Below are 50,519 nucleotides of genomic sequence, written 5' to 3'. Positions count from 1 at the left end.
AAATGCCTGCGTAACCGTTCATTGAGTATTGGCTCAAGGATTTTAAATCGTTTTGATATTCTATCTTTTTCCATGAGCTAATCATGGAGCAAATTTGAAAATTATGCAACATAAATGTTATAGTTATTTTATGACAATCTCTAAGTACGGTTTTGTAAATGTTATTCATTGTGTGTAGGTTTAAAAAAGGGGAATTCCCGGATCGGATACGGAAAACCAGTCCCGCTGTCTTTCAACACTCATGAAAAACCGCTTCATGTTCGCCTGCTGCCGGATTCTGAAGGTTTCACCTTCGGGCTATTTGAGGATAACGGATTCCCCGAGGGAGCGCAAAAGCGGGCAAGCGGATAGGACGCTGTCCGCAGCGGAACCTCAAGGCCTATTACAGGGATATGTACCGGACGGAAGCCGCTTTACGTGCCAGCATGGAGGCACAGTGTCACACTTCAGGCCATCGGCGATGCGGTTGATCGGGTATGCTCAGGTCGGCCAATATGATTCATTGTTCCGGGGCTGCTCAGCGTGAGTATAATCGGTGCTCTTATAGCGGCTTTTGTCATTGGCCTTATTGATGCGGTTGTGCCGACTTTTTTACGGTAGAAAAGGTATTTTGCCACCATGTAGTTCTTTACATATTTTAAGCCCCCGCCTGTTACGGTGGGGGCTTAAATGCGAAGTGGAGGTTTGCTTTGACTTACGTATTTTTTAAATATACCATACTATAAGAAATATTAATCCCGAGGTGCATAATGCTGAGTAATCTTCCAATAAAAAGAATACCTCTTCCCACTCCTTTTCCGGTCGGTGATGTCAATGCCTACCTGATTATTTCAGACCCCCTTACCATAATAGATCCGGGCCTTTACTACCAGCCTGCGGAGGATTTCCTGAACAGGTCGCTAAAAGAATCAGGGCTTGAATTAAAAGATATTAAAAGGATAGTTATTACCCACGGGCACCCTGACCACTACGGCATAGCCGGTAAAATACAGAGGGAAGCCGGGTCCGAGGTGCTGGTCAGGGACAGCGAGGTGGAAAAGCTGGAGCTTACTCCCGGGTATATAGAAAATATGCTGAAGACCATGCTAACCACCGGCATTACCAGGGAGGCCCTGAAGATGGACGGGCTGTACCGGGGCGAGGTGCCCTTCACCCATCCTATTGACAGCATCAAAACATATTCAGGAGACTGCCTGCTGGGCTTTGATGGCTTTGAGCTTCGCCTGCTGCACACACCGGGGCACAGCGGAGGCCATACCAGCCTTTTTTGGGAAGATAAGGGGGTGCTCTTTTCCGGGGACATGCTTCTTCCCAAAATAACTGCCATTACACTGATAGATTATGATCCCCGTAAAAAGAACCTGCGGGGCAGGAGCCTTGCGCACATGCTGAAAAGCATGGAGCTGGTGGGAAATATAAATCCTTCACTGTGCCTGCCCGGACACGGGGACCCGGTGTCCGAACCGTCAGCCCTGGCCAGATCCAGGATAGAATTTCATAAAGGCAGGCTGGAGGAAATATATAATATTGTCCCGGCAGGCAGGGAGAGTGCGGCTGCGCCTTACAGTCTGTCCAGGGTCTATTACCCGCACGTAAAGGGCTTTGACATCTTCCTTGCGGTGGTGGAGGTGGTGTCTCACCTGGATTACCTGGCCGATGAGGGAAGGATAGAAGAATATATTGATGAGAAGGGGGTATCCCGCTTTTACCGCCGACAGCATTAAAAAACTGGCAGGAAGCAATCGGCAATCAGGGGCCGGAAGCCAGAGTATTATAAGCTTCCGGCCCGGGCCGGGTTAATTCCCAGATCATTGCAGGGGACAAACCTTTCTATATTCGGTAGCTGGACTGAAAGGGACCCGGCTGGGCTTATCAGATCTGCTGCGCCGGTTATGGCCTGGGGAGGTGACAATGAGGACTATCCCGAGGAGATTACTCCAACATCGCTGGTTACGGCAATGCTGGCTCCTTTCCGGGTCAATTTCAGAAACCCTGCCGATTTGATTGATAAAGGGGTGCCAGCACTGGCGGAATACAGGAAGGTCGCACACAGCCGGCAGCCGCCACAGCTGTGGAACAGGCCCAGACCGGCCAGGAAACCCCTGTAGAGATAACAACTTGCTTTTTATAAAGAAAAATTTTGGCAATTGCAATAGTAAATCGGGCTGAAGCCCGCCTAAACATGTTGGGGTGGGCTTCAGCCCGATAAAAACCGATAAAAAAGAGCGGATAAATTGAAGCGGAATTAGGGTGCTGTTGATTGGATATTGCAGGAATTGGTTATGGCAGGGCTATTTTTGGGCGTAGCCACCCCTTAATCCGCCTAAACTATTTTGAAAAATGCTTAGTTCCAATAGTCATAAGCAGGAATTTGGGAGTCCGAATCGTCGTATGTTAATTCGGGGATATATGGTGGGCTTTCAGGCAGAGGATCGTGATTTCGTGTGTCCCATAGATTTAGATGCCGTAAAATTTTTTGTATGATTTCAGCCTGATCGATTATGGATATGATTTTCATGGGACCTTGACACTTGGGGCACAGCAAGGGATCGACCTCGTAGATTTTTTGAATCAACCGTGCCCTACCGGCAACAGAACATCCAGTCTGACGCCGCCATATTCCTTTAGACCTTTTTCCTCGAATCTTTGATCCATCAGCGCAGCATACTTGTTAAAGAGTCTGGGAAGATCTTCTTTGGGAATATGCGTCTCAAGAAATACCCACATACCTACCGAGGCAAGCTTGCCCATTTCACGATACATTTCTCCGGTACCGGCGGCGCTGGCCTGATGATGAATCTCTTCCGAACCTATTTCACCCCCTGCCGCCTTGCAAACCTCATCTAATACCTTAATCTTGGTTGTTACCTCATCTTCCTCATATCCTCTGGTATAGCATAATAAAACCCAACATGGCTCTTTCATAAATAGCGCCGTAGAATTGGGTGCAAGACCGACAAGATTCGTATAAGGAAATGGCTCTATTGCCATCAATTTGGATATGGCGCTCCAGATGTCATCAAAATTTTTGAAGAGGAAACCTCTTGGTTTGGCAACCGTTTCGAGGGGATAAAGCGCCAGCGTTACTTCGGTCTTAACACCGAATATTCCTCCATCACCGATGAACAAACCGGTCGTATCAGGTGAACCCCCATCGCGCATGAAGGTGGTTTTTCGATGTATGTTAGTTCCAGGCCCTCCTCCGGTTTGAATCACGCCTCCGGTGGGAGTGACCACCTTCATACCCAGTATATGATTCGCATTGGGTCCCTACTACTTGCGTCCGCGTCGACCAGCCTCCACCCATAACTCCGCCTATCAAACCACCGAGTGTATCCGCATAATAGGGCGCCCATACAAGATTTGCATAAAGGCCCCTCTCGGTCAACTTGGTTCCCAGCTCGCATACGCCGATGCCGGCTTCAGCGGTTACCGTCATATTTTCTTCATTGATCTCAATTATTTTGTCCAGCCGTGTGGTGTCCATTACTATACTTCTTCCGGGAATACCTGCCGGAAAACCAAAAATAGAGGCGCCTCCGGGGTATGAGTTATATTTGCCAGTTTGATGATCTCCGATACTTCCTCGGTGCTGCCGGGCCTTACGATTATTCCCGGAATTTTGCCGGGAACCGGACTTGAATCGCGGGAATATGCCCACACAGCAAAGTCGCTATCTGTTGTATATTTCGAACCAACAATCACCGACAATTCACCATACAACGGATGATGTTCTTTGACTCGCATGACATTCATGTTTCACTCCTTTTTATAATTGTAACCTCTCATTACCAGTTCGAACAAATATTATATCCTGATGTTGTATTTTGCCTTATTTTCCTTCATCACTTTGGCTTAAAAGATGTTAATGCTTCTATTAAAGCATAAAGCATGCCATAATATTTATAATTATAAATACAGGTAGTTATATAAATGAGGGAACTATAAATATCAAATATGGCACTTTTATATGTTATATTTGACACTTATTATAATAAAGTGTTAAATAAAATATATCATATTATATTCTATAGGAGATATTCATGTCGATAGATGAAAATTATTTTTTCCGGGAGGCTACGCTGAGAATCTGCGGAAGTCTGGAGATAGAAAAAGCGCTATGGGATTGCTTTATGTACATCCGCAACTATATCCCGGCAGATATCATGCACATTGATCTTTATGATCCGGTAACCGGGCTTGGGGAAGTCATTGCAAAAGCGGATTTAAGCGGAGGAGAACTTACATCCATCAAAAACGTAGCTCCGGAAGGTGTCAGAAAACTTATCGAGGAAATGAGAATAAATCCTCAGATGAGACAGAAGGTTTTTGTGGCAGACCGAATCAGCGATCATCCTATTATGGGGTATATGTCAGAAATTATAGGGCATCCTGATGCAGCATTTATGGCGATCGGGCCAAAACCGGAATGGGATTTTCTTAGCGGTATTCTTGTCGGTAAAAACGGAGGAGAAAAGTACTCCGAAGAACATGTGCGGCTGTTTTCGCTTCTGCACGAACCCTTTGCCATTGCTCTTTCCGATTATCTGCGTTATCGCGAGCTTCTGCGACTCAAGGAGATCCTGGCGGATGACAACCGGTATTTGCAGGAGGAATTACGGCAGCAAACAGGGGAAGAGATCGTAGGCGCACATTTCGGCTTAAAGCAGGTCATGGAAATGGTTAATCAGGTAGCGCCCATGTCCAGTCCCGTTTTATTGTCAGGGGAAACCGGAACCGGCAAGGAGGTCATTGCCACTGCCATTCATAATCTGTCTCCGCTCAAAAACGGTCCCTTTATTAAGGTGAATTGCGGCGCTATCCCGGAATCCCTTATGGACAGTGAGCTTTTCGGCCATGAGAAAGGTGCATTTACAGGAGCATTTTTTCAAAAAAGGGGCCGTTTTGAGCGCGCTCTTATTCTAAACAGAAAAAGACCGCTTGCCTTTGATAATATAGGCTACACCATACCGCGCGCAAACACAATTATACCCGCAACTGAGGCTGCAAGCACTCTCAGTTTTGATCAGGCAAACTCACAAACGATTATAAAAGCTCTCAAAATGGCCGGTGGCCGTGTAGGCGGGGAAAAGGGTGCTGCCAAACTTCTGAAATTAAACCCTTCAACGCTCCGGGGAAAAATGCGAAAGCTTGGCATTCCCTTTGGACGAAAAAGGCATATATGAAAAAACCCTGGTAACCTTGCCGTCTGTGCCGCCATAACAGATTGGAAAAGTGTGCACTAAGAAAAAGCTGCATCTCAGAAGAATCACTTTACGAAGATAAAATCTTATACGCAATATACCGTTTCGTTTAATAGGTAATATCCGGTAAAATATTCTGCTTCTCAACAAATCTCCTTATGCCCCTTTTATCTTCCAAAGCCCTTAACTCCTATAGCATTAAGGGCTTTTTTTACTTTTTCCAACTTGTATGGTTTAATCTGAGCTTCTATTTTTTGATGCCGGAGCCAATTATTTTATCATCTATGAGTTTGCTGTATAGTAAAATCAGGATATGCCGTAACTGCAACCTCAGACTGGTCAAGTCCTGATAATTCCATTTCTGCTGAAGGCCTTAATGGGATAATCTTGTCAAGAATCTTAAAGAAAACATACATAACAACAAAAACAAAAATTATGTTGGTTGCCGTACCAATAACCTGGGCAATAAACTGGGATGCATCGCCGTAAAATAGCCCCCTGACAGTACCGGCCACACCGTTGAAATTATCGCCATAAGTTCCATCGGCAAACAGTCCCAATGCCAAAACACCCCAGGCGCCATTGACGCCGTGCACTGATATTGCCCCAACCGGGTCATCAACTTTCATTACCCGCTCAACAAAAAACACGCTGATGCACAATATAATACCTGCGATAATGCCTATTATTACTGCTGAAACCGAATTCACAAACGCACAGGGTGCTGTGATGGCAACAAGTCCGGCCAAAAAGCCGTTTGCTATCATGGATATATCCGGTTTGCCGTAACGTATCCACATATATGCCATGGAGGAAAAAGAGGCTGCTGCCGATGCAAGCATAGTATTTACCGCTACAACTCCGATTCTTAAGTCGCCGCCTGCAAGAGTGGAACCGGCATTAAATCCGAACCAGCCAAAAGCCAGAATGAAACATCCGGTCAATGCCATAGGAATGTGATGTCCCGGCATAGCGTTTGGCGTGCCGTCGGCTTTGAACTTACCTAATCTGGGACCGAGAACTATTGCTCCGGCAAGCGCGGCAACGCCGCCTGTCATATGAACTACCGAAGAACCTGCAAAATCCACATGGCCATGACCGAGGGCAAAATTTTTACCAAGCTGAGAAAGCCAGCCGCCGCCCCACACCCAGTTTGCATATAAAGGGTAAACAATTCCGGCTATGAAAAATCCATATACAACAAAAGATTTGAATGTCCAGCGCTCAGCCATTGAGCCGGTCGGGATGGTTGCCGTGGTGTCCATAAATACCATCTGAAAAAGAAAGATAGAAAAAACGACAGCATCATAAGTAACGCCGGAAAGAAAAAAGCCCTTTGTGCCGAACAATCCGAAATCTTTTCCAAAAAGATTGATAATAAATTCTCCGTTAAGAACCGTGCCTCCACCAAGAGAGGCAACTCCTCCTACGCCTCCCATCTGTATTGCAAAACCACACATCCAGTATCCGAGCATGCCAATGCCGTAAACCATAAAATTCATTGCCATGGTATGTCCTGCATTTTTAGCTCTTGTAAACCCTGTTTCTGCAAGGGCAAAACCGGCTTGCATGAACATAACGAGAAAACCGCAGAAAAGCATCCATACCATATTGATCGCTATCCGGTTATGGCCGATCACATCAGCTAATTTTACGGCAAGAGGTTCGCTAGAACCCAAATTTTTCATGTCATCTGCTGTCGGTGCGCCTGATGTTGCACCGATCACATCAGCAGCGCCGCCCGTGCCCGCTCCGGTTGGATCCGGCTTTGGCCCGGTTGCCGGGGCAGTGGTTTCCGCCGCAGGTGCAGGTTGGGATATAACTGCCTTGTCTTCAGCCTCATCCCCGGCAAAGAGCATGCCCGAAAATGAGACACACAGCATACATACTAATATGAATAGCGTCATTAATTTTTTCATATATAACCTCTTCATAAATTTTCTTAAAATGTTAATGTGGCGTTTAACCCGCAAACAAAAGTGTCATCAAGTTTTCCGTTAAAGTTGTAGGAATTGCCGTCAATAGTCCTTTTAGCTTTGCCTGAAAGAGGAAACCAATACTGTACCAAGGGCTGTATCACAGCATTTTTTGCAACAGGAATAGTAAACCCGGCCTTGACCATTCCATCATGGAATGCATTGTATTTGTCTCCGGTATATGCGCCGGTTGATCTTTCATAGGTTTTCCAGTAATCGGAACTGCCAACAAAATATCCTGCTGAGGCTCCCATATCCAGGGTGATCTCCTTATAGACAGGAACGGACTGTGATACTGATAAATTTATATAAGTTCCGGTATATTCATTTATATCCTGGTATATAGCCAGCGTCGGGCTTAAAAGAGTATTATAAGTAGTCGAAATAAAAAATTCCTCGGTTTCATTCGCATATTTCGTATTATAATAAATATACCCGCCTGTAAGTGAAAGTTTATCAATATCATATTTATAACATAATGTGAGATCTGTCTCGTTGAAGCTTTTCTCGCCTGGTCTGTCAGGGACAAAAGACTGAGTCGGATGTTCATCAGTATCGATATTTCCCCACATTGAAGCATTAAACCCATTGTAGGAAGCCGTCAAGGTAGGCTGAATAACAGCGCTACGTGCGCTTAACTCATAGCCTCTGAAAATATACCTGTTAAAAACTCCAACCGAAGCGCTTCCTGTTACCTTGTGCTCCTCAGCGGGTTTTTCCGCACCAGCCAGTGATACATATGCCGTCATCATTAAAATAATAATACTTGCCAATAAAAAATACTTTTTCATTTTACCTTTCTCCAACTTAAGTTAGTTTATATAATTATTTTTGTTAACCCGTAAAAAGAACCATGCCTTATTACACACAGTTATGCATGTAAATAACTTGCCCGATAAAATCTCTCTTAATCATCCTCTCCTTTCCCCCCTTTTTTAAATATTACATAAATTTGCTAATGCCCGTGTTTGTCATTCATAAAGCTATAATCGTGCCAATTTCTAACTATTTGATATTGAAGATAAAGTACAAACATATAAATTACATAATTGTTATTATATGATGTATTATTTACATTTATGTATGGAAAGAAGAAAACGACCGGGGTAAAATCTAAAATCGTTTTTCAAATTACATCTCATAAGTATAGTAAGTGTTTATTATTAGCGTTGACCGGAAACCGGATAAATGCTATAAGCTATCCATTCCATTTAAAAAGCATTCTTCACCTTTCCGGTAATTATTGCCAAAATAAAAATAAGCACGCTTTCAGAAAATGAAGAATTAAGGATATAAATGCTCATGCAACACCTGGATATAATAATGAATTTTCCAGACACCTGAACTGTTGTTTAAACAATTCCATATCAGGAGAATAGCTTGTGACATTTTGGAGCGTAAGAGAATCGCTAAGTATGGCAAATAGATTGAGACGTTCATATTATGAGCTTTTAAGAGATGATCTGGATCAGTTTTTGCTTAAATATGCTCTTATTGATTCCTATAATAATTTTCTAAACAAAAACGCCGCCTATCCTTTTGTTGAAAAAAGAGAACTAAAGCCTCGTACCCGAATAAACGACATAGAGTATGAATCTCAGAATACATTTCTAATAATATTTATTGAAGACTCAATTCCTGCGAACCATAAAAAATATATCAGATTCTATGACATAAATAAAACAACTAAGGATAATATAATAAAGTCAAAGACTTTACCTCTTGATTGTGCGTTCGACAGAAGTCAGAAATTTTTTGATTCGGCGCGTTTCTTTGATTTTATGCAGATACTTCTTCCTGTTGATTATGCACTTCTTATTCAAAGAGATCCCGCAAGCAAAACAAACGACAGATATGTTCTGTCACATTTTCACGTCCGGATAGACTGGCCTGTGGTGGAAGCAGCAGAAAATCTCGCGGTTAACCTACGTTATATTTCAAAGGATATTTACGAAAAAGGAGATAAGTACGCTGAAGATATTCAGAAGAAATTCTTTGAATATTATGGTCTTCCCGTGATGGCAGGAGGCAGAAGAACAGCTGCGATAGTGGCTGCACAGTATTTTAAAAGAAATCCCTGTATTACTACTATTTATGTTGGAAGCAGCGGATCAAGATCTCTGACACGTATCTCGGAACGCGGTGTTTCAAAAGCTATATTGATGAAGTTTACTGAAGACGAAATTAATCAGATTGCTGCATCAAACTACATTTCTTATAATTCTTTCAAAAAACATTATGTTGTGGCAAAAGACAAAAAGGATAATATTTGTATATTCCAGGCAATTTATACTTTTACTGACCATGCAAGACCGCCGGATGATGGGAAACTTAGAGAATTAAGACCGGATCTATACTGGCAGGCGGTTGAAGGCCAGTTTATTCTACCAAAACCAAGAGTATGGAAATATCCTCCTCTTCCTTACAATACAATTTATTCTTGATATCCTCTTTAAATGGTTAAAACGGATATCTGTCATATGCATCAAAACAATGATAGTCATACACCGGTTATGGTTAAAAAGCACAAGCATATGCTTACTATTGTTCTCAACCGGCCGGAAGCTCTGAACAGCCTTAACCATAAAATGATCAGCCTGATAAGGATGGCCATAGATGAAGCAAAAGAGGATAATTCTGTCCGGACACTTCTGATCGATAAGGACGATAAGCCAAGGTGTCAACCTGAAAATATCGAACAAGTTGTAAATATAGATTTTCTGAACCTATATTGAATGCCCATCAAAATACATAAGGATCGTATTTCCACTTTTTTCAAAAGTATCCCGTCTATCAACCGGCAAGCCATATACAAAAGCCTAAAATTAAAGCAGCAATCTTTGAGCTATATTTAACCAAATTTTAATTGTTTAATAATAAAATTTAAATAATTGCCCATTATAGTAATTGTCATAAATCAGTTTCGATTGGGTATGGGTACGTATGCTATCCGCAGGAATAAAATCTGCCTTTTATCAACGCTGTCAAATTCACTTACACGAAATCCATACAGCCCCAAAAGAATTTACTCTCACGAAGCAGTTTATCGTATCCGCCTGTAAAAACTATATTAAAAATAGAGTGATGGGTCTGCATGAAAACAAAAAAATATGATAACTAAACTTCATCAAATACTTGCCTGTTTAATTCTGTTTGTTTTATTTCCGGTTTCAGCCCAACCGATTGAAACGGAAACACATCATTATCTGGAAAGGACCGGTTCCAAAACAAGTCCTGTAGAATGGAAATTCGAAAAGGGAGTTGTTCCGAAAATAACCTGGGTTGGATCGGATGAAACCATAACAACCTGGAGCAATCCATCATTGGAAACAGTTAAATGGGTAGTAGATAAACCGGGTCAGAATACGCTTATTACCGTTCAAAGAACAAATAATGATCTGATAATAAACGGCGTTTTAAAGGGCAGTCCTTTAGAAAAGAAGGTAAAAATTGACAATTTGCCCTGGTTTCAGGCAATTTCTATCTCTTTAAGACCATTCATAATTTCAAAAGATTCCGCTCTTGAGTTCTGGACATTTCAACCGGACACGCTTAAGATTTATAAGCTAAGGGCATTAAAAGTATCTGCGGATGTCCTGAAAATAAACAGTAATACCATCAAAGCTCAAAAGGTTAAGATCAGTCTGACAGGGATTTTATCGGTTTTTGGTGAATGCTTTTATTGGTTCACAAAAGATGATGGCGTGTTTATCAGATACGAAGGGCCTGGTACTTCTCCGGAAAAGAAAGTCACTGTTGAAATGAGATAGCAGTTTTATTGCTTAAATATAGCCTTTTGTTTTCTTTTTATCTTGAATTTTGAACCTTTATCCCCTCCTTTTTGCTTACAAACTTATCAACTATGAACTCATGAACTTATAAGCTGTATTCTCCTTTCTATAGAACCTGTTTGATTTAAAATAATTATTGGTGTAAAGAATAGGCCATTCAAAAAAGGTAAACCCGGATATCAAAGACTATGTATATTAAACATTGAGTCACTGAAACAAACAGCAGTAATTTCTGCCAAATATGCTTTACAGCAAAATATTATATGATAACAAAATCCTTGCATACACTTGACCATGTTCGTAAATCATTTAACGGTGTAACCAGCAGAACATCCCGTTCCAAGATTGGTCAGTTTTTGACACCAGCAGCTATAGCTCAGTTTATGTCTTCCATGTTTGAAAGAGGGCCTCAGCAGGTGAGAATTATGGACCCTGGTGCAGGGACGGGTGTGCTTTTTGCTGTGTGCGTTGAAACATTGGTTCTCCAAAAAATTCGCCCTCTTTCCATAAATGGGAAGTATTTGGGACGGGTATTGATATATTGATAAACATGTTATTATTCCGCGGTCTTAGGGTAGCAAGGATAACCGCATTTGGATTTAATATATTCTTTGATGGTTATATAAAAATCCACAAACCGTCATGCCGGACTTGATCCGGTATCCGGAACCCAATGAATTTACTGGTTAGCGCTAAAGCTTCACTGCGTGCCCGGCCTTCGCCGGAATGACGAAAAGGGGTAATTCCCGGTTTTAAACGAATACAAAAAATAATAATTTAATCGAAGTAAATTTTAGATAAAATCCAAATGCGCTTACCCTGCCATCGTTTCCCCAAATTTTTTACATCCCCGCGCCAATTTCCATATAAACCGATTTCCGATGCCTGATACCAAGAATCCATACCTCGGACTCTACTATTTTGAATACTACCCGGTAATCACCAACACGCAGCTTCCAATATCCTTTTAGTGACTTTCGCAAAGGTACTCCATAGTCTTGAGGCGCTGTCTGCAAACGTTCTTCTATAGCCTTACGGATCCTGTCTTTTATTTTTCGATCAATAAGCGGCAAATCCTCAACGCGAACTGCAGGATGATAGTGCAATGTAAAAGGCATGGTTCATTCCCACACATCTTCATGCGAAAGTGCTTTTTTTCTGTCGAATGTCTTTATTCGTGAATCTGCAAAAGCTGCAAGTGCTGCATCTTCCCGTAATTCAATTGCTTCCCGGATAAGATCACGAGCGATGGTGGACATGGAAACACCTTCACTGGCTGCAAGATCATGCATTATGTTGTAAAGCGGTGTCTCTACAACAATATTTACTCTTGGATTTTTAGTGGGCATTGTTTTTCTCCTTTTGGAATAAGTGTAACGCTTATGATGCACCTTGTCAAGACGAAGAATTGTTTTCCTAAAATAAATTAAACTCTTTGACAAACAAACCCCTTTTTTTGATGTTTATGGCAATGTAAAACTATGAGTTCCGGCAATGTAAAATTATGAATCCATTTTGAGTTGTTTAACGGTCTTTCGTTCTAATATTGGTAATAGTTTATAAGCCAAGCAAATTAGGATGGAGGATAGAAAGGTGGTCAGAATGGATGAGACAAATAAAATCAGGAAATTATATTTTTCAGATGGGATAACCCGGAAATTTATGTTATGGAAACGCTTTTATTCCATAATATAAATTTCCAGGAAAAGAGATGATAATTGAACTTATCTTTAACTTAACTCAACTGTGGAAACTCATAATTATAAATTTCCGAATGTCATAAAAATAGATTGCCGAAAACTATTCACCTATCTGAAACCAAAATAAGTGGTTTTCCCCTAATCAAGGCTTTGCGCTTGCCTGATACCGGCATTATACTGAAATGCTTTAAGAGTCCGGCAAAATATATTCTTTTAAGAAATGATCCAGCAGGATTATTTGGGTGGAAGTCATTTTACCTATTTGTATTTTTAGTTGCCTTATTGGCTGCGAACTGAGTGAAACCTTGCTGTCGGTTTTCAAATAACCGCTTGATTGAACCGACACATTGCTTAAATAGAAATCATAGGCCGACGAAAAGATATCTATTTTAACCGGGCGTTTCAGCGGTTTGTCATTATCAGCACACCGGAAAACTAATCCACCTTCATTTATTTCTTTGATTTGTCCGATCTTATTGCCAGGTGTAAGAGCTGCACGTACTCCTTTCTTTAATCTGAATCGTTTGTGTTTTCTTCCTTCAAGAAAAATATGTTCGTTGCTCATAAAAATACCTCCCGATTGTATAAAGTATTATTATTGAAAACATTAACTTGTCGATTGGAAAACCTCAGAGCTGTTAACCACTTTAACCACTGAATCATTTCATTTATATAAAAATACGGTTAGAAATTTGTTAATAAAACAGATGTAAACACCGGAATGTTAAATATGGGGGGATCAGAAAATCTTAATCAAAAGCTAACAAAATTTTAGTATTTTTCAAATATAATTTTGAAATAAAGACGTGCGGATTAAAAATCGATCCCAATGGGGACTGATGTAGTGTAATCCCTGAAAGGAAATAATTTGCCTCATCATTTTAGAGGACTATATACGGTTTCTTCTTTATTAATCAATGCGTTGGTATCTGCCCTGTGTTTCGTTCTTTGGCTTCCCGATACTTTACATAGTTACTTATCCTTTCCGAATCCAAATACTATATTACCACACTATCAACCGAACAAAAAAGTAAATGTCTGTTGATCTGTGGCCTTGCTCAAAGGACAAAAGTTTCTATTTTTTACTGAAATTAAAAAGGTATAGGTATGTATAAAATTATCATTACAATTATTATTTTTGGAATATCGCTTTTTCAAAATACGGCGCTTGGAGCAAATATTATTATAAAAGGGGCAGGAGCTACTTTTCCATATCCGCTTTATAAAACCTGGGTTGAAACCTACTATAATAAAACCGGCATTCGAATCGATTATCAGGCAGTAGGTTCGGGGTCTGGCATTAAACAACTTTTTAATGGAAAAGTTGATTTCGGAGCCACGGATGCCTATCTCTCAGATGCTGAATTGAAAAAGGCTCCCGGTCAGATCCTCCACATACCAACTTGTGTGGGAGCTGTGGCTATTTGTTACAACCTGCCTTTGGGAGGTCATTTTAAGAGTATTCTCAAAATGACCCCTGAGCTTCTGTCCAAAATATTTATGGGTAAAGTTACTAATTGGTCGAATAACGAAATAAGCCGTATAAACCCGGGAATTGATTTTCCGGATACTAAAATTACTATTGTACATCGGTCGGAAGAAAGCGGCACAAATTTCGTATTTACAAATTATCTATCCAAGGCGAGTCGTGAATGGAAAGATAATATCGGTTGTGGGAAAACTGTCAGATGGCCGGTTGGCATTGGCGTTGAAGGTAATCCCGGTGTGGTTAATTATCTTAAGAAGATACCCGGTAGCATCGGCTATGTTGAATTAACATGGGCTAAAAAAAATCAAATGCCGGCGGCTATGATCCAAAACCGTAAAGGCAATTATATTGAACCGACTCTTAAATCTCTTTCAGAGGCCGCGAAAATAGATCTTCCATCGGATACAAGGGTTCTGATTACCGATACTGATGCACCTGAAGGCTACCCTATCAGCTCATTTACCTGGCTTATTTTTTATAAGGAACAGGCAAATAATCAGAGAAACAGAGAGGAAGCGGCAGCCCTCTTAAAGTTCCTTTTATGGGCCATCAAAGATGGTCAGCATTTTAATAAAACGCTTCATTATGCAAAACTTCCTGAAGAAGCTGTCTCTTATGCAGAAAAAATCATTAAAAGTATTACTTATGGTGAAATACCGATTGTGGATTGATGGAGAATATTTTGATAAAAGTAATAAATAAACAAATAAATTTTGTTAAATCAGGATGTATTTTAATTTTGCTTTGTTTGTTTCCCTTGTTTAACGCACAAGCATTGGATAGGCAGGAAAAGATCGTGAGAGTCGGGATTATAGACTTTGATCCCCTCTGCTCAATTGAAAAGCCAGGCCGCAGCGAAGGACTTTTTGTTTCAATATTGAAAAATATTGCTGCTAAGGAACATTGGAATCTGCGTTTTATCCCATGTGAGTTACATAATCAATTTGATTACTTAGATTCAAACAGGGCTGATTTGGTTTTGGCCGCCACCTACTCAAAAGAAAATGCCATTAAGTACGAATTCACCCGTGAAACGATCATCTCCACATGGGGGCAGATATATACGGGAACCGGAAAAAATATTAAATCCATATTAGAGCTTGAAGGCTATTCAGTTGGTATGTTAGCCAATGATCCATATGGCCGGGAACTCAGGAAAATGATTAAGGGATTAAACATCAACTGTGAATTTATTGAATTTAAGCACTATGATGAAATCTTTCAGGCTCTTGAAAATGGTTGGATTGATACAGGTATGGTTGACCGTATTTATGCTTTTCTGCATCAGGGTGAATATAAAGTGAAAAGCACTACAATTATATTATCCCCGGTAGAATTGAGGTTTGCAGCGCCCCAACAAGGCGGCCGCAATATCATAACTGCTATAGATTATAACTTAAATCTAATGAAAAAAAATCCCGGTTCTATCTATTATAAACTTCTTGACCAGATTTTAGCAAGCTCGAAAGATTACGCTATTCCGTCCTGGTTACTATCTTTACTGGGCATGGGATCAATACTTCTGGTGATCTCTGCGATACTGACTTTTTTGTTAAGAAAGCAGGTTCTGAAAAAAACAAAGCTGCTTTATGAGAAAAATGATGAACTAAGCAGAGAAATAGAAGAAAGAATGGCGGCTCAAAAAAAACTTCAGGAATCTGAGCAGCGATATAGAAGCGTTTTTGAAAACACCGGAACGGCGATAATTATTATAGAAGAAGACACAACCATATCTATCGTTAATTCTGAGTTCGAAAAGCTCAGCGGATATAAAAAAGGAGATATCGAAAGGAAAATGAGCTGGATGCAGTTTGCAGCTGCTGATGATCTTGACAGAGCAAAACGGCACCGCCAAATGAGAATAGAGGGTTCGGCGGATGTTCCGTCCGAAGATGAATTCAGATTGACCGGAGCTGCCGGGACCGAGAAAGTCGTTTTGATCAAAGTGGGGACGATTCCCGGAACAGGCCTGACTATCGCATCTTTATTGGACATCAGTTCCCGGAAAATGGCTGAAGAGGCCCTGCGTGAAAGCGAAAAAAGATTAAAAATGATTCTTGATTCTGTTTATGCCGGTATCATGATCGTCAATGCCGGCAATTTCAGAATCATTGAGGCTAATTCAACGGCTGCTGATATGATCGGAATTCAAAAGCATCAGTTAGTCGGAAAAATTTGCAGCGACTATTTAAGCAGCGGCAATGATGATAATTGTCCAATAATAAATCAAAATATAAAAACCTATCATATGGAAGGCTTGCTGAAAACCGCAAATGGTCAAACCATTCCGATTCTTAAAACAGTCACACCTGTCTATTTAGGTGGTGTCAAATGTTTTCTTGAAACTTTTATAAATATCAGAGAATTAAAAACAGCGCAGGAAGAAAAAATCATTTTGGAATCAAGACTCTCCCAGGCGCAAAAGCTTGAAGCTATAGGAACCCTTGCAGGTGGTATAGCCCATGATTTTAACAATACATTGTGTATGATAATGGGGTATGCCGATTTGGCTATTTTAGATGCTCCTAAATGTAACTCATCGATGAAAGACTATCTTGAAGGTATTCTTGTAGGATGCAACCGTTCAAAAGAAGTGGTAAAACAAATCCTTACTTTCAGCCGGAAAGGAAATCAGGAATTAAAAAATGTACTGATTTACCCTGTAATCAAAGAAGCTCTGAAATTTCTGAGATCAACACTGCCCAGCACTATTGAAATAAAGCAATCCGTTTCAACGGAAAACAATATGGTTCTGGCTGATGCAACACAGATTCACCAGGTCCTTATGAACTTATGCACCAACGCACTGCATGCCATGGATCCCGGCGGTGGAACGCTTGAGGTTAAATTGAATACTGTGGTGATTTCAGAAGAAAACCATTCCTCTTATCAAGATGTAGCAACAGGCCGCTATCTCATGCTCTCCGTAAGTGATACAGGATGCGGGATGAGCCGGGAAGTCATGAATAGAATTTTTGACCCGTATTTCACAACCAAGGATAAAACAAAGGGTTCCGGCCTGGGATTGTCAGTTGCTCATGGCATTATCAACAGCCATGGCGGCAAAATCCTTGTAAGGAGCCGGCAAGGCCATGGAAGTACTTTTCATGTATTGCTTCCGCTGGTTGAGACCGGGGAGAGATTAGAGGATGATAACCCGGTGGATATACCCGGAGGTAGTGAGAATATACTTCTGGTGGATGATGAAAAAGAGCTTGCATCAGTAGAAAAAAAGATGTTGGAAGTATTGGGCTATCATGTAACGAAAACCACAAATGCGATGGATGCCCTGGAAATTTTTAAGGAAAATGCAGACATCTTTGATCTGGTTATAACGGATATGACCATGCCTTTTATGACAGGGATTCAATTATCAAAAGAGATCTTTCGAATACGTCCTGAAATTCCGGTTGTATTATGTACCGGATTTAACGAACACATAAGCAGTGAAAAATCTTTTGAAATAGGTATCAGCGATTTTATTATGAAACCGTATGATATGCGCAAACTTGGCAGTTCAATTCGAAGAGTTTTAGATGAACAAAGCGGTGTTGTTGACAAAATAAAAAAAGTTCCAATTTATAAGTCCTGCCCGGAAAACACTATGGGACATGATTATAAATCACTTCAGAATGCCATGTTTGGCACATAATAGAAGCGTCTTATAAATCCAAAATTCAAAAATAATCCTTCCGGGTTCGTTTCGCCTTTTGCTAAGGCCCAATTTTTTCTTATTCTCAAGGTCAACATGAAAAATTAACACAAATTTTATAAATCGCTCATAGATTTCTAATAAAAATATTCCAAAGTTGATTAGGTTTAATTCGCAGATGATCAAAAAAAAGGGGGTGGTGGCACGTTAAAAATACAGATAGTGCTTTAGAATTTATGAGGAAAAAATAGAAAAACCTATCATTAAAATCTTAAGAGGAGGATCATAAGATGAAAAAAATGTTTTGCAAGATATCGGTTATCCTGATGCTCGCAGTCTTGATAGCGGTTGGATCAGTCTCTGCAGAACCATGGAAATTCGGAGTCATCTCCGACACTCAATGGACCAAAGCGGATGACGGGAAAAATCCTAATACCTGCGCTGCAGACATCATCAAACAGGTTGACCAACAGTTTATCGCCAGTGGTGTGAAACTTGTCGTTCACGTCGGTGACATGGTGGATTCCGGCAGTCAGATCAATGACTACACCCGGGCGCTTTATGCCCAGGATTTATATAACGCGGGCATCGGTTTTTATCCCTTACGCGGCAACCACGAAGCGGCCCATGGATCATATCTGGACTCCGGCGCGGATTACAGGTATGCTTACCCGCAGATCGTGCCAGGGCCTGACGCAGGCGTGAACAATGACACTCCTGGCGACATCACATCAGCTATTATTCCGGCTGCCGACTTAAATCCCATCACAGGCAATCCACCGGCAGACAAGACCAACCCGAATACCTTTACCGCAGGTGCAGACTTTTCAGCCCCTGATGCCGTCAATGCATATACCGGCGGCGTTTCTTACTCATTTCGATATAATAACGCAACATTTGTACTTCTTGACCAGTTCAAATCTCCGGACTATTACACAAGCTACGTTCCCGATCAGCAACCCTGGATAGACGAAACCCTTTTAAACCGTCCGGCTCATACCCATGCTTTTGCCTTTACCCACAAGAATATCCTGGGAGGCAATCACAAAGACAATATGTTTGGCGGACAGGTCACACCAAACGATCCGGGTGACGGTTACGGTTTAGATATTGCTTTACTCTCCCCTGCTGAAAAAGCCGCACTGGAAGCCAAGCAGGATGCCGAGAACGCCTTTTTTGCATCTATGCAGGATAACTTAGTAAAGTATGTTATATCCGGCCACGATCACCACCACTATAATTCAGTTGTTACAAGTCCTGATGGCTTGAGCAAGGTACACCAACTCATTACCCAGTCCGACAGTTCCAAGTTCTATACTCCCGGCCTCCCTGTATCGGCAAACGACGTTCCGGTTGAACAGGATCTTAGCAAAATCGGGTATTACATTTTCACAGTGGACGGACCACGTGTGACCATCGACTATTATGCCGACGATCACGATGACTGGACAGGTTCCAGTCCGGTAACTACTCCCACCCTCAACTTTTCAAAACGCTCCTCAACAGGTTACAGCTTAAACGGAAAAGAAAATATCGTCGCTCAGGGCGCATCTTACGTAATGACAGATAACACAAGCATCGCCCGTTCCATGGAACACGGTTTCGCAGGCACTTCGATGGCTATCCTCGACGGCATCAACGGCAGCACTGCTACGACCAACTATGGCAAAGCCACCGAAAAAGCCGTCAACACAGGCTGGGCTCCTCAAAACATGAGAACCGGAAAACATTGTGACGATCCTGCGAGCGACATCCTTATTCTTTGGGGTATGGCTGATCTCGGGACTGAGCAAACAGATGTATATACTCTTTCGATGAGCTATGACCATCATAAATTGCTCCCCATCCAACTCGGAAAAGGCATGTTAGGCCTCGCAACAAAAAATGAGAACGGTGAATGGGTAAATGCAGTTGATATGAACTCAGGCGGCGCCAAGAAATTCATTCTTGGTCCATGGAAACCCGGCTACAAACTTGGCACATATGGTATTAACCTGAAAACACATACCGCTTGGGCAGTTATTGACCGCGCCGGTGATTTCGCCGTTGCAGGGTTCAGGCACTTTCGGTAGGATTGTTTGCAGCAGGAATCGGAAAGCCAACATATTCGTCAGAAGCGATTTATAGAAAAAAAAGAAGCCCGTGAGTTTTCACGGGCTTGCTTTTTATGAATCAGATAACAGATTTAAATACGAATTCTTAATTTTAGGAGTTTTGATATATTAATGCGCTTTACTTTCATATTTTATATAACAGTCCATCATTTAGTAGTATTACACCAGATAACCGGATGAACACCTCTATATAATCAACTGAACCTCTATTCTGATATTTTATCTTTTTGAGAAATCGTCTGTTTAATGAATATTCTTCAATAATGTTTTTTATTTACCTGCTAACAATAATCTAACAATTGTGTGAAAATATATCAGAAAAAGAAATTGTTTTGCCTTTAATTTATTTTAATATAGAATAGTTATTGATAAGCAATTGAATATTAACTTATTTATAGATCATTACTTTTACAGAAGGCTGTTATGAGCAATATCAGAATACTGGTGGTTGATGATGAGGAAGATATTACCGAGCTGATAAGATATAATCTGGCATCAGACGGCTATACGGTAAAATGTGCCTATTCGGGAGAAGAAGCCGTAAAACTTGCAATGTCAGAGCCGTTTGATCTGATAGTTCTGGATCTGATGCTTCCCGGAATCGGCGGCATAGATGTAGCAAAAAGGCTTAGATCCGTACACAATACTATAAATATTCCCATAATTATGCTGACGGCTAAAAGCGAAGAGACTGATATTATTTCAGGCCTCACGCTTGCTGATGATTATGTTACCAAACCTTTCAGCCCCAAAATTCTCAGTGCTAGAATAAGCGCGATTCTTCGCAGAATAAATGACAGTTCTGATGATGCTTCCGATGATAAAATCATCAAGCGGGGCGATATAGTGATTCATACGGGAAGGCGCAGAGTAGAAGTATGCGGTGAACCGGTGGAGCTTTCCTTTTCAGAGTTCCAGATTCTTATAATGCTGAGCAAACGCCCGGGATGGGTGTTTAGCCGTTCCCAAATAGTTGATACGGTTCATGGCGAAGATTATCCGGTAACGGATCGCAGCGTGGATGTTCAGATTGTCGGGCTTCGAAAAAAGCTTGGCTCTTGCGGTCGTTATATAGAAACAGTTCGTAGCGTTGGCTATCGGTTCAAGGAGAAGCTATGAAAAAGCGTTATCCTCTTTTTATAAAATTATATCTGCCTTTTCTGTTGATAGTGCTTGTACCTCTTTTTATTGAAAGCAAATATACGGACTTTTCGATGCGCCGTTTTTTTTTAGAGCAGGTTGCCGACAGCCTTGAATCCACAGCCAATCTTTTGAAAGAAAACACTGCGAGCCTTATTCCGGATGAAGATCAAAGCACAGAAGTAAATAAAAACATTGATATGCTGTGTAAACAGGCTGGGAAATCTTCAGAAAAACGTATTACAGTCATATCGGCTTCCGGGAAGGTTTTGGGTGATTCTGAAAAATATCCGGACAAGATGGAAAACCACTCTGACAGACCTGAATTTGTTAAGGCAATGACAGGAGAAACAGGTGTTTTCACACGGTATAGTGATACCCTCCGGCAGACAATGATGTATCTGGCCATACCGATAACTGAAAAAGGGAAATTCGCGGGAGTAATACGGGCTTCTGTAAGCATAAGTGAGATTGACCGGCAACTGGATACAATCAAGAAGCGTTTGTTTTTTGGCATGATACTGGTTTCCTTATTTGCCGCTTTTGCCGCTTTTTTGTTTTCACGGCGTATCAGCCAGCCGCTGGAAAGGATTCACGAAGGGGCTGAACATTTTGCAGAAGGTGATTTAAATTACCGTTTGTCCGTATTTGACTCATCTGAAACCGAATTACTGGCAAGAACCATGAACGATATGGCTTCAAACCTAAACGATAGAATGCAGACTATAATCAGTCAGCAAAAAGAAATTGAGGCAATCCTTTCAAGCATGACCGAAGGTCTTGTTGCAGTTAATATGGAAGAAAAAATTATCAACGTAAATTCATCCGTTGCCCGGATGTTTCACCGGCCGGCATCTGAATTGATAAACAGAAGCGTTCAGGAAGTTGTCAGAAATCCGGAGCTTCATCAATTTGTCAGAAAGGCTTTTCTGGATGAAAGCCCTCACGAAACAGATCTGTCTTTTCATTTCGACGGTGAAACTTTGTTAAACATCCGAAGTACTCCGCTTAAAAATGCAGGTGGGGACCGCATAGGGTTTCTTTTTATTTTAAATGACGTTACCCGTTTGAGACACCTTGAAAATATGCGCCGCGATTTTGCAGCAAATGTTTCGCATGAAATCAAGACACCCCTTACAGCCATTAAGGGCTTTACGGAAACGCTTAAAGCAGGGGCATTGAACAAACCGGAAGAAGCGTTCCGGTTTGTGGGGATCATTGAAAATCACACCAACAGGCTTATTTCAATTATTGATGACCTGATGAAACTATCTTTCATAGAACAAAACTCAGCGGGTCAGGAAATTGCTTTAATGGATTGTATGATACGCCCGATACTGCTTTCCGCCATTCAGATATGCCGTTTAAAAGCTGATGAGAAAAAGATAAAAATTGTCTGTATTTGCGACGAGGGGCTTTCGGCAAAAATAAATGCGGCGCTGATTGAGCAGGCATTTGTAAATCTTATTGATAATGCAATCAAATACAGCGAGCCGGAAACAAGTGTTGAAATAGAGGCGTTAAAAAGTGAAACCGGGATTACCATCGTTTTCCGTGATCATGGCATAGGGATCAGTTCCGAACATATTCCACGGTTGTTTGAGCGATTTTACCGTGTTGATGCATCAAGAAGCCGGAAGCTTGGTGGAACCGGACTTGGACTTGCAATAGTAAAGCATATTGTAAATGCCAATGGTGGGGATATCAGTGTTGAAAGCAAGCCGGGAAAAGGCAGCAGTTTTTGCATACAAATCCCAAACAAAGCACAATAAATATTAAATGAAATATTCATAATACCCTAACAATTTTCTAACAAATGCGATTTATAGTTTCAGAATAACAGAAAAACAAATGAGGCAATTGCAAAACGCCCCATTTTGGCCGATCTCTGCGTTGGGCTTGACCAAACTGAAACGTTTTGGAACTATCTCAAATTATCTGTTTATAATTAAGAATATGAATAATAATTTAAAAAAATGGAGGGTAAAATGAAAAGAAGTAAATTGGTTATGGGAGCTGTTTTGCTTGCAGCTATTTTTACATCAGGCATCGCTTTTGCGGGAAATATTTCCATAAACGGATCAACTACGGTACTTCCTATTGCACAAAAAGTTGCCGAAGCTTTTATGAAAGAACATCCGGATGTTAAAATATCCGTATCCGGCGGTGGATCGGGAAACGGCATTAAAGCACTGATTGACGGATCTACCGATATCGCTGATGCTTCACGCGCTATGAAAGACAAAGAAGTTGAAATGGCAAAGGGAAAAGGCGCAAATCCCGTTGAATTTATAGTTGCTTATGACTGTATTGTGCCGGTTGTACATCCTGATAATCCCATTAAAAATATCACTGTGGATCAATTAAAGGCCATTTATAAGGGAGAGGTTAAAAACTGGAAAGAATTTGGCGGTTTAGATAAACCTATAGTGGTTATTTCCAGGGACACTTCTTCCGGTACTTATGAAGTCTGGGAAGAAAAAGTTATGAAAAAAGAAAGAGTTTATCCGGGAGCGCTGCTCACAGCTTCCAACGGAGCCATTGTGCAGACAGTTTCAAAAAACATCAATGCAATCGGCTATATCGGCGTCGGGTATGCTGACAGCAGCGTGAAAGCGCTTACGGTAAACAGTATCAAAGGTTCAAAAGAAACCACTTTAAATAAAACATTTCCGATAAGCAGGCCGCTTTATATGTACACACGTATTCAGCCTGCAGGTGATATCAAAGCTTTTATGGATTATGTGCTTAATAAAAAGAAGGGGCAGAATCTTGTTGAGGAAAGCGGTTTTATACCTTTAACTTAGAATTAAGTTATTTTGGATAAAGATGTTTGTTGGCAGTTTAGGAATTCAAACATAATTTTTTTGTAAATAGCGAATATCGGACAGAAAACAACACTCACCGAAATTCGCTATTTACTATTGCATTTTAGCTTTTAAAGGTTTTTTTAATGACAACTACCCGTCAGCAAACGGATAATTCGGTACGCTTTATTTTTTTTGTTATTGCGCTTGCTTCAATTTCCATCCTTTTTATGATCATGTTTTTTTTGTTTATGGAAGGTATGCCGATTTTTAAGAAAGTGAGCGTATATCAATTTATCTTCGGAACGTACTGGTATCCCACTTCAAGTCCCCCGGATTTTGGTATTTTCCCACTGATTGTGGCATCTATTTCAGTTACTCTTGTTTCAGCAGTGCTTGCAATTCCGATGGGAGTAATGACAGCGGTATATCTTGCAGAGCTTGCTCACAAAAGGGTTGCCGAAATCTTAAAACCCATAGTTGAGCTTCTGGCTGCCCTTCCATCTGTTGTGATCGGCTTTTTCGGAATGGTTGTGGTTGCCCCGTTTCTTCAGGACACCTTTGGTATTCCGACAGGATTAAATCTGTTTAATGCGGCGCTTATGCTTTCCTTTATGTCCGTACCCACAATATGCAGTCTTTCCGAGGATGCCATCTATAGCGTACCTGTTGCATTGAAGGAAGGCTCGCTGGCTTTGGGTGCAACACATCTGGAAACTCTGATACGTGTTATTTTACCGGCTTCCATTTCCGGTATAAGCACAGCGGTTATACTCGGCATGTCCAGGGCAATTGGTGAAACTATGGTGGTTTTAATGGTAGCAGGCGGTGCGGCTATGGTTCCGTCATCCCTGTTTGATCCGGTTCGGCCCATGACTGCCAGCATAGCGGCAGAAATGGCGGAAGCGCCGTTTCGAGGGGATCATTATTATGCACTTTTTGCTACCGGTATAGTTCTGTTTTTATTTACGTTGCTTTTTAACATTATAGCAGACCGTATTTCTAACAAATATCGTCAAATAGGAGAAGCATCGCTTTGACGGATGAAAAAAAAATAATTGAGCGTTCTTTTGATCGGGTCTACGGAAGACGCAGACTTATCCAAAAGTGTTTATTTATGCTTTTCAGATTAGCGGCATTGATTAACTGTGCAGGGCTGTTTCTGGTTGTTTCTTTCATAGCCTTAAAAGGCTATAAGGCAATCAGCTGGGAATTTTTAACACAGCCTCCGATAGATTCTATGACAAAAGGCGGAATACTGCCCTGTATTATCGGAACACTTTGTCTTGGTATCGGCTCCATTATTGTTGCCTTGCCTATTGGCGTTGCTTCCGCTATCTATCTTAATGAATATGCCAGCCCGGGTCGCATTCTGAGGCTGATACGTCTTAGTATCAGCAATCTTGCCGGAGTTCCGTCGGTTGTTTTTGGTTTGTTTGGTTTTGCTTTTTTTGTAATATATCTGAAAATGGGTGTAAGTATTCTTGCGGGGGTATTGACTCTTGCATCGCTTACGCTTCCTGTTATTATAGGATCTACTGAGGAAGCACTGAAGTCGGTGCCCGATACATACCGGGAAGCTTCTCTTGCATTGGGAGCAACACGATGGCAGACTATTTACCGCGTGGTGCTTCCAGCTGCCTTGCCGGGAACTCTTACCGGAGCAATTCTCGGATTGAGCAGAGCTGCCGGAGAAACAGCACCGGTCATGTTTACGGCAGCAGTTTTTTTTACGCCCGGTCTGCCGGTCTCAGTGTTTGATAAAATAATGGCAATGCCTTATCATATCTATGTTCTGGCAACAGCCGGCACGAATATTGAAGCAACCCGGCCGCTTCAATATGGTACTTCGCTTTTGTTGATAGCAATGGTGCTGGGAATGAATCTTGTAGCAATAGTCTGGAGATCCGTGCTTCGAAAAAGGATGAAATAAAGTGATAGATAATGACCGAAGATTATAAGATACGGGCAAGTCATCTTAATTTTTATTATGGCAATGCTCAGGCTCTTTATGATATTTCAATAAATATTAAACCTTCCAGGGTTACAGCGCTTATCGGGCCTTCAGGCTGTGGTAAAAGTACTTTTTTGCGCTGCGTGAACCGCATGAATGACCTTATTCCGATAAGCAGGGTGGAAGGCGAAATTATGCTTGATAATATTAATATCAATGATCCATCGTTGGATGTGGTTATGTTGCGGCGCAGGGTAGGTATGGTTTTTCAAAAACCAAATCCCTTCCCTAAAAGCATATTCGAAAATGTTGCTTACGGGCTAAAAGTCAATGGAGTAAAAGATAAAGCATTTATTGAACGCCGTGTTGAAGAAAGCCTGAAAAAAGCCGCTTTATGGGATGAAGTCAAGGAGCGGATACATCAGTCAGCGCTTATGCTTTCAGGCGGTCAGCAGCAGCGGCTTTGCATAGCAAGAGCTATGGCTGTTGAACCTGAAGTTTTATTGATGGATGAACCTGCATCAGCTTTAGATCCGATAGCAACTCAGAAAATTGAAGATTTGATCGGTGAGCTTAAGCAATACTATACAATTATAATAGTGACACACAATATGCAGCAGGCGGCAAGAGTATCTGACATGACCGCTTTTTTCTACATGGGGAAGCTTATCGAAATAGGTGAAACTGATACATTGTTTACCCGTCCGGGTTTGAAACAAACAGAAGATTATATAACCGGCCGCTTCGGCTGATCAGAGGTGAGTATGCCAAAACATCTGCAACGGGAACTGGAAAAAATAAAAAAAAGTATTCTTACTCTTGGTGCTATGGTTGAAGACCGGGTCCGCCTTGCCATCAAAAGTATTGACGGCAGGGACGCTGATATTGCCGAGCATATCGTAAAAATGGACTATGAAATAGATGAGATGGAAGTGGATATCGAAGAAGAATGCCTCAAAGTATTGGCTCTGTATCAGCCTGTGGCCGTGGATCTTCGCTTTCTTGCCTGTGTAATAAAGATCAACAATGATTTGGAAAGAATTGCAGATGAAGCGGTAAATATAGCTTACAGGGTAAAAACAATTTCTAAAGATAAATTTTCCGAGTTTATTTTCGATTATGCCAATATGGCCGAAAAAGCTGAAACCATGTTAAGATTAAGTCTGGACGCTCTGATTCAAATGGATACGGATCTGGCGTTTAAAGTTTGCCTTGGAGATGATGAAGTTGATGAATTTGTAAAGCAGGCATATGAACAGCTTAAAATATCGATCAGTAAAATGCCTGATAAAACCGGGGCTTTTATTAATATGTTTCTTATCTCACGTCACATTGAGCGTATCGCCGATCATGCTACCAATATTGCCGAAGAAGTTATATATCTTACTGAAGGCGAGATTGTCCGGCATGGAAAAGGCCTGCTTGAGCCGACGTAAAGCTATGAACAGGCTCTTTCCCCAGGATTGGTCTCCGTGCTCATCGTAGTTTTTTTATGGTATAATTTATTATTCCAGGTTTATTGCAATGTACACGGTATAAATCTGTTTTTCAAAGCGGCATTATTTTGTGAAAAGACTACTTACTTCAGAACCCGGCAAAACAATTTTTGAAGCTTCCTGACGCCGCATTTCATTTGATCTTTCTATTAGCTTTTCAACTGCTTCATTCACAGCAGCAGGAAATTTTTCCAAAGCCTGTTTAAAATTATCCGCTTCTATAGGACCCTGAATCGGCAAAGGCCCTCCCTGAGTCATAACCTGAGTTTGTGCGATAAAAATTGCTTTTCTAGAATTATCCGGCAAACCATCAGGCGTTACCGGCGTAAGTTTTCTGATATAACCGGCTGTTAAATCAGTAAAAGATTCTTCTATATAAAGATTATCCCGATCTATTTTTATATCAATATTAACACCCTGCTCATTTGTAATCATTATTGATCCCCTTTATTTTTAAATTATCGGACTTTCATATCCGCATTAGAAAATTATTACAAACCGTTTTTTTAAATTGGATAAAAAATTGTTACCTGCAACGGTCCAATTCAATATCATGTCCTGAAACCGGATCTTCCAATGGTTCAAGGTGTGTAAACACAGTAACATACATAACCTCACTACGGATGTCCGCTTCCAGTTCTTCAAGCAGTTCATGGCCATGCTGAACCGTCCATGTTCCCGGAACAAGAATATGCACCGAGACAAAGCAGCGTGATCCGGCCTGTCTTGTGCGAAGGGCATGATAATCTATTCCCCGGCTCTTATATTTTTCCAGAACCGTTATTACGCCATTGCACTTATCATGCGGCAACGCCGAATCCATAAGGCCTAATACCGAACGCATGATAAGCTTGGAACCTATCCAGGCAATATAGCAGGCTATGCAAAAAGCTACTATCTGGTCCAGAGGCTGCCAACCTGTCAAAGCCACTGCACTTATACCGCAAAATACGCCTATGGAAGTCCAGACATCGGTCATAAGATGATGTGCATCAGCTTCTAAGGTAACGGAATAGTTTTTCTTTCCTGCGCGAAGAAGAATGCGTGAAGCAACAAAATTTATCAGTGAAGCGGCAGCAGATATAATCAACCCGATTCCTAATTCCTGAATAGGAACAGGATTGAAAAAGCGTTTAATCGCCATTATTACTATGCTGACTGATGCAAGCACAATTAATGCGCCTTCTGCACCGCAGGCAAAATATTCAGCCTTGTCATGACCGAAAAGATGCTCCTCATCAGGCGGGCGTGCTGTAATAGTGAGCATGGCAAGCGCTATGCCAGCGCCAAGCAGGTTAACCAGTGATTCTGCCGCATCAGAAAGCAAACCTACCGATCCGGTAATAAAGTATGCACTGCTTTTTAATGCGATAGTGGAAATTGCTGCTAAAATTGACAGCCAGGCATATTTGGTGATTGATGAGCGGGCCATAGATTAATTGACCTTATTGGGGTTCTATTTTTTATTTTTAAGTAGCGCCCCAAGGCTGGCAAAAGGATTGTGAGTTAAAGACGGGCCCTGGTCTGCGCCGGGTCCTTCCGGGCCATACCATTGCGCATCCAGATTTCGCGAATGTTCATTGTCATGGCAGTAGATACATAGAAGTTCCCAGTTGCTCCCGTCGGGCGGATTATTGTCGTGGTCATGATCCCTGTGATGCACGGTGAGTTCGCGAAGTTTTTTGCCCGTAAATTCCCGGCTGCACTTGGCACAAACATGCGGAAACAGTTTCAGCGCACGTTCTCTGTAGGTCTTTTCACGAAGTTCCCTTTGGCGTTTTACTTCGGAAAGTATCTTTTCGGTACCGTCGGTTTTTGTTTGGTTGTTATCTGTTGTCATATGAAATATTCAGTTTTTGCAGTTACAGTAGTCTTTATTTCATTAAGTGTATCCTGAAGCGTCGTAATAACATTTTCACGTATATCTCCGGCAACAGCAAGATACATCACATCATCCCCGATTCCAAGATCTTTATCTTCAAATATTTTTACAAGAACCTCCACAATTCCGGGTTTATTTTTGCTTTCATCTATTATTTTTTTTAATTTTGCATGATCTACCGCAACTCTGATTCCGGATACCTTGCGGCCATCCCGGGAAGTTCCTCTTACCACGCCATTATGGCATAGTATCATGCCAACTTTATCATAATCGGGATGTTTTTTTATTGTATCAACAAGAGAATCCAGGCTCATTCACTTCCTCCAATTCTTTTTACTATTTTTTAAATAGATCCATGGTATATATTTAAAAAAGATACCGACTCCGGATTGATTGCACTTATATCCTTTTCGGGAATCTTTTTTGCAAAGGCAGTATATAAAATCTCTCAAATATTGTATTCATGAAAAAATATTTTGCTATGAATAACAATATTACATTCTTATTTTCATTGCAAAAAGAAATTAATGTATATGAAGACTATATTGAGGAAGAATTGAGATTGAATTTTGAAATATGATTTACTATAGATTGATGAGCGTCCCCGATGCTATAAAACAAGACTTTTAAGAATATAAAATAAGATACGATAATGGATATATATGCAATAATTCTTCTAAAGAAAATCAGGACAACGGTATTAATATTTTTTCTTTCAGTAAGCTTATCTTATGCAACAGACTTTTTCCATAAGAGTCTTGATGAGCAAGTCACAGAGGCTTTGCGTGAAAGACTTGCATTTTCAAAAGAGCAGCGCCCGGTAGTTTGCATGGGTGATCAGCTCTGCGGATCTATGGTTTTACCCCGTTTTTATGGGCTCAGAGACTTTACGCCTGCCTGGATAAACGACAAAGGCGTAAGCTCGCAAGCCTATGAACTTGTCAGAGCCATTCGGGAAGCAGCAGATGAAGGTATTAATCCCCAAGACTATCACATTGGCGGGATTGAAATGCTTCTCAAGGATATTAATGCCCCCTATCTCAGAAAAGATAATGCCCCAATCGAAAAGATGGTGGAACTTGAATTGCTTCTCTCAGACGCCTTTTTCCTTTACGCTTCCCATTTAACGGCCGGTCGGGTGAATCCTGAAAATATCCGGACAGACTGGACAATTAAAACAAAACATCTGGATTTGGTTCCTATTCTTCTGGATGCTCTCGCTAAAGGAAATATTTCCTATGCTTTAGAGAAGGTGAATCAGCAGAGTCCTGATTATCAGCGCCTTAAAATCGCTTCGCAAAGTTACAAAAAATTTTCAGAAAATGGCGGATGGCCCCAAATACCTGCGGGGCCAAAAATGAAAAAGGGAGACAGGGGCGCCCGTATCGCCATTTTACATTCACGTCTTCAGATCTCAGGAGACCTGAGTAAAACCGATAAGAAAGATCCAGGAGTTTTTGGGGATATTTTGGAAAAAGCGGTTTTAAGATTTCAAAGCAGGCACGGTTTGACCGAGGATGGAATTGTTGGACACGCAACTCTATATGAATTGAATGTTTCAGCTTTAGCCCGTTTTAAACAGATTATGGTAAATATGGAACGCCTGCGATGGCTTCAAAGAGATTTTGGGCCTCGTTATCTTTTTGTAAATATAGCCGATTTTAAGCTAAGTGTAGTCGATGAAAATGCAAGCATCCTTAAAATGCGGGTTGTTGTAGGAAAAGATTATCGTCAGACACCCGTATTTGAAGGTAAAATGACATACCTTGTGATAAATCCTTTCTGGACTATTCCCCCTAAACTTGCAGAAGAGGATTTGTTGCCTCTTATCAAGGAAGACATAGAGGTTATAAAGAGAAAAAAAATCAGGATTTATGAAAGCTGGAAGGAAAATGCACGGGAAATTGATCCTGGATCAGTAAACTGGAAGATGGTGAATGCAGATAACTTTTCCTATAAACTTGTTCAGGAGCCTGGGCCTTTAAATGCACTTGGTCGTATCAAATTTATATTTCCTAACAAATTCGATATATATCTTCATGATACGCCAGCCAGGAATTTATTCAGCAGAGAAAAACGAAATTTTAGTTCAGGGTGCATTCGAATCGAAAAACCTCTTGAATTGGCAACCTATCTCCTGCATGGTAACCCCAACTGGACAAAGCAAAAGCTTCTGGATGTCATAGATAGCCACGAAACACAAATAGTTGGGATTTCCAATCCAATCGCGGTCAAAATACTTTATTTCACAGCCTGGGTTGATGAGCAAGGCATCGTACAGTTTCGTAATGATATCTATCAGCGGGATAAGAAGCTGGCAAAAGCACTGGAAGAAAAGCCTCCTCAGGATATTTATAAGCGATAAAGGAAGGGCTGACCTGGAACACTTCGTTAATATGGTTTACCAGTGACGGACCGGACCTGTATCAACGTGAATGAATTCACTGCGTGGATAATATCCCACCCCGCCCATTTCAAGCTTTCTGGCCGCATCACGCAGTTCGGGGAGGCAACAGCCAGGAAGACGGATGTCAATTGCTTTACCCAAAATATGGTAGCTGTGTCTGGCAACTCCCCGGCCTTGTTTGCGAAGCAGGGCATTTGTTTCCTGGGAGCGATAGCCGGATATAATATGGAAAGGCTGGTTTTCCGTTATTTGTGTGCGAAGCACATGCAATATGTCCAATAACTGGGGGTCTATCGGCTGTATCTTATCTGTGCGGTGGTCTCTTAAGATATAATTGATCCTGGACAACGCATCAGGCATATATTCCCCATTAACCCAATAGTCTGCGGAAAGGGTCTCCTGAGTATGGATATTGTAGAATGAAAGGGTCTTTTTTTCAGATACTTCGTCAGGAATATTACCAAAAGCCATGTGTGGGAAAAAACATGAAAATGCCGCAATGGGTATAAGCTTCAACAATCCACGGCGGGTAAGCTTTATGCCGTTATATTGTTTATTTTTGTTTGACGGCGGTTGCGGGGTGCATTTTTTCTCATGGATCTGAGATTCCACCGCAAGTGTTTTTTTAATGTATTTCATATCCACCAGTTGATGATCGAGCTTAAAATTACAGGTTTTTCCCGGCATACTTTTTAAAGCAAATTATGTGCCGAAAGTTGTCATCCGATATAAGCCTATACTGTATTGTCTCAGATATCGGGAGTTGTATGCCCTTGCGAAAACCCTGGAAATGGTCGATATAATTAGTAAGAAATTTATTATTGATTAGGCAGCATAAACAAACAGGGGCAGTTTGTCAATTTAAATCATTATACAGCTGGCTGTCACAGACAAGGGGTACGTCATATTCTTGTGCATAAACGTCATTTATATGACACAATGATCTGGCAATATTTTGGCCGGAGTTTATAACAGGATATAAACAAGTATTTCAGATATCTCATTTCCGGAATATTTTTGCTTTAATAATGTTTTATTGCTATATCACAATATATAATCCTTATTAATAGAGCCAGTTTCAAAACGTCCCATTTAGGCCGATCTCTGCGTTGGACTCAAATTTTAATCCTCGAAATACTAAATGTATTCCTGTGGTTAAAATTTTCGCCCGCCTTGACCTTGACCAAACTGAAACGTTTTGAAAGTGGCTCAATAGTTATCATAATTCCATTTAATATCTAAATTAATAACATTCAGGCTAAAAAACATGACCAAATTAAATCTAAAAACATCCGGAATATCCAAACTGCTCCCAAAAACAAGCAAACCGGCTTCAGCTCCGGGAACTGTAACATATATCGGGAAAAAGCAGGAACAGCCGGTTAAACTGCATATGATTGATTATAACGAAACCGATTTTACGGAAAAAGATCTGGTGAGCCTTACCGAATGTTTGCCGTTTAAAGAAAGTCCTACCGTAACATGGTTAAATTATACCGGAGTCCATGATATCCAAAACATAAATGAGGTCGGAGAAATATTTCAGATACATCCCCTTGTTCTTTCGGATATAGCAAACACTACTCAACGCCCCAAGGTGGAAGAATATGATAACCACATCTTTATTGTTATAAAAATGAGTTATTTTAAAGAAAATACCGGAGAAGTGTTTTTGGAACAGGTAAGCTTGTTGCTTGGAAAAGATTATGTGATTTCATTTCAGGAAAATGATACTGATGTTCTGGACGGATTGCGTGAAAGAATTCGAAACGGCAAAGGCAAGGTGCGCAGACTTGGAAGCGATTATCTCCTGTATTGTATTATTGATTCCGTTGTTGATCATTATTTCTCAGTTCTTGAAAATATAGGCGGACAAATTGAGCTTCTGGAAGAAGAACTCATGCTGAATGCAAGCCAGGAACTTTTATCAAAGATATACCGCTTGAAACAGGAACTCATTTATTTAAGAAAATCTATCTGGCCTATGAGAGAGGTTGTTAATACGATTCAACGTTGCGAACATGATCTGATTAATGAAGGAATATATGTTTATATGCGTGATGTCTATGATCATACGATTCAGGTAGTAGAAACAGTAGAAACATTTCGGGATATGACATCGGGTATGCTCGATCTGTATCTTTCAACTATGAGCAATAAAATGAACGAAATAATGAAGGTTCTGACTATATTTGCTGCCATATTTATTCCTCTTACTTTCATTGCAGGTATTTACGGGATGAATTTTGAATTTATGCCTGAATTAAAATGGCGATTTTCTTATCCGGCTTGGTGGGTATTTACTATAGCGTTGGCACTTATTATGCTGGTTTATTTTAAAAAGAAAAAATGGATTTGAAAGTGGTATACTCCCTGGTTTATCAAACCCGTCATGACGATTCGAGTACTTATATATTCATCAATTATATTCATCAATACTTGAGGTAAATTAAAATATGACTACTGATAAATCACATTATTATGATGGAAAGATATATGAAATAATCTTTGACCGGGCGCTTAAAGAAATACGCAATACTATTGTCAGCCAGATAGATGCCGGCAGTAACGTAATGGATATAGGTTGCGGAACAGGATCTTTGGTATTTGATCTTGCTAAAAAATGCAGCTTAGTTACCGGGGTTGAGCTTTCTTCTAAAATGTTCGGACATGCCAAACGGCGGCAGCTGGCAAACAAAATACAAAATGTCCGGTTTGTGCATGGTGATGCGTCAAATTTATCCGATTTTAAGGACAAGCAGTTTGACTATGCAACATTTTCAATGGCTATTCATGAAATGCCGCCTGATTTACGCGTAAAAGTTCTGCTGGAAGCAAAGCGTATAGCTGGAAAAATTATTATCGCAGATTTTGCAGCGCCACTACCTGTCAATTTAATGGGCTTTATGACTCGTATAATAGAGTTTTCTGCAGGTATTGACCATTTCAGATGCTTTTTGGATTATCAGAAAAATAATGGCGCAGATCAATTACTTTCAATCTGCCGGCTATCAGTTTATAAAGAAATTACTATAAAATTCGATGCAATGAAAATTATTGCAGCTCGTTCAGTCGAAATATCTCAATAGAGTTCCTTAAAATATATTACTTTTAAAATCAGCTCATTAAATTGGTATTTTAATTTTACCGTAATTTTTTATCTGAAATTGTATCTCCGCTGACAATTTTTGTTTTACTTTTGACAAAAATTGTCAGGAATTCTAATCATTCAATAGTAAATATATCCCATCTTCTTACGTTATAATATTTGCTTAATAAATTTAATATATTATAATTTAATTATCAAATATCTATTATGGCATATCCCTTGCTTTAAGTATTTCCAAAACATATTTCTTAAGAAAAACTTATCCTGGTCGATAATTTAATAGACATAATTAAAGGAGGTATGCATATTAAACAATTTTTAGAGGATTATACGCTTTGAAATTTTAACGTCGGCAGTTTGATTAAAAAAAAATAATAACAAGGAGGAAACAAAATGATTCAAAAATTAAGAGGGGAAAAAGGTTTTACACTTATTGAACTTATGATTGTTATCGCAATTATCGGTATTCTGGCAGCAATTGCCATACCGAACTTTATTTCATACAGGGATAAAGCTTACTGCAGTTACGCCGAAGGCGACGCCCAGAACATTCTGGCGGCAATTTCATGTTATTTTGCGGAACCCAACAACACTACCCTTACAGATATTGGCAGTCTGCAAAATGATGCTACATGCAAGGTAACATTAAATGGAGCTGGGGCTGCTGTAAATGTAGGTACTGTTACTCCTAACGATGATAATGCTGATGGTATTACTGGTGATTCTTATACTGTAACCGTCACCGATGGAAGTGGAAGGTGCCCGCGTGCCGTAAATCCAGCTGGCGGCACATTTGTTTATACAACTTTCATGGGTACAACCACCGCTCCGGGCTGGCTATAATGCAATTATAGACTAAAAAACAAAAAAAAAGGGGGATTATTCCCCCTTTTTTTTGTTTTATCAATATATTAAGTGGTGAGAACAAAATGCCAAAGGCACATAGGCATAAAATAAAATATTTTCAATTTATGTCGCAAATAAAAATAACATTAAATAATTCAAAATACTATATTACGTTTCTATTTCTTTTCCTGCTCATTATCCTTTCATACAGCAATGCCTTTGATTCTTCCTGGCATCTTGATGACTATAATAATATCGTTAAAAACCGTTTAATCAGAATAAATAACTTAAGCATGGATTCTGTTGCCGGTGTTTTAACCGCCAAAGCAGATGGGTTAAGATTCCGGCCCATTTCCATGCTAAGTTTCGCAATAAACTGGTATTTTGGGAAAGATAATGTTTTTGGATATCATGTTGTAAATATAGGCATCCATATTCTTACAGCCTTTTTCCTGTTTCTTACGATATTTTTCCTTTTTAAAACTCCAAACCTTAAAAATAAATTCACTGAAGAAAATAAATATATTATTTCATTGCTTTCCACTTCCCTCTGGGCAATAAATCCAATCCAGATTCAGGCTGTTACTTATATAGTACAACGAATGGCTTCAATGGCGGCATTATTTTATATAATCGGACTTTTCCTTTATATAAAAGCAAGGTTGTCCGACTCGTTATTGAAAAAGGTTATTCCCTGTTTTTGTATTTTACCTGTCTTTATTTTTGCAATTTATACCAAGGAAAATACTATAACCTTACCGCTTGCTCTTATCATTATTGAAATACTTTTTTTCAGAGACTTCACTAAGCCTGAGATAAGAAAAAAACTATTTGCTGCTGCGGGAATTGTAACAATTATAATCTTTCTTCTCGGAGTTTTTCTTTTTCTTGGAAAAGATCCTTTAAGCATTATTCGCAGTTGTGAAAACCGTTATTTTACACCGTATGAACGTCTGCTCACAGAAGCAAGGATTCTTGTTTATTATATTTCCCTGATATTTTACCCGGCTACTACCCGGCTTTCAATTGAGCATGATATAGATATTTCCGTTTCTTTATTTCACCCGTGGACAACCATGCCGTCTGTCATAATTATTTTTTTTCTGATCGGCATCGGGATATGGCAGTCAAGAAAAAGGCCCTTTTTAAGCTTTGCAATACTCTTTTTTTTTCTGAATCATATAATCGAGTCAACAATATTAGGTCTTGAACTTATATTTGAACACAGAAATTATCTTCCTTCATTTTTTATCTTCGTTCCTGTCTCTTTGGGTCTGAAAAGCCTAATAGACCATTATCAAGCAAAAAGTTTCATGCGTATTACTATATCTGCGTTTGTTGCCTGTCTGATTGCAGGATATGCAATCAGTACTTATGTCGGCAATATCAAATGGTCTTCGGAAGTTGCGCTATTATCGGATGCTATAAAGAAAGCCCCTCAATCTGCTCGTGCTGCAACAAATTTTGCCAGGGCATATTATGAAAATACAGGCCAATATGCCGAAGCAATTGAACTTTATCGTAAAGCTCTTTACTTAAAGGCACATAGCCGATATTATAAGGGCTTAATATTAAATAATATCGCAGGCATTTATTATTATCTTGGTGATTTTAAAAGGGCGGAAAAATTCTGGGAGAAAGCTTATGAAGTTAACCCTGTATATAAATTCCCTTTATACGGACTTGCGCTGATATCAGTTAAAAAAAATGACTGGAACAAAGGATTTTACTATCTTGATAAAACAGGACCTGAGAATAAGAACAATAAAGATGTTCTTAATCTTAAAGGTATTATTTTATTTAACCGGAAAAACAATGCCGAAGCTTTAAAATATTTCAGAAAATCACTTATCTTTAATAAAAATGACAATAATGCGCTTATAAATATCGGTGCGGTTTATTGCATGATGGGAAAATACAGAAAAGCGGGATTGTTTTTAAAAGAAGCTTTAAAACGCAACCCTTCGGATGAGCTTTCTCATACATGGCTGATTGAAACCGCTTTAAGAGACAGAAATTATGCAGAGGCAAACCGGTATATCGACAGATTGCTTTTTTCAGTCAAGACTGATGAATTAGCGTTTCTTATAAACAAGCTTACTAAAAAATCTTTAACTGAAGATGCTGTAATGATACCATATTATCAGGAAGTTATTGCAAAGAAAATCTATGAAAGAATAAAAATTAAAAACAGGTAATTATTAAAAAAAGTGTTAAAACAATGAATACAAACAATAATCATATAAAACATCTTTCCTTTCCTGTTTATTTCTGGTCTTTTGTTGTTTTACTTCTTGCCGGTATTTCCGATTCCGCTTATCTGTCTGTTCACCATTATCTTATATATTCAGGTAATAACAGAGGGGTTAAGCCTGAACATGCAAGCAGACTTGTTTTTTTATTTTGTAATTATGCTGTCAGTGTGGTATCTGTATTTCACTTATGGGCCGTTACGAAAGAACCTGTACTTTTTTTGATCCTTTCGTTACGGCTCCTTATGCCGGTTACGGCATCCGAATGTTCCAGTTATTTTTGAACGACGGTTTACGGCCCCTTATGCCGGTCACGGCATTTCAATGTTACGGTTATTGTCGAATGACGGCTTAGACATAAGCAATGAAGAATATCGAATGGAGAAATCTATGAAAATAAAAATTGTCTATAAAGAGGAAAAAGGATGGTTTGTTGGGCATATACAAGAATACCCCGATTATGAAAGCCAAGGAAAGACTTTGGAGGAATTGAGAGAGAACTTAATAGAAATCTATGATGATATCAGCAAAGGTTTGGCGACCGATGCAGAACCTTTCCAGGTATTGGAAGTAGCGATTTGAAAAGAAAAGAACTACTTAAAATCATTGTATCAACTGGTTGTGTTTTTATGCGTCATGGCGCCAATCATGATTGGTATAAAAATCCTCAAACGGGTACGAGTCAGCCTATTCCAAGGCACACAGAAATTGAAGAAGGCCTCGCTAAGAGAATCATTAAAAGATTATCGTAGAGATGCGTCTAACATCAAACGGGTCAACCAGACGCCCAACATCAAATCTCTTGAGTGGACAGCAAGGGATGTGCGACCGCGAAATTGATAAACTCAATAATTTCAAAAAGATGTGATATAAAACCTTTTCCGTTTCCCATTTACTTTGGGACTATAGCTTTTTTATTGTTTGCCGGTCTTGCCGATTCCATTTATCTTTCGGTGCATCATTACCTTGTTTACACTGATATAGGGTATGAAAGCTTCTGTGCAATATCAAAGGCAATTAACTGCGATACGGTTTCTCAGAGTCCATATTCCATTTTCCTCGGTGTTCCGGTGGCGATTTGGGGTGTGGCAGGCTATTTTTTTGCCTGTTGCTTTTGCCCTTTGCATTGAACGCTGATGCCGGTAAAAAGCGGACAATTTATTTGCTACAAAACAGGACAAATCTATTTGTTGACAACATTTTCCTCTTTTTTATTTTGTGATCATGCTGTTAGTGTGGTATCTATATTCCAGTTGGGCGGTTGTACGCTTGACCGTCCCTCGTTTCTATGGGCAAAACAAGATAATAAGGAGATGATATGATTGCACATGAAACAATAGGACAACTTCAAAGTATCTCTGTTGGAGAGCGTCTTCATCTTATGGAAATTTTACTGAACTCACTCAAACAAGATATGAAAAACATGGAAAGAAAAGCACAACCTAAATTGAAACGATTTAAAGTACGAACCTTCAATTTAGGACAGGAGATTCATGCGGACAGAGATATTATTTATGCTGAACGGGGATTCTGATCATGTTCGCAATTGATACAAATCTTATTGTATATGCACACAATATCGCCTCTCCGTTTCATAAAAGAGCGAAACAATTTGTAGAACGGGTAATGAATGAACGAAATGCCGAAGGACAACTCGCTGTTTGTTTACCGGCTCAGGTATTAATGGAGTTTGTTCATGTTATCACATGGCAACATTTAGAAGCCCCTCTTTCCCTTCAGGAAGCTATTCAGATTGTTCAGGATTATCTTGATTCAGGCGTAAAGATTATTTTCCAGCAGGATAGCCGGATTCAGACGTTTATCAGTTTGTCAGGCAGTGTTACAACACGGAAAAAAGTCTTTGACTTAGCGCTTGCATCAACTTTAAAAGATAATCATACAATTGGGTTATATACAAACAATGTTGACGATTTTAAAGGTTTTGATTTTTTGAAGGTGATAAATCCGTTGTCAGATGAGGAAAAATAAAAAGCCTGACCCCTAACTGCTAAATTGATAAACAAAATAATTTCAAAAAGATATGATATAAAGTCTTTTCCCTTTCCTGTTTATTCAGGGACTATAGCTTTTTTATTGCTTGCCGGCCTTGCAGATTCCATTTATCTTTCGCTGCACCATTATCTTATATATACGGATATCGGATATGAAAGCTTCTGTGCAATATCTAAAGCAATTAATTGCGATACGGTTTCCCAAAGCCCTTATTCCGTATTGCTCGGCATGCCAGTTGCCTTATGGGGACTTTTTGCATATTGCTTTTGCATATTTCTTTTGCCTTTTGCATATCATTCCGATGCAGGGCGAAAGCGTATCTGGCGGTTATTTTTTGCGGTATCATTGATATTCAGTTTTGTAAGTATAATATTTGCCATAATTTCAACAATATATATCCACAGTTACTGCATAATGTGTATAGCAAGCTATGGAATAAATTTTTTACTTGTTTTCTATTCCTGGCTGATAATCAGAAGATTCGGAGAAAAAGAAGGAATTATTACCGGGCTTAAGCGGGATGCTAAGTTTATAGTAAGTAAAAAAAGGCTGTTTTTATCCTTAGCAACTAGTTATATAATCCTTTTTGTTTCGGTTTATACTTTTTACCCGGTTTACTGGAATCTTACACCTCCTCCTCTTTCTGCTAATGTTCCAAACGGAATAACTGAAGATGGCCACCCATGGATCGGAGGATCACAAAATCCTGAGCTTGTCATAACGGAATATACCGACTATCTGTGTTTCCAGTGTAAAAAAATGCATTTTTTCCTGCGTCAAATTGTAGAAAAAAACCCGGAGAAAATAAGACTCATTCATAGGCATTATCCGATGGATAACAAATACAACCCATTGGTAAAAGAGCCCTTTCATATAGGATCAGGCAACATGGCTATTCTTTCAATCTATGCAGAATCAAAAGGAAAATTCTGGGAAATGAATGATGCTTTGTTTGATATCGATAAAAAAGATAAGAGTATCAATATTAAAAAACTTGCCGAAAAGACTGGCCTGGATTCAAAAGAGCTTGCCACAGCAAGATATGACAACAAAATAAGGCACGCACTCTGGCTTGATATTAAAGACGGTTTGAAACTTGGGATTACAGGAACTCCGGCATATGTAATAAATGGCAAATTATATCTTGGTGAGATTCCGGCGGATATTTTAAAGAAAATCATTGAATAAATATCACATAAAGGCACAAAGCGGCAAAGATACAAACAGGAAAAGCATGGAGGATATCATAAAATTACCAAAAACAACAGGCGACTCTTCTTATTCTTCACCTGTTAATATCATATTATTAGCAACAACTGCTATTCTTATTATTGCTGTAATAATACTGTCTTCAGTTCCGCCTGTAAGCAGAGATGCTCTTACACATCATCTTGCAGTTCCAAAGCTTTATTTAACTCATGGCGGTATATATGAAATCCCATCATTGATATTTTCATATTACCCAATGAATCTTGAGCTGTTGTATCTTATCCCTCTTTATTTAGGAAATGATATCGTTCCAAAATATATACATTTTTTTTTCGGACTGCTTACTGCGCTTCTTATTTTTAAATATTTAAAAAACCGTATTAATAAAGTTTATGCTGTTTTTGGGGCTCTTTTTTTCTTATCTATCCCCGTGATTATAAAGCTTTCTACAACTGTCTATGTTGATTTAGGGCTGATTTTTTTTTCAACAGCATCTATAATATTCCTGTTTAAGTGGATTGAATCTGACTACAGCCTTAAGCATCTTGCCACTTCCGGTGTTTTTTGCGGCCTTTGTCTCGGCACAAAATATAATGCCATAGTTGTTTTTTTCCTCTTAACCATGATCGTGATTTTTGCATATATAAGAACTCCCCGCAAAATTGAAACCAGGAATGAATCGGCTAAGTCTGCTAAAGCGCTTTCTTCAGGTCTTGTGTTTATTATTATTTCTCTTCTGCTCTTTTCTCCATGGATGATAAGAAATTATATCTGGACAAAAAATCCGGTGTATCCGCTTTATCAAAATTTTTTTAACAATATAAATACTAAACCTGAACCAATTTCATTCGGAGCAGATAATAATAACAATTTACTTGGCAAAGAGAAAAACAATAACGGAAATAAGGAATGGGGGCATTTTGCAATAAGGAGAATAATATATCATGAGTCATTGCTTAAAATCATTCTTATTCCCGTGAGAATATTTTTTGAAGGAGAAGACGGCGATCCGATACATTTCGACGGAAAATTATCACCATTTTTGTTTATACTGCCTTTTTTCGCATTCATCCACTTTAAAAAAGATGACAGATTGTTAAAAACGGAGAAAATAATACTTCTTTGTTTTTCACTTTTGTATATTCTTTTTGCTTTTGTTAAAATTGACATGAGAATACGATATATCGCTCCGGTGATTCCGCCTCTTGTCGTTCTATCAGTAATGGGACTTCATAATATATTTTTATTATTAAACACACGATTTTCTCAGTTTTCAGGAAGAATACACCAGTATTGTCTGCTTGCCTTTTTTGCTGTAGTAATTTCCAATAATTTCATCTATCTTATCAAACAGTTTGATTATGTAAAACCATTTGAGTATTTAAGCGGAAATGTCGGACGTGATGAATATATTGAAAAGTACCGTCCGGAATATGCCGTATTTAAATATGCAAATAAAAATCTTGCGCCCGATGCAAAAATCCTGTGTCTTTTTCTCGGCAATCGCCTCTATTACAGCGACAGGGATGTAATCTTTGGTGAAACAGTTTTTATAAATTCCGTCAAAGGTAAGGATTCTATAATATCTGATTTGAATAATAAGGGAATAACTCACCTTATTATATGGTATAATTATTTTGACAAATGGGCGAACAATAATTTTAATGACAAAGAAGGTGTTTTGCTGAAAATTTTTTTAAGGGAAAACACCACCCTTATTTTTTCCAAGGGTGAATATGGCTTGTTTGAGTTAAAGCCTTGATAGCACAGGTCAATGTTTAACACTGATCAAACCAGGTCGAATATCTGTATGTGCATAAGCAAAGCGCAAAATAAATTGCTCATGCAACTTTGTTGAAAATTTATCAACAAAGTTGCATGCAAATAAACTTTTACATGCTTTCAAGGTCAAAGCCGATAGACAGCCTGATCTGCTGCCACTGTGAGTCCATCAGCAGAAAGTAGCCGAACAGTCCGTAACGGTAGACTTGAGGATCTTTGGCCGGATCGTATGGCTCAATTATGTTTGTGGCATACATCAGACGGCCTAAAAAAAGTCCATCGGCGATCTGCACAAGTTCATCTATGCAGTAACAATCCGGAACTATTGTCTTTAGCTTTGGCCAGCGATAATTTAACTGAAATATTTCTTTTTCTTTGCTTTGAGAATTGATTGAAAGAGTTTTTTTTGCAATGAAAAAGAAATTCTTCACATCATAGCCAAACTCCTGGGCTTCTTGTGTTGTAGCTTTTTCCGTCCATATATCAGACAAGTTCATCATGTTTCCCACAAACCGCTCTTTAAAAGTACGCAGTGCCTGAGTATTGGAACCCCAAAAAGTTTGTACTTTTCCGGTTTCATGCCCATCTGTGAATTCAAGCAGTTTTTCTTTGGAGATGGGGTCGAATCGTTTGCCTGTCCAGGTGGAAAACGGAGCGGCCATGCGTGTGTATAACAGATTTATTGTATTGGTTTTGAAAAGATCGAAAATACCTGCCGAATGCCAGCTAATAAGCGCGCCGTTGTAAAAGCCGTCCATGGTATCAGGGGCAATGCCGCGGTTAAACAGTTCCCCGAGCTGGTCAAAATAAGGCGATTCATTGGAAAGATTATCCGAAAGTGTTTGTGAACATACCTTAAGATAATGAAGTAAAGTAGGATACTGTCCTGCTTGAGTCAGTATATTTTCTTTTATTTTATCATTGCATATGGCAAGAGCCGGTTCCTGAAAAGTAAAAGCAGTAAATTTGTTCTGCTTAAAATTAAGTTCTATTTCAGGTGTTTGCATGCCTGGAGCATTTGGAGGAATTTCCAGGTAAGGAAAAAGACGCCGCGCCTCGGCATGCCAATTGCCATTCAGAAGCAGAAAATAACCGAAATTCTGATAATCGTACTCTGCGGGCGGTCGTTTGGGATCATAATCGCGTATAAGTTTGCGTGTAGCGTAGCAAAGTTGTCCCAGAAAAAGGCCGGGAGAAATCTCGACAAGTTCATCGATAAGCCAGCAGTTAGGAATCGGGTTGTTTAAAGCTTTGTAGCGATAGTTTAGCTGAAATACAGGCCGGGGGGATTTTGAGCTTACGGAATAAGCCGGATTTGGAATCCGTGCCGGAACCTTTGGCTATAGACGCTTTATCCTGTAAAACCATATCGGCTTTTGCCAGAGCTGGACCTGATATCGGCACATCAATTACAATATCTTTTATAACATCATAGATTATGTGGTTGCGGGTGCTTTGCAGAAGTTCGCCTTTGATATTTTTAATTTTCAGGTAGATATCAGGCTTGTCGCCAAGTTCATTTTTGCCCTGATACTTTATCGCAAATGCGCCATGATCATCAGTTTGGGTTGTGCCCAGCAGATCGTCAGCAAACAGATCTGCGTCAAATGCTTCAACCGAAAGACCGGCGATACCTTGTCCGTTATCTTCTCTTTTAATGGTTCCGCTGATTGTAAATCCCATTATCCGCCTCCTTGTTATAGAATATCGAATTACAGACACCGATGTGAATTGTTCGGTATTAGTTTATTTATTATGGGTTGTCATTAAAGTCTTTCTACAATCTCCTGACACCTGACCCCCGATACCTTATTTCTGTTCGTTGTTCGCTGTTTTTTAACTATGTCATCAAACGCTTCTGCGATCTCCCGGTATTTGTCAGCAGCCATGGAATGGCTGATAAGACCGGATGCAATTTTTTTTCCAAGAGCGGATGCTTTTATAATAGCTCCCGGGTGGTAGGCAAGCAGCCGGTAAGACAAATTGTCTTTTGCTCCGATATATTCAGCTATAGATTCAAGATTTTTCCGGTCTGCTGTAAATCCGATTATAACAGGAATCGAACAGACAAGTTTTTTGCGTGCCACATCAACAAGCTTTGAAAAATTATCCAGGATATTTTTGTTGGATTGTCCGGTAAACTTGAAATGCAGATCAGGATCAAGGTGTTTGATATCAAAATAGATCAGATCAATCATATCGAGCAGCCCGGTTTTAAATAAATCCCACTGGAAAAAACCGCAAGTTTGCAGAGCTGTATGAATGCCTCTGTCTTTTAGCTTTCTCAGCACCCGGCCAAGATAAAGGCAATGCTGTGTTGGCTCACCTCCGGAAAAGGTGACCCCGCCCTTTGAGTGATCAAAAAAGCGCACATCCTGTAATAATATTTCCACCAGCTCTTCCGGCTCATAATAACGCCCCTTAATAGTCATGGCTTTTGCCGGACATTGACCGGCGCACAGGCCGCAGCCATCGCAAAGATCACGGTTAATCCTGACACAATCATTTATAGTAATGGCGCCTTGCTGGCATACAGATAAGCAGTCCGCGCATAGGATGCAGTTTTGGGGCTGATGGTAGAGTTCCGGCTCAAAACTGATACCTTCCGGATTGTGGCACCAGATGCAATTTAAGGGGCAGCCTTTGAAAAAGACTGTGGTTCTGATTCCCGGTCCGTCATCCAAAGCATAGCGGTGAATATCGAAAATCAGCGGACGGCGCTTTTCGGGATTCATGGCATTTATAGCTTTCCGGCGTACTTTAGCTGTAAGTGTTTGGACATATATGCGAATTTGTAAATGTAATTTAGATTGCCGTCTATACTGATATCCTGGCTAAGTATTGAACCAAGTATGTCCGGTTTCGGGCTCAGCAGAAAACCCATAAGCGCCTTGCCATCACGAAAGATTACGGTAATATTGGTGTTATCGATCTTTTTTTTGCTGACCTTCATATGGTTATCGTCAAAGATTGCAGCAACAGTTATCTTCTTGTCCTTGCTGCAAAACAGATAACGTGCATTAAAATTTTTGATATTTTTCTTAAAATCCTTATCCAGAAAGAGCGCAAGGCTCATAAGATTCAGCAGCGCTTCTAAAAATCCTTCGGCCGCTTCTGACTTTACGGTCTGGGTAAAGTTTTCAATTGCGATTTTAGCTTGCGGCATCTTAAGAATATTTAATAACTCGTTTGACATGACAGCCTCCTTGCCGTTGTACGGCTATTTTGTTCCCAGCATGTCGCTGTGGGCATCCGGAAAAGGTACTGACTTACCTTTTTTAAGATCATATGCCGTCCGGGTAATTATCTCATCTTTCATGGCATCGTTTAAGTCTTTAAAATAGGCTGAATAGCCCGAAACCCTGACAAGCAGTTCCGGATATTGGTCCGGGTGTTCCTTGGCGTCAAGCAGCATTTCATAGTCCATGATATTGCACTGGATATGCAGCCCCCCGCTTTCAAAATATGTTTCCAAGCCTGCGCCGAATTTTTCAATATCTTCAGCTCCGCATATGGCAGGATATTTCAGGTTGAAAGCTTCACCTCCTGGGATACAAAGTGGGTCCAATCCTCCAACAGATTGCAGGCAGGAAGCCAGATTTGTGGCAGCCTGGGAAACGGGAGTAATCCCGCTTGCAAAAACCTTGTTTGCTTTACGGCCATTCGGCAAAGCCCCGGAAAGCTTGCCCTGGCCTGCATGGTTTGTCATAGTCCAGAAAGCCGGTTTGTAGGTGCCTCCACGATAATTGGTATGGCTTTGGTAAAAATCATATAAAAGTTTTACTACCCGCTGGGCATTTGCCTGAGCCGCAGGTTCCATACTGCCGTATTTGGGCGTATAGTTAACAAGATAGGCATGCAGCTTATCGTAGCCTTTAAAATCAGCCTTCAGGGCGGCCAGAAGCTCTGCAAAAGTGCATTTATGATCTTTAAAAACGGCTTTTTCAATTGCACTGATTGAATCCACAGTATCAGCAAACCCGATATGGGTTGCGCCGGAAGAATTATATATTGCGCCACCGAAAATCAGATCCTGGCCTTTGTCCATTGGGCCTTCGAAAAAAGCCGAAAGCAGAGGCGATGGCAGTATATCCTGATAAACCCGGCCAAACATTTCATTAAGTTCAATAGCCTTTCCGGCAACCCATTTAAACTGAGCAGAAAAAGCATTCCGGAAATCTTCAAACTCAGCAAAAGCCACGGGTTCGCCGGTAGCCGGGCCGATTTGCTCATCGCCGGTAACCGGTCTTTTGCCGTTATAAAGCGCAAGTTCCAAAACGGAAGCAAGGTTTAACATAATTGAACTGGAGGCATCATAGCTGCGGCCTGCGGAAGCCAGTTCCACACAGCCTATTACTGCATAATCTCTTGCATGCTCGGTTGTTACACCCTGATTTTCAAGAGTACGAATATCAACAATGTCATTGTGTATGGCCGGTACTGAGCGTGTACTTGCTATTACCTCGGTCACCCGGTTGCGGTAGTCTTTGCTGTTTTCGCTCTGGTGATATCTGGCATTGAGGCTGGGGTCGCGGGTCTTAAGCAATTCGGTTACCCTCAGCATAATATAAGTCAAATCATTTACCGCATCTTTACCGTCTGTACCCACACCCCCAACAGTTACTGCAGGAACCGTTCCGGCTCCGCCAAACAGCTCCTCGGCAGTTTCAGGCACAAGGTTTGTGTTGTCATTCAGCTTGAGCCACAGACAGCCGGTTAATTCCAGTGCCTCTTTAACGCTTAGTTTGCCCGCCTGCATATCATGCTTAAAATAGGGATAGAGCAATTGATCCAGCCGTCCCGGGCTCATGGCCATGTTTATATTTTCAGCATGGATTGCAATCTGGATTATCCACAGTGAGTTGATTGCTTCACGAAAAGTCCGGGCAGGCTTTGACGGCACCTGAGCGCAGACTTTCGCCATCTGCAAAAAATTCTCTTTTCGTTCAGCATTATTTTCTTTTCGAGCCAGCCTGGCGGCTTCGGAACTTAAGTTTGCTGCATATGCATTAATTCCCTTCAGCGCTATCTGAATTGCCTGGTAAAAAAGTATACTTCGCTTCTGATCTTCATTCAGATTGCCTTTAGACCTGAGATTCTGTTCCTTCTTTGCTGCCTGATCTATAATATAATCCAGGCCATGTTCAAGTGCTGTAGCATAATGGGGCACAGTATGTGATATCGTCCCTGCCTTGCTTGCGATAAAAAATACTATTCGCTCGAAAAGCCGCATACATTCGGGATTATTATGGCGCTTGCGTGTTACTTCAAGAACATTACGATCCATCCAGTAAGGATAGATATCAAAGTTAAGTTCATCAGCTTCGGCACGGGTAAGAGCCAGGGGATTTTTTTCACGCGTGCTGATCACATCAAGTTCAGGCCAGATGGTAAGCCCTGTCCACTCAGGATAAACCGGCGCACCAAAAGGCTTTGTGCAGGTAGTTCCGGCAAGCGGATTGCCATCGAAGAAAAACGGCTGCTTATTATTCAGAAAATGCGCCACAGCTTCGGCATAGCGCGTGATCATAGGATCGCTGTCTGCAGACATTTCCTTTAAAAAACGGGTTACATAACGAGCCCTTTCGATGCATACAGCCGGTTTGGTTTTAAGCAGATTGCTTCGCAAGCTTTTAAGAAGAGGAACATTGTCCAGGGTATATTCTGAAAGCCTGGTGTCTTTTAATGTTATTTCGCTCATGGATGGCCTCCTTTTTTTGCCATATGCCCTGAGTTGAACAGAATACCGGCAGCAGTATAAGTCTGTTTTGGGGAATATATCGATCATGACTTTCAATGAAGCCATGTTTTGGGATCTTTGAATACAGGGCCTGTGATAAGAACTTTATTCACTGTGACAAAGTTTAAGAAAATTGCCCTGTTATGTCAATATAAAAAAATATTTCATAAAATGCCTGTTATTTTCTTACCGGATTGAAAACCGGATTTTATATGTTACCTTTTTGAAGAAAATTGCCGATATATAGCTATTATCAAAGTAAATATATTATTTGTAATTATGTAGTTCAATGTAAAACGGTAAAAACTTGCGGATAACTATTGATGCAGATTATTACAACACATAAAAACACGGATTTTGATGCGCTTGCTTCCATGATTGCTGCAAAGATTTTATATCCGGAAGCTGCCTGTGTACTTCCAAAAACTGTCAATCCCAATGTTAAGGCTTTTCTTTCTATCCATAAAGACATTTTTGATATGTATTCATCTGCTAAAATTGATTTTGATAAGGTCAAAAAACTGATTGTTGTTGATACAAATAATTGGAACCGCCTTGAGCGCATGGATGCACTTTCTGCAAGAAAAGATCTTGAAATTATATTATGGGACCATCATACATGTGACGGCAATATAAATGCTGCTTGGAAATGCCATGAAGAAACCGGATCTAACATAACCCTTATGGTTCGCAGGCTGAAAAAAGAAAAAAAGAAAATATCTCCCATACAGGCAACACTTTTTCTTACAGGACTTTATGAAGATACCGGGCATCTCAGCTTTTCATCTACAACAGCAGAAGATGCTTATGCTGCCGGCTTTCTGCTTGAAAAAAAGGCGGACATAAATATTGTCAGCTCTTTTTTGCGCCAGGCATACGGAGAAAAACAAAAAAACATTTTGTTTGAGATGCTGCAATCTGCAAAAAGATCAAAGATTAACGGGCATACTATCAGTATTAATAAAATCAGAATTGAAGGTCATATCAATAGCCCGGCTCTTGTTATCGGTATGTATAGAGAAATTGTAAATGTTGATGCCGCATTCGGAATATTTACAATCAAAGATAAAGACAAAAGTATGGTTATTGCCCGCAGTAATGATAATGGTTTGAATTTAGGTTTAATTATGCGCAGCATGGGAGGAGGTGGGCATCCCGGCGCTGCTTCCGCAATCTTAAAAGCAGTTAATCCTGATGCGGTTGAAGAATGGATAAGAGAACTTATAGGAGGAAATCAGCAGGCATCAGTGCAGATAAGCGATTTAATGTCTTTTCCGGTTTTTACTGTGGAACCGGACACATCCATGGAAAAGGTTGCTGCGATATTAAAGGGAAAAGGCTGTACGGGGCTTCCCGTTGTTCAGGGAGAACAACTGGTAGGAGTCATTTCACGCAGAGATTTTATTAAAATAAAAAAAGAGTCTCAACTTAAATCTCCTGTAAAGGCATATATGAGCACAGATATTACAACAATCGACCCGGGAAAGAGCCCGGTTCAGGCTGCAAAGCTTATGGCAAAGCATGATATAGGGCGGCTTCCTGTAGTTGAAAACGGGCGTATGATAGGCATTATCACACGTTCAGACACGATGCTCTACTTCTATGATATGTTGCCGGATTAAATTCAAAATAGTATTTATCCTGAAATAGCAGAACAGTGGGAACAAAGCGGCTATTGGAAAAACTCAGACAAAAATTAATTACCGGTAGTATCACTCAACGGATGAAAGATATTAAACACCGATTTTCACAGCTGGTTAAATCAACATAATTTTCCCCCAATTTTTGCATAGTGCAACACATCTCTATCGATTTGCTTTTCTCTCCGCTATTTTTTTACATTCCTGCGCGCTGGATTTTTGGCTCAATATTTTTTTATTAGGGTGCTTTTTTTTATCCCTTATATTTTAGAATCAGGAATTTTGGAGATTTTGAAAGAATGCGAAATGCCTGATT

At 40.1% G+C, this 50,519-nt stretch carries 49 protein-coding genes; 31 read left to right on the top strand and 18 right to left on the bottom strand.

Features of this window, described 5'->3' with window-relative positions; genetic code table 11:
- The first annotated feature begins 749 nt into the window (after positions 1–749).
- Entirely contained in the window at positions 750–1,724 is a 975-nt protein-coding gene (locus tag VXK47_RS09265) for an MBL fold metallo-hydrolase (protein ID WP_435548496.1), read from the top strand.
- Between the two features lie 87 nt (positions 1,725–1,811).
- Positions 1,812–2,108 (top strand): hypothetical protein, encoded by a 297-nt coding sequence (locus tag VXK47_RS09260; RefSeq protein WP_435548495.1) that lies wholly within the window; start codon positions 1,812–1,814, stop codon positions 2,106–2,108.
- 463 nt (positions 2,109–2,571) lie between these two features.
- Here VXK47_RS09260 and VXK47_RS09255 read toward each other — a convergent pair whose 3' ends face one another.
- From VXK47_RS09255 to VXK47_RS09245, 3 genes are read right to left on the bottom strand one after another with little or no spacing between them, the layout of a single operon-like run.
- On the bottom strand, positions 2,572–3,216 hold the full coding sequence (locus tag VXK47_RS09255; protein ID WP_435548494.1) for a hypothetical protein: 645 nt from the start codon (positions 3,214–3,216) through the stop codon (positions 2,572–2,574).
- The gene (locus VXK47_RS09250) at positions 3,185–3,487 is read right to left on the bottom strand and encodes an FAD-binding protein (RefSeq protein ID WP_435548493.1); all 303 of its coding nucleotides are present in this window, start codon (positions 3,485–3,487) and stop codon (positions 3,185–3,187) included. The genes VXK47_RS09255 and VXK47_RS09250 overlap by 32 nt, the downstream gene beginning before the upstream one ends.
- A 2-nt stretch (positions 3,488–3,489) precedes the next feature.
- Complete coding sequence (locus VXK47_RS09245) at positions 3,490–3,756, bottom strand: hypothetical protein (RefSeq protein ID WP_435548492.1); 267 nt, start codon at positions 3,754–3,756, stop codon at positions 3,490–3,492.
- 287 nt (positions 3,757–4,043) lie between these two features.
- Here VXK47_RS09245 and VXK47_RS09240 point away from each other — a divergent pair, with 287 nt between their 5' ends.
- Positions 4,044–5,186, top strand: a complete 1,143-nt coding sequence (locus tag VXK47_RS09240) for a sigma 54-interacting transcriptional regulator (RefSeq protein ID WP_435548491.1) — start codon at positions 4,044–4,046, stop codon at positions 5,184–5,186.
- Positions 5,187–5,482: 296 nt separating this feature from the next.
- Here the strand turns inward: VXK47_RS09240 and VXK47_RS09235 are convergent, their stop codons facing one another.
- Positions 5,483–7,123 (bottom strand): ammonium transporter, encoded by a 1,641-nt coding sequence (locus VXK47_RS09235; protein WP_435548490.1) that lies wholly within the window; start codon positions 7,121–7,123, stop codon positions 5,483–5,485.
- Between the two features lie 23 nt (positions 7,124–7,146).
- Positions 7,147–7,971 carry a TorF family putative porin gene (locus VXK47_RS09230; protein ID WP_435548489.1) on the bottom strand — a complete coding sequence of 275 codons (825 nt, stop codon included), beginning with the start codon at positions 7,969–7,971 and terminating at the stop codon, positions 7,147–7,149.
- A 591-nt stretch (positions 7,972–8,562) separates the two neighbouring features.
- Between VXK47_RS09230 and VXK47_RS09225 the strand changes: the two genes are divergently transcribed.
- The 4 genes from VXK47_RS09225 (at position 8,563) to VXK47_RS09210 (ending at position 11,516) form a co-directional block, all read left to right on the top strand.
- Entirely contained in the window at positions 8,563–9,624 is a 1,062-nt protein-coding gene (locus tag VXK47_RS09225; RefSeq protein ID WP_435548488.1) for a hypothetical protein, read from the top strand.
- Between the two features lie 36 nt (positions 9,625–9,660).
- Entirely contained in the window at positions 9,661–9,915 is a 255-nt protein-coding gene (locus tag VXK47_RS09220) for an enoyl-CoA hydratase/isomerase family protein (protein WP_435548487.1), read from the top strand.
- A gap of 375 nt (positions 9,916–10,290) precedes the next feature.
- A complete protein-coding gene (locus tag VXK47_RS09215; protein WP_435548486.1) occupies positions 10,291–10,950 on the top strand; it encodes a hypothetical protein in 660 nt (219 codons plus the stop codon).
- A 284-nt stretch (positions 10,951–11,234) separates the two neighbouring features.
- Complete coding sequence (locus VXK47_RS09210; protein ID WP_435548485.1) at positions 11,235–11,516, top strand: N-6 DNA methylase; 282 nt, start codon at positions 11,235–11,237, stop codon at positions 11,514–11,516.
- Between the two features lie 297 nt (positions 11,517–11,813).
- On the opposite strand, the gene VXK47_RS09205 is transcribed toward VXK47_RS09210, so the two are convergent.
- The 3 genes from VXK47_RS09205 to VXK47_RS09195 form a co-directional block, all read right to left on the bottom strand.
- Complete coding sequence (locus VXK47_RS09205; RefSeq protein ID WP_435548484.1) at positions 11,814–12,089, bottom strand: type II toxin-antitoxin system RelE family toxin; 276 nt, start codon at positions 12,087–12,089, stop codon at positions 11,814–11,816.
- A 3-nt stretch (positions 12,090–12,092) separates the two neighbouring features.
- Positions 12,093–12,320, bottom strand: coding sequence for an antitoxin, RHH family protein (locus VXK47_RS09200; RefSeq protein ID WP_435548483.1), 228 nt, complete (start codon positions 12,318–12,320; stop codon positions 12,093–12,095).
- Positions 12,321–12,858: 538 nt separating this feature from the next.
- Positions 12,859–13,236 carry a hypothetical protein gene (locus VXK47_RS09195; RefSeq protein WP_435548482.1) on the bottom strand — a complete coding sequence of 126 codons (378 nt, stop codon included), beginning with the start codon at positions 13,234–13,236 and terminating at the stop codon, positions 12,859–12,861.
- 542 nt (positions 13,237–13,778) lie between these two features.
- Here VXK47_RS09195 and pstS point away from each other — a divergent pair.
- The 10 genes from pstS to phoU all read left to right on the top strand — a co-directional run bounded on the left by pstS (position 13,779) and on the right by phoU (position 27,263).
- Entirely contained in the window at positions 13,779–14,831 is a 1,053-nt protein-coding gene (gene pstS, locus VXK47_RS09190) for a phosphate ABC transporter substrate-binding protein PstS (protein WP_435548481.1), read from the top strand.
- A gap of 11 nt (positions 14,832–14,842) precedes the next feature.
- Positions 14,843–17,812 carry a PAS domain S-box protein gene (locus tag VXK47_RS09185; protein ID WP_435548480.1) on the top strand — a complete coding sequence of 990 codons (2,970 nt, stop codon included), beginning with the start codon at positions 14,843–14,845 and terminating at the stop codon, positions 17,810–17,812.
- 290 nt (positions 17,813–18,102) lie between these two features.
- Positions 18,103–19,884, top strand: coding sequence for a metallophosphoesterase family protein (locus VXK47_RS09180; protein ID WP_435548479.1), 1,782 nt, complete (start codon positions 18,103–18,105; stop codon positions 19,882–19,884).
- Positions 19,885–20,349: 465 nt separating this feature from the next.
- Positions 20,350–21,045 (top strand): response regulator, encoded by a 696-nt coding sequence (locus VXK47_RS09175; protein ID WP_435548478.1) that lies wholly within the window; start codon positions 20,350–20,352, stop codon positions 21,043–21,045.
- Complete coding sequence (locus tag VXK47_RS09170; RefSeq protein WP_435548477.1) at positions 21,042–22,838, top strand: ATP-binding protein; 1,797 nt, start codon at positions 21,042–21,044, stop codon at positions 22,836–22,838. Before VXK47_RS09175 ends, VXK47_RS09170 begins: the two co-directional genes overlap by 4 nt.
- A 216-nt stretch (positions 22,839–23,054) precedes the next feature.
- The gene (locus VXK47_RS09165) at positions 23,055–23,873 is read left to right on the top strand and encodes a phosphate ABC transporter substrate-binding protein (RefSeq protein WP_435548476.1); all 819 of its coding nucleotides are present in this window, start codon (positions 23,055–23,057) and stop codon (positions 23,871–23,873) included.
- 146 nt (positions 23,874–24,019) lie between these two features.
- The gene (pstC, locus tag VXK47_RS09160; RefSeq protein WP_435548475.1) at positions 24,020–24,913 is read left to right on the top strand and encodes a PstC family ABC transporter permease; all 894 of its coding nucleotides are present in this window, start codon (positions 24,020–24,022) and stop codon (positions 24,911–24,913) included.
- Positions 24,910–25,806 (top strand): phosphate ABC transporter permease PstA, encoded by an 897-nt coding sequence (gene pstA, locus VXK47_RS09155; RefSeq protein ID WP_435548474.1) that lies wholly within the window; start codon positions 24,910–24,912, stop codon positions 25,804–25,806. The genes pstC and pstA overlap by 4 nt, the downstream gene beginning before the upstream one ends.
- An 11-nt stretch (positions 25,807–25,817) precedes the next feature.
- Positions 25,818–26,579: a phosphate ABC transporter ATP-binding protein gene (gene pstB / locus VXK47_RS09150; protein ID WP_435548473.1), complete on the top strand. Its 762-nt coding sequence runs from the start codon at positions 25,818–25,820 to the stop codon at positions 26,577–26,579.
- A 12-nt stretch (positions 26,580–26,591) separates the two neighbouring features.
- A complete protein-coding gene (phoU, locus tag VXK47_RS09145) occupies positions 26,592–27,263 on the top strand; it encodes a phosphate signaling complex PhoU family protein (protein ID WP_435548472.1) in 672 nt (223 codons plus the stop codon).
- Positions 27,264–27,386: 123 nt separating this feature from the next.
- Here the strand turns inward: phoU and VXK47_RS09140 are convergent, their stop codons facing one another.
- The 4 genes from VXK47_RS09140 to VXK47_RS09125 form a co-directional block, all read right to left on the bottom strand.
- On the bottom strand, positions 27,387–27,758 hold the full coding sequence (locus VXK47_RS09140) for a cytoplasmic protein (RefSeq protein WP_435548471.1): 372 nt from the start codon (positions 27,756–27,758) through the stop codon (positions 27,387–27,389).
- A 91-nt stretch (positions 27,759–27,849) separates the two neighbouring features.
- Entirely contained in the window at positions 27,850–28,755 is a 906-nt protein-coding gene (locus VXK47_RS09135) for a cation diffusion facilitator family transporter (RefSeq protein ID WP_435548470.1), read from the bottom strand.
- 24 nt (positions 28,756–28,779) lie between these two features.
- Positions 28,780–29,163 carry a YajD family HNH nuclease gene (locus VXK47_RS09130; RefSeq protein WP_435548469.1) on the bottom strand — a complete coding sequence of 128 codons (384 nt, stop codon included), beginning with the start codon at positions 29,161–29,163 and terminating at the stop codon, positions 28,780–28,782.
- Positions 29,160–29,519 carry a molybdenum cofactor biosynthesis protein MoaE gene (locus VXK47_RS09125; protein WP_435548468.1) on the bottom strand — a complete coding sequence of 120 codons (360 nt, stop codon included), beginning with the start codon at positions 29,517–29,519 and terminating at the stop codon, positions 29,160–29,162. Before VXK47_RS09125 ends, VXK47_RS09130 begins: the two co-directional genes overlap by 4 nt.
- A 338-nt stretch (positions 29,520–29,857) precedes the next feature.
- Here VXK47_RS09125 and VXK47_RS09120 point away from each other — a divergent pair, with 338 nt between their 5' ends.
- Entirely contained in the window at positions 29,858–31,570 is a 1,713-nt protein-coding gene (locus VXK47_RS09120) for a L,D-transpeptidase family protein (protein ID WP_435548467.1), read from the top strand.
- A 36-nt stretch (positions 31,571–31,606) separates the two neighbouring features.
- On the opposite strand, the gene VXK47_RS09115 is transcribed toward VXK47_RS09120, so the two are convergent.
- The gene (locus VXK47_RS09115; protein ID WP_435548466.1) at positions 31,607–32,251 is read right to left on the bottom strand and encodes a YcbK family protein; all 645 of its coding nucleotides are present in this window, start codon (positions 32,249–32,251) and stop codon (positions 31,607–31,609) included.
- A gap of 628 nt (positions 32,252–32,879) precedes the next feature.
- Here VXK47_RS09115 and corA point away from each other — a divergent pair.
- The 12 genes from corA (at position 32,880) to VXK47_RS09055 (ending at position 42,803) form a co-directional block, all read left to right on the top strand.
- Positions 32,880–33,971 carry a magnesium/cobalt transporter CorA gene (corA, locus tag VXK47_RS09110; protein ID WP_435548465.1) on the top strand — a complete coding sequence of 364 codons (1,092 nt, stop codon included), beginning with the start codon at positions 32,880–32,882 and terminating at the stop codon, positions 33,969–33,971.
- Between the two features lie 97 nt (positions 33,972–34,068).
- Entirely contained in the window at positions 34,069–34,701 is a 633-nt protein-coding gene (locus tag VXK47_RS09105; RefSeq protein WP_435548464.1) for a class I SAM-dependent methyltransferase, read from the top strand.
- Between the two features lie 413 nt (positions 34,702–35,114).
- On the top strand, positions 35,115–35,564 hold the full coding sequence (locus VXK47_RS09100; RefSeq protein WP_435548463.1) for a prepilin-type N-terminal cleavage/methylation domain-containing protein: 450 nt from the start codon (positions 35,115–35,117) through the stop codon (positions 35,562–35,564).
- A gap of 86 nt (positions 35,565–35,650) precedes the next feature.
- On the top strand, positions 35,651–37,765 hold the full coding sequence (locus tag VXK47_RS09095; protein WP_435548462.1) for a tetratricopeptide repeat protein: 2,115 nt from the start codon (positions 35,651–35,653) through the stop codon (positions 37,763–37,765).
- A 23-nt stretch (positions 37,766–37,788) separates the two neighbouring features.
- Positions 37,789–38,103, top strand: coding sequence for a hypothetical protein (locus tag VXK47_RS09090; RefSeq protein ID WP_435548461.1), 315 nt, complete (start codon positions 37,789–37,791; stop codon positions 38,101–38,103).
- Positions 38,104–38,209: 106 nt separating this feature from the next.
- Complete coding sequence (locus tag VXK47_RS09085) at positions 38,210–38,401, top strand: type II toxin-antitoxin system HicB family antitoxin (protein ID WP_435548460.1); 192 nt, start codon at positions 38,210–38,212, stop codon at positions 38,399–38,401.
- Positions 38,398–38,571 (top strand): type II toxin-antitoxin system HicA family toxin, encoded by a 174-nt coding sequence (locus VXK47_RS09080; RefSeq protein WP_435548459.1) that lies wholly within the window; start codon positions 38,398–38,400, stop codon positions 38,569–38,571. Before VXK47_RS09085 ends, VXK47_RS09080 begins: the two co-directional genes overlap by 4 nt.
- Before the next feature lie 84 nt (positions 38,572–38,655).
- Positions 38,656–38,949: a vitamin K epoxide reductase family protein gene (locus VXK47_RS09075; RefSeq protein ID WP_435548458.1), complete on the top strand. Its 294-nt coding sequence runs from the start codon at positions 38,656–38,658 to the stop codon at positions 38,947–38,949.
- A 188-nt stretch (positions 38,950–39,137) separates the two neighbouring features.
- Complete coding sequence (locus VXK47_RS09070) at positions 39,138–39,353, top strand: hypothetical protein (protein WP_435548457.1); 216 nt, start codon at positions 39,138–39,140, stop codon at positions 39,351–39,353.
- Positions 39,354–39,355: 2 nt separating this feature from the next.
- On the top strand, positions 39,356–39,808 hold the full coding sequence (locus VXK47_RS09065; RefSeq protein ID WP_435548456.1) for a type II toxin-antitoxin system VapC family toxin: 453 nt from the start codon (positions 39,356–39,358) through the stop codon (positions 39,806–39,808).
- 24 nt (positions 39,809–39,832) lie between these two features.
- Complete coding sequence (locus VXK47_RS09060) at positions 39,833–41,020, top strand: vitamin K epoxide reductase family protein (RefSeq protein ID WP_435548455.1); 1,188 nt, start codon at positions 39,833–39,835, stop codon at positions 41,018–41,020.
- Positions 41,013–42,803 (top strand): ArnT family glycosyltransferase, encoded by a 1,791-nt coding sequence (locus tag VXK47_RS09055; protein WP_435548454.1) that lies wholly within the window; start codon positions 41,013–41,015, stop codon positions 42,801–42,803. Before VXK47_RS09060 ends, VXK47_RS09055 begins: the two co-directional genes overlap by 8 nt.
- Before the next feature lie 130 nt (positions 42,804–42,933).
- Here the strand turns inward: VXK47_RS09055 and VXK47_RS09050 are convergent, their stop codons facing one another.
- From VXK47_RS09050 to VXK47_RS09030, 5 genes are all read right to left on the bottom strand, one after another.
- A complete protein-coding gene (locus VXK47_RS09050) occupies positions 42,934–43,830 on the bottom strand; it encodes a hypothetical protein (protein ID WP_435548453.1) in 897 nt (298 codons plus the stop codon).
- Positions 43,831–44,050: 220 nt separating this feature from the next.
- A complete protein-coding gene (locus tag VXK47_RS09045) occupies positions 44,051–44,506 on the bottom strand; it encodes a hypothetical protein (protein WP_435548452.1) in 456 nt (151 codons plus the stop codon).
- 83 nt (positions 44,507–44,589) lie between these two features.
- Positions 44,590–45,558 carry a glycyl-radical enzyme activating protein gene (locus VXK47_RS09040; RefSeq protein ID WP_435548451.1) on the bottom strand — a complete coding sequence of 323 codons (969 nt, stop codon included), beginning with the start codon at positions 45,556–45,558 and terminating at the stop codon, positions 44,590–44,592.
- Positions 45,559–45,563: 5 nt separating this feature from the next.
- Complete coding sequence (locus tag VXK47_RS09035) at positions 45,564–46,019, bottom strand: hypothetical protein (protein ID WP_435548450.1); 456 nt, start codon at positions 46,017–46,019, stop codon at positions 45,564–45,566.
- Positions 46,020–46,043: 24 nt separating this feature from the next.
- A complete protein-coding gene (locus VXK47_RS09030; protein WP_435548449.1) occupies positions 46,044–48,524 on the bottom strand; it encodes a pyruvate formate lyase family protein in 2,481 nt (826 codons plus the stop codon).
- 362 nt (positions 48,525–48,886) lie between these two features.
- Between VXK47_RS09030 and VXK47_RS09025 the strand changes: the two genes are divergently transcribed.
- Positions 48,887–50,185, top strand: coding sequence for a CBS domain-containing protein (locus tag VXK47_RS09025; RefSeq protein WP_435548448.1), 1,299 nt, complete (start codon positions 48,887–48,889; stop codon positions 50,183–50,185).
- Positions 50,186–50,519 lie beyond the last annotated feature (334 nt).

This window comes from Desulfobacterium sp. N47, assembly GCF_051233685.1.
Classification (GTDB): domain Bacteria; phylum Desulfobacterota; class Desulfobacteria; order Desulfobacterales; family RPRI01; genus RPRI01.
Note: the sequence above shows the minus strand (reverse complement) of the source record. Positions and strands in the feature narration are given on the sequence as shown.

Bases quoted from the DNA above. Each gene is read 5' to 3' on its own strand.
- VXK47_RS09125 (WP_435548468.1), bottom strand. From the start codon at position 29,519: ATGAGCCTGGATTCTCTTGTTGATACAATAAAAAAACATCCCGATTAT.
- VXK47_RS09140 (WP_435548471.1), bottom strand. From the start codon at position 27,758: ATGATTACAAATGAGCAGGGTGTTAATATTGATATAAAAATAGATCGG.
- VXK47_RS09250 (WP_435548493.1), bottom strand. From the start codon at position 3,487: ATGGACACCACACGGCTGGACAAAATAATTGAGATCAATGAAGAAAAT.
- VXK47_RS09045 (WP_435548452.1), bottom strand. From the start codon at position 44,506: ATGGGATTTACAATCAGCGGAACCATTAAAAGAGAAGATAACGGACAA.
- phoU (WP_435548472.1), top strand. From the start codon at position 26,592: ATGCCAAAACATCTGCAACGGGAACTGGAAAAAATAAAAAAAAGTATT.
- pstS (WP_435548481.1), top strand. From the start codon at position 13,779: ATGTATAAAATTATCATTACAATTATTATTTTTGGAATATCGCTTTTT.
- VXK47_RS09170 (WP_435548477.1), top strand. From the start codon at position 21,042: ATGAAAAAGCGTTATCCTCTTTTTATAAAATTATATCTGCCTTTTCTG.
- VXK47_RS09205 (WP_435548484.1), bottom strand. From the start codon at position 12,089: ATGCCTTTTACATTGCACTATCATCCTGCAGTTCGCGTTGAGGATTTG.
- pstB (WP_435548473.1), top strand. From the start codon at position 25,818: ATGACCGAAGATTATAAGATACGGGCAAGTCATCTTAATTTTTATTAT.
- VXK47_RS09130 (WP_435548469.1), bottom strand. From the start codon at position 29,163: ATGACAACAGATAACAACCAAACAAAAACCGACGGTACCGAAAAGATA.
- corA (WP_435548465.1), top strand. From the start codon at position 32,880: ATGACCAAATTAAATCTAAAAACATCCGGAATATCCAAACTGCTCCCA.
- VXK47_RS09030 (WP_435548449.1), bottom strand. From the start codon at position 48,524: ATGAGCGAAATAACATTAAAAGACACCAGGCTTTCAGAATATACCCTG.
- VXK47_RS09240 (WP_435548491.1), top strand. From the start codon at position 4,044: ATGTCGATAGATGAAAATTATTTTTTCCGGGAGGCTACGCTGAGAATC.
- VXK47_RS09115 (WP_435548466.1), bottom strand. From the start codon at position 32,251: ATGAAATACATTAAAAAAACACTTGCGGTGGAATCTCAGATCCATGAG.
- VXK47_RS09245 (WP_435548492.1), bottom strand. From the start codon at position 3,756: ATGAATGTCATGCGAGTCAAAGAACATCATCCGTTGTATGGTGAATTG.
- VXK47_RS09065 (WP_435548456.1), top strand. From the start codon at position 39,356: ATGTTCGCAATTGATACAAATCTTATTGTATATGCACACAATATCGCC.
- VXK47_RS09035 (WP_435548450.1), bottom strand. From the start codon at position 46,019: ATGTCAAACGAGTTATTAAATATTCTTAAGATGCCGCAAGCTAAAATC.
- VXK47_RS09135 (WP_435548470.1), bottom strand. From the start codon at position 28,755: ATGGCCCGCTCATCAATCACCAAATATGCCTGGCTGTCAATTTTAGCA.
- pstC (WP_435548475.1), top strand. From the start codon at position 24,020: ATGACAACTACCCGTCAGCAAACGGATAATTCGGTACGCTTTATTTTT.
- VXK47_RS09230 (WP_435548489.1), bottom strand. From the start codon at position 7,971: ATGAAAAAGTATTTTTTATTGGCAAGTATTATTATTTTAATGATGACG.
- VXK47_RS09070 (WP_435548457.1), top strand. From the start codon at position 39,138: ATGATTGCACATGAAACAATAGGACAACTTCAAAGTATCTCTGTTGGA.
- VXK47_RS09090 (WP_435548461.1), top strand. From the start codon at position 37,789: ATGAATACAAACAATAATCATATAAAACATCTTTCCTTTCCTGTTTAT.
- VXK47_RS09040 (WP_435548451.1), bottom strand. From the start codon at position 45,558: ATGAATCCCGAAAAGCGCCGTCCGCTGATTTTCGATATTCACCGCTAT.
- VXK47_RS09025 (WP_435548448.1), top strand. From the start codon at position 48,887: ATGCAGATTATTACAACACATAAAAACACGGATTTTGATGCGCTTGCT.
- VXK47_RS09180 (WP_435548479.1), top strand. From the start codon at position 18,103: ATGAAAAAAATGTTTTGCAAGATATCGGTTATCCTGATGCTCGCAGTC.
- VXK47_RS09100 (WP_435548463.1), top strand. From the start codon at position 35,115: ATGATTCAAAAATTAAGAGGGGAAAAAGGTTTTACACTTATTGAACTT.
- VXK47_RS09235 (WP_435548490.1), bottom strand. From the start codon at position 7,123: ATGAAAAAATTAATGACGCTATTCATATTAGTATGTATGCTGTGTGTC.
- VXK47_RS09095 (WP_435548462.1), top strand. From the start codon at position 35,651: ATGCCAAAGGCACATAGGCATAAAATAAAATATTTTCAATTTATGTCG.
- VXK47_RS09265 (WP_435548496.1), top strand. From the start codon at position 750: ATGCTGAGTAATCTTCCAATAAAAAGAATACCTCTTCCCACTCCTTTT.
- VXK47_RS09085 (WP_435548460.1), top strand. From the start codon at position 38,210: ATGAAAATAAAAATTGTCTATAAAGAGGAAAAAGGATGGTTTGTTGGG.
- VXK47_RS09105 (WP_435548464.1), top strand. From the start codon at position 34,069: ATGACTACTGATAAATCACATTATTATGATGGAAAGATATATGAAATA.
- VXK47_RS09220 (WP_435548487.1), top strand. From the start codon at position 9,661: ATGCATCAAAACAATGATAGTCATACACCGGTTATGGTTAAAAAGCAC.
- VXK47_RS09175 (WP_435548478.1), top strand. From the start codon at position 20,350: ATGAGCAATATCAGAATACTGGTGGTTGATGATGAGGAAGATATTACC.
- VXK47_RS09120 (WP_435548467.1), top strand. From the start codon at position 29,858: ATGGATATATATGCAATAATTCTTCTAAAGAAAATCAGGACAACGGTA.
- VXK47_RS09210 (WP_435548485.1), top strand. From the start codon at position 11,235: ATGATAACAAAATCCTTGCATACACTTGACCATGTTCGTAAATCATTT.
- VXK47_RS09200 (WP_435548483.1), bottom strand. From the start codon at position 12,320: ATGCCCACTAAAAATCCAAGAGTAAATATTGTTGTAGAGACACCGCTT.
- VXK47_RS09165 (WP_435548476.1), top strand. From the start codon at position 23,055: ATGAAAAGAAGTAAATTGGTTATGGGAGCTGTTTTGCTTGCAGCTATT.
- VXK47_RS09215 (WP_435548486.1), top strand. From the start codon at position 10,291: ATGATAACTAAACTTCATCAAATACTTGCCTGTTTAATTCTGTTTGTT.
- VXK47_RS09195 (WP_435548482.1), bottom strand. From the start codon at position 13,236: ATGAGCAACGAACATATTTTTCTTGAAGGAAGAAAACACAAACGATTC.
- VXK47_RS09050 (WP_435548453.1), bottom strand. From the start codon at position 43,830: ATGCAAACACCTGAAATAGAACTTAATTTTAAGCAGAACAAATTTACT.